Below are 56468 nucleotides of genomic sequence, written 5' to 3' on the forward strand. Positions count from 1 at the left end.
GCAGGCGGCGGGGAGAAAGGCTGCCGTGGCCAGCAGCCTGCGGCGGGCAGCCTGCTGCGGCGAGAGCGAACTGCCAAGGAATGGCGCGATGAGCATGGTCGTTGTCTCCTGTCTGATTGTTTTGTATATAAAAATAGTTTTCGAATACTAAACTTGACGCAAGCTTGCCGGCAAGTCAGGTCATTCCCTGCGTTCGTGGAGGTCACAATTCGGACCAAATGGTTCGATACGCTATGGAAGCGAGAGAGACAGGGCGTGAACAGGACCCGGGGGGAGGTCCCGGCCAAGCGCGTGTCGGCCGTGCGGATGGCGGAAGCGCCGATGCCGGGAGCTAAGTGGTTTCTCTAGGGAGGCGGGAGAATGCCGGCAACAATGAATGTTGCACTTTCATCGGAAATCGCTGGCGAGCGCTTACCATCGAATGGTGGCCGGCCTTGCAGGAAGATGGACGCGTCGCGGATTTCGCAGGGAGGGCATGAAACTGGAAATGTCGTATTTTTTTACATGTTGAATTGTGGGCGCAATTATGTAATAACGCTCATACGCCAAAGTTAACGGCAGTGCTGCGCAAAACTTTAGCGCTGGTTCGCCTTCCAGTCGCTGCGCATCACGTCGTTCTCCGTGTGCGGGCTTTGCTTCGATCCTGGCTGTGTCTCCATGGCGTGCCGCAGGCACGCTGGTACCAATTTAGTCATTGAGCTGTCCCGCCATGTCCTACCTCACGGATTCTTCGAAGTTGTCCGGCTTCTGGAACGCGCGCTCGCAAGGCCTGCACCGGTTCTGGTGGGGGCTGCGGTATGCCCAGCCCATGACCTTGCTGGGAACGCACCTGGGCCGCAAGGACGAATACCTGGCCTGGTTCAACACGGTCGAGACACCGGTGCTGCGCCATCCGGCCAGCCGCTGGAGCTTCTGCCAGCGGCCGCCCAGCATGGTGGGGGCGCAGGCTTTTCACTTCTTCGGCGTGGAAAGGGTGCTTTCCGACAATCGTGGCTGGCACTGGCGGCCCTGGGGCGAGAACTGGCTGCACAATCTCCATGCCTTCGACGATCTGGTGGCGGACGGCGCGGAAGGCCGCTTCGAGTGGCACGAGAAGCTGGTCACCAACTGGATCGTGGCCAATGCGCCCGGCAAGGGCGTGGGCTGGCGGCCTCCCAGCCTGTCGCGCCGCATCGTGAACTGGGTCAAGTGGGACCTGGACAAGCATGGCTTGAACGAAGTGGGGCGGCGCAATCTGGTCGTGCAGGTGCGTTTCCTGCGCCAGCGGCTGGGTGTGTCGATGACGGCGGCCTATCCGACGAAGGCGGGCAAGGCGCTGCTGTTCGCCGGCGCGTTCTTCGATGGAGCGGAAGCCGCGGCGTGGCGCAAGACCGGGCTGTCGGTGCTGCGCACGGCACTCAAGCCCAGCTATATGCGGGCCAGGCTGGGCGGAGGCGATGGCTATCGCATCGCCATCATCGAGGATCTGCTGGACGTGATCCAGCTCGACAAGATCTATCCAGGCACGCTGGGACGGGACGAGCTGGCTCGTTCGCAGGATCTGGTGCTGCCGCTGCTGGCGATGGAAGGCGAGCGTCGCGCCGCGCCCGGGCTGGACGGGGCCGAGCCGGTATTCTTTGCCGAGCCGAAGGTGCACGCGCTGCGGCAGTACGCGCAGCGGCTGGGCCTGAACGCACCGGCCTGATCTTCCGGCGGCTTCTTACCCCCTTACAATAGGCGCTCCTCCGCAAAGGAGGGGTGCCGGCGTCTGCCTGCCCCGCATGCCGGGCATCTTCTTCGTGGGGCCTAGTCCGAGTCTGTCCATGCTTCGCATATCGCTTGCTTCCGGTTTCCTCGGTCTGTCGGTCCTGCTGGCCGCGCCCGTGCACGCCGCCGACCCGTTGCGCATCGGCGAGATCAACAGCTACAAGGCGCAGCCCGCCTTCCTCGAACCCTATCGCAAGGCCATGCTGCTGGCCCTGGACGAAGTCAACGCCGCGGGCGGCGTGAACGGGCGTCCGCTGGAGCTGGTGATCCGGGACGACAACGGCGTGCCGGGCGATGCGGTGCGCGCGGCCGAAGAGCTGGTCTCGCGCGAGCGCGTGGCGATGCTGGCCGGCGGCTTCCTGTCCAACGTCGGCCTGGCGCTGGGCGACTATGCCCGGCAGCGCAAGGTCCCGTTCCTGGCCAGCGAGCCTTTGACCGACAAGATCACCTGGGCCAACGGCAACCGCTACACCTTCCGCTTGCGGCCGTCGACCTGGATGCAGGTGTCCATGCTGGTGCCCGAGGCGGCCAAGCTGGGCAAGAAGCGCTGGGCCATCGTCTATCCGAACTATGAGTACGGACAGTCCGCGGTGCAGACCTTCAAGACGCTGCTGCAGGCCGCGCAGCCCGGCGTCGAGTTCGTGACCGAGCAGGCGACCCCGCTCGGCAAGCTCGATGCGGGGCCCGTGGTGCAGGCGCTGGAGGCCAGCAAGCCGGATGCGATCTTCAACGTGCTGTTCGCCACCGACCTGACCAAGTTCGTGCGCGAAGGCGCCACGCGAGGCCTGTTCAAGGGGCGCGAGGTGGTCAGCCTGCTGTCGGGCGAGCCCGAGTACCTCGAGCCGCTGAAGGACGAGGCGCCCGAGGGCTGGATCGTGACGGGCTATCCCTGGTATGCGATCAAGACGCCCGAGCACCAGCGCTTCCTGGATGCCTATCGGAAGAAGTACGGCGAGCCGCCGCGCCAGGGTTCGGTGGTGGGCTACGTGACCATCCACGCCGCGGCCGAGGCGCTGCGGCGCGCGGGCGGCACCGATCCGGAGAAGATCGTCGACGCGTTCCGCAACATGCCGCTGTCCTCGCCCTGGGGACCCATCGTGTTCCGCGCGCAGGACAACCAGTCGACGCTGGGCGCCTTCGTCGGGCGGACCGCGCTGCAGGGCAGCGGGGCGCAGCGCACGGGCGTCATGGTGGACTTCCGCTATGCCGACGGCGCCAGGTACCAGCCCACCGATGCCGAGGTGGCGAAGCTGCGGCCGGCGCGCTGAGCGGTGCTAGCGCAACTGCTGAACGGGCTGGCCAGCGCCAGCAGCCTGTTCCTGCTGTCGCTGGGGTTGACGCTGATCTTCGGCGTGTCGCGCGTGGTCAATTTCGCGCACGGCTCGCTCGCCATGCTGGGGCTGTACCTGGGCGTCACCCTGGCCCAGGCGCTTATCCCGCTGTGGGGCGCGCTGGGGTTCTGGGGCGCGGTGGCGGGCGCGGCGCTGGCGGTGGCCGTGGTGGGCGCGCTGATCGAGCGCGGCGTGCTGCGCCGGCTCTACGGCAGTCCCGAACTCTTTCAACTGGTCGCGACCTTCGCGCTGGTGCTGATCATCCGCGATGCGACGCTGGCCGCCTGGGGCGCCGACGATCGGCTCGGGCCCAAGGCGCCGGGGCTGACCGGCGTGCTGGCGCCCGGCACGCTGAACCTGCCGTCGTATGACTTCGTGCTGATGGCGATCGGCCTGCTGGTGCTGGCAGGCGTGCAATGGATCATGACGTCCACGCGCTGGGGCCTGCAATTGCGCGCCGCCACCGAGGATCGCGAGATGGCGCTGGCCGTGGGCGTGGACGAGCGGCGGCTGTTCACGCAGGTATTCGCGCTGGGCGCCGGCCTGGCGGGGCTGGCGGGGGCGTTGCAGATGCCGCGCGAGCCGGCGTCGCTGGCCTACGACCTGCAGGTCGTGGCCGAGGCCTTCGTGGTGACCGTGGTGGGCGGCATGGGCAGCGTGATCGGCGCCTTCGTGGCGGCGATGATGATAGGCGTGGTCAAGGCGGCCTGCGTGGCGCTGGGAACGGTGTCGATAGGCGGCCTGGAACTGGTGCTGCCCAAGCTGACGCTGGTGATCGAATTCCTCTTGATGGCCATCGTGCTGGCCTTCCGCCCTTGGGGGCTGTTCGGGCGGCCGGTGGCGCCGCCGCGCGCGGCGCGCGCCGAGCTCAATCCGCTGCCGCCGCCCACGCGCCGCGGCGGCCTGTTGCTGGCCGCGGGCGTGGCGGCGCTGGCGCTGTTGCCCTGGCTGGCCGGCGACATGGCTTACGTGCTGGTCCTGGCCGTGGATGTCCTGATCGCCGGTCTTTTCGCCGCCAGCCTGTATGTCCTGATGGGGCCGGGCGGCGTCCATTCGTTCGGCCATGCGGCCTTCCTGGGCCTGGGGGCTTATGGCGGGGCGCTGGCCGCGCCGCTGGTGGCGGCCGTGCTGCCGGGGCTGGGCGACTCGGGGCTAGGCGGCATCGCCAGCATCCTGCTGTGCCTGGCGGCGGGCATGCTGCTGGCGCTGGCCGGCGCGGCGGTGTTCGGTTTCGTCGTGCTGCGCGCGGCGGGGGTCTACGCGGCCATGCTGACCCTGGCCTTCGCCCAGATCACCTGGTCCATCGCTTTCCAGTGGGATGCGGTGACGGGGGGCAGCAACGGCCTGTTCGGCTTCTGGCCCCAGGGCTGGCTGGCGACGCGCGAAGGGTATTACTGGTTCGTCCTGGCCGTGGCCGGCGCCGGCGGCCTGCTGCTGCGGCACCTGATGCACGCGCCCTTCGGGCTGACGCTGCGCATGGTGCGCGACGCGCCGTTGCGCGCCGAGAGCCTGGGCCTGCCGGTGTTCGCGGTGCGCTGGACGGCCTTCATGCTGGCGGGGGCGCTGGCCGGAGCCGCTGGCGTCCTGACGGTATTCGCCAAGGGATCGGTCGCGCCCGACCTGCTGGCCATTCCCCGTTCGGTCGACGCGCTCGTCATGGTCCTGCTGGGCGGTCTGCAATCGCTGGCCGGCCCGTGGCTGGGCGCCCTGGCCTATACGGTGGGACAGGATTTCCTGGCGCGCGCCACCGAGTACTGGCGCGCCGCGATCGGCCTGGCCATGCTCGCGGTGATCCTGCTTGCCCCGGGCGGCCTGACCGGCGTCCGGCGGCTGGGGCGCCTTGCCCCAGCGGGACGGCCGGATGACGGGAGGGCGCCGCGATGAAGCTGGTCGTCACGGGCTTGTCCAAGTCGTTCGGCGCCGTTCGGGCGGTGGACGACGTCGGGTTCACGCTGGAAGGCGGCCAGATGCTGGCCTTGATCGGACCGAACGGCGCGGGCAAGAGCACCTGCTTCCAGTGCATCAACGGCCAGCTCCGGCCTGATGCCGGACGCATCGAATTCGATGGGCGCGATCTGGCGCGCCTGGGTGTCGCCGCGCGGGCCCGGCTGGGTCTGGGACGGACGTTCCAGATCGCCCAGGTGGCCGCGTCGCTGAGCGTGGGCCAGCACGTCGCGCTGGCGCTGGCCGCCCGCGATCCCGGCGTCTGGCACGGGATCCGGGGGCGCGGGGCGGGCGTGGACCCGGCCGAACTGCGCGCCTGGCTGGAACGCTTCGACCTGGAGCCGCTGGCCGGCAGGCTGTGCGGGGAACTGCCTTATCCCGAGCTCAAGCGCGTGGAGCTGGCCAGCGCGCTGGCCCTGAGGCCCCGGGTGCTGCTGATGGACGAACCCACGGCCGGCATGACCCGCGCCGACCGGCGCGGCCTGATGGCCATCGTGAAGCAGCAGGCCGCGGGCGGCCTGGCGGTGTTGTTTACCGAGCACAGCATGGACGTGGTGTTCGGCTTTGCCGACAAGGTCCTGGTCCTGGTGCGCGGCCGCGTGATCGCGGACGGGGCGCCCGCGCAGATCGCTGCCGACCCGGCGGTGCGGGCGGCCTACCTGGGCACGGCCGCGGCGGGAGAGCCGGCATGACGGCGCTGTTGCGCACGCATGCGCTGTGCGCCTTCCATGGCCGGGCGCAGGCGTTGTTCGACGTGGACCTGGAGGTCGGGGCGGGAGAAATCGTCGCCCTGGTCGGACGCAACGGAGCCGGCAAGAGCACGCTGATGCGCGCCTTGGCGGGCCTGGTGGAAACCACGGGCGAGGTGCTGCTGGCCGGCCGCTCCATGGCCGGCTGGCGTGCCGACAGGCGGGTGCATGCGGGGCTGGCCTGGGTGCCCGAGGATCGGCGTATCTTCACCCAGCTCACGGCGCGGCAGAATCTGGAGGTGGCCGCGGGCCGGCCGCGTCCCGGCGCGGAACCCTGGACCGTGGAACGGGTCTGTCGCCTGTTTCCCGAACTCGAGCCGCTGGCGCATCGCCCGGGAGGCGCGCTGAGCGGTGGCGAGCAGCAGATGCTGGCGATCGGCCGGGCGCTGATGACCCAGCCCCGGGTAATCCTGCTGGACGAGCCGTCCGAGGGCGTGGCCCCCATCGTGGTGCAGCGGCTGGTGGAGGCGATACGCGTCCTGCGCGGGCAGGGGTTGGCGATCCTGCTGTCCGAGCAAAACGAGGCCCTGGCCGCGCCGCTGGCCGACCGCAGCCTGTACCTGGATGACGGCGTGCTGGGAAGGGCGCCCCCAGGGGCGCCAGGGTAGGGGCGCCTCCCGCGCTGGCGGCGCCCGACGCTCGTCCATATAGTTGTTATCGTCAACAAAGTAGTGTATAAAAACAACTATCGTAGGCCACCAGACAATCCAGGGGTTCGCATGAGCAGTGCATATTCCACCATCCGCGTCGAGGTCGAGGACCACGTCGCGACGCTGACGCTGAACCGGCCCGAGAGCCGCAACGCGCTCAATACGGCCATGTGCGGCGAGTTGATCGCCGCGGCCGAGGCGCTTGCCGCCGACGACGCCGTGCACGTGGTCGTGATCCGCGGAGAGGGGCCGGTGTTCTGCGCCGGCGCCGACCTGAAGGAGCGGCAGGGCATGTCCACCGCCGAGCTGACCGCGCGCCGCGTCAAGGGCTTCACCGCCTACGCCGCCCTCGAGCGCCTGCCGCAGGCGGTGATCGCCGTGGTGCATGGCGCGGCCTTCGGGTCGGGCTGCGAGATCGCTGGCGCCAGCGATTTCATCCTGGCTTCCACCGAGGCGAAGTTCCGCTACCCGGAAGTCGGCTGGGGCACCATAGGCGCGACCCAGCGGCTGCCGCGCATGGTGGGCACGCGCATGGCCAAGGAGCTGCTGTTCACCGGCCGCACGGTGGACGCGCACGAAGCCAAGGCCATCGGGCTGGTGAACCATGTGTACGAGCCGGCGGAGCTGGAGGCGCGCGCCATGGAAATGGCCCGCCATATCGCCGCGGCCGCGCCGCTGACGGTCCGGCTGACCAAGCGCTGCGTGGACCAGGGCGTGGAGACCACGCGCGAGGGCGCGATGGCCGTGGAGCTGCTGGCCATCGAGGAGAACCTGCGCCACAGCGACTGGAAGCGCGCGATCTCGGGCTTCGGTGCGGGAGCGCAGAAAAATGCTTGACCGGCCCACTACGCTTTATCGCACGCTGGAACGCACGGCCGGGGAATACGGCGCGCGCGAGGCCTTCGTCTGCCAGGCCGACCGCCTGACCTGGAACGAGGTGCTGGCAGGCACCCGCCGCATCGCCGCCGCCTTGCACGCCAGCGGCGTGCGCAAGGGCGACCATGTCGGGATCATGCTGGGCAACGGCGCCACCTGGCTGCAGACTTTCTTCGCCTGCGCGACCCTGGGCGCGGTGACCGTGCCGGTCAATACCCGCTTCAAGACCGACGAACTGCAGTTCTGCCTGAAACAGGCGGACGTGAAGCTGCTGGTGTTCGCCGACACCTTCCTGGGCATCGATTTCGTCCAGTTGTTGACCGCGGTCGAGCCGGCACTGGATACCGGCCTGCCCGGCCAGGCGCTGCCCGAGCTGCGCCGCGCCGTCATGGTGGGCGACGGCCCCTGCCCGGCGGGCGCCGAGCGCTACGCGGATTTCCTGGCGCGGGGCCAGGAGGTCGCGCCCGGGACCATCGAATCGCTGGCCGCCGACATCACGCCCGACGATCTGCTGCTGATGCAGTTCACTTCGGGCACGACCTCGTTCCCCAAGGGCGTGATGTTGACCCACGCCAACATGCTGCTCAATGCCTGGGCCGCCGGGCAGCGGATAGGCGTAAGGCACGACGACCGCTATTTCAGCATCCGGCCGTTCTTCCACGTCTCGGGCACCACGCTGTCCGTCCTGGTCAGCCTGGTGGCGGGCTGCTGCCTGCTGACGCTGCCCAAGTTCGACGTGGCCGAGACGCTGCGCGTGATGGACGAGGAAAAGTGCACGCTGACCTCGGGCAACGACACCATTTTCCTGATGATGATGGGCCATCCCGACTTCGATCCCAAGAAGCTGCATCTGCGCGGCGGCTGGGCGGCGGCGGGGCCCGAGGTCATGCAGCAGATCCGCGACGTGATGGGTGTGGACCACGTGTGCAATGCCTACGGGCAGTCCGAGGCTTCGCCCAATGTGATCATGTCGTCGCGGGACGACCCGTTCGAGTTGCGCGCCCATGGCTGGGGGCTGCCGCATCCCGGCACCGAGGTGCGCATCGTCGACCAGGACAGCGGCGAGGTCCTGCCCCCCGGAAGCCAGGGCGAGATCCAGGTGCGTGGCTGGCACGTGATGCGAGGCTATTACAAGATGCCGGAGGCGACCGCCAAGGCGCTGACGCCGGAAGGCTGGCTGCGCACCGGAGACCTGGGCGAGATGTCGCCGGAAGGGCGGTTGCGCATGGTCGGCCGGCTCAAGGACATGTACCGGGTAGGCGGCGAGAACGTCGCGCCGGCCGAGGTCGAGGAGACCCTGCACGCGCATCCCGCGGTGCAGATGGCCCAGGTGGTCGGCGTGCCCGACGCGCGCCTGGGCGAGGTGACGGCGGCCTTCGTGCTGCTCAAGGAAGGCAAGCAGGCCGGGCGCCAGGAGCTGATCGACTGGTGCAAGGCGCGCTGCGCGAACTTCAAGGTGCCGCGCTACCTCGAGATCGTGGATACGTTCGACAATATCGGCATGACGGGCAGTTCCAAGGTCCAGAAGAACAAGCTCAAGGCGCATGCCATCGAGTTGTTCGGCCTGGCGAACGTCCACGGCGCGAAGGGAGGCTAGAACCATGAGCGACGTCACGCTTTGCGAATGTTTCGCCCGGGATGGCCTGCAGCACGAGGAGACCTTCATCCCCACCGCCACCAAGGTGGCATTGATCGACCGCTTCGCCGCCATCGGCTTCCAGCGTGTCGAGGCGACTTCGTATTCGAATCCCAAGGTCGTGCCCCAGTTCGGCGATGCCAGCGAGCTGCTGCGCGCGCTGCCGCGCCGCGACGGTGTCTGGTACAAGGCGACCTGCGCCAACGTGCGCGCCGTGGAGCGCGCGGTGGCCGACCTGGACGCAGGCTTCGGCGCCAACGAGATCAGCCTGCTGGTGTCGGCCAGCGAATCGCATTCGATGAAGAACCTGCGGCGCAGCCGCGCCGACCAGTGGCAGAACGTGGCCGACATGGTGGCGGCGTCGCAGGGGCGTTTCCGCATGATCGGCACGGTGTCGGTCGCCTGGGGCTGCCCCTTCGAGGGCAAGGTATCGGCGGACAGCGTGCTGGAGGACGTCAGGCGCTTCGCCCGGCTGGGCGTCATGCACGTGGCGCTGGGCGACACGACAGGCATGGCTGCGCCGCGGACCGTCAAGCAATTGATGTCGGCGGTGCACGCCGAACTGCCGGAGGTGACGACCGTGGCGCACTTCCACGATACGCGCGGCACCGGCCTGGTCAACTACGTGGCGGCGCTGGAGGCGGGCTGCCGCTATTTCGACTGCGCCTTCGGCGGCGTGGGCGGGCATCCGGCCAAGGTCAAGTACGGCGGCGGCCATACCGGCAACGTCTCGACCGAGGACCTGGTGAACCTGTTCGAATCCATGGGGGTGTCCACCGGCATCGACCTGGAGGGACTGATGGCAACCGCGGCGATGTGCGAGGAAGCCCTGGGCCGCACGCTGCACAGCCGTGTCGCCCAGAGCGGGTTGAATCCCTTGCTGGGAGTGGCGGCGCATGGATAGTCCCGAGTCCTGCGCGGTGCTGGAGCCGGAAGCGGTCATTCCCACCGGCCCCCTGGCGGGCTCGGCCCTGGCGCCGTTCGCCGCATGGCTGGGCATTTCCGTGCGCGAGGCCGATCATGGCCGCTCGCTGCTCGTCATGACCGCCAGCGCGCGGCTGGCAAACCGGCGCGGGGTCATCCATGGCGGGGCCATCGCCACGCTGATGGACTCCAGCATGGCCATCGCCACCCGCACGATCGAGTCCGGCATGGAGACTTCCGGAACGGTAGACCTCAACATCCATTTCATCGCGCCGGGACGGGGTGACCTGACGGCCCGCGCCGAGGTCCGGCATGCCGGCGGGACCATCGCCTTCTGCCAGTGCGAAGTGCGGGACGAGGCCGGCACGCTGGTGGCCACGGCCATGAGCAGCTTCAAGCTGAGGCGGGCCAAGCCGTCCCCGGCCGGGCCCGAGTAAGGTAAATTCCTGCGTTCACCTATCGAGAAAGACGTATGACAAGACCCGTTCCCGCGAATCTCAAGGAATTGTTTTCCTACCGCCTGAACCGCCTGGCCTTCGTCTCCAGCCGCATCGCCGCACGGGTGAACGAGAGCCAGTACGAACTGGGCTCGCGCGACTGGCGCATCATCGGGTTGCTGGGCGCCTTCGCCCCGCTGTCGCTCAATGCGCTGGCACACGAGGCCAACATCGACAAGAGCCAGGCCAGCCGCAGCGTGGCCGAGCTGATCGAGCGCGGCCTGGTCAAGCGGGGCGCCGACGAATCGGACGGCCGGGGCGTGCGGCTCGACCTGACCCCGCAGGGCCGGGCGCTGTACCGCAAGGTTTTCCCCAAGGCCGTCGATCGCAACGAGAAGATGCTGTCCGTGCTGACCGACGAAGAGCGGGAAGTGCTCGAGCGCGCGATCGACAAGCTGACCGAACATACGATCGGGTTGTTGGAAGAATTAAAACCCCCCCGTACGCGCTGACGCGCGCCCCCCAGGGGGCGGGCGGCGGGGACCGGCGGAGCCGGATCCTCCGTGCCCTGGTCTGGGGCGATTTTCTCAGGGGGTGGCAACGGGGCTGTGGGGGGAGTTTCCGCCAAAATAGTTGAATTTATCAATTAAGTAGTATATAAAATCAACTATATTGGAAACCACGAGCATGAGCATGTCCGAACTCCTGATTGAGAACCGAGGGGCCGTCCGTATCCTGACGATGAACCGGCCGGAGAAGCACAACGCGTTGAATACCGCGCTGACGCAGGCGCTGGTGGATGCGCTGTGGCAGGCCGAGCGGGATGCCGAGGTCCATGCGGTGGTGCTGACGGGGGCGGGCAAGTCGTTCTGTGCCGGCGCCGATACCTCGGAGTTCAGCGCGCTGGTGCCCGAGGATCCCCAGGCCGTCAACGCGCGCGCCGACCTGACCACCGGGCTGCACCTGGCCTTCTCGCGCATGTCCAAGCCCGTCGTGGCCGCGGTGCGGGGTAATGCGCTGGGCGGGGGCGCGGGGCTGGCCATCGCCTGCGACCTGGCCGTCATGGCCGAGAACGTGCGTTTCGGCTATCCCGAGCTCAAGCACGGCATCGTCGCGGCCGTGGTCATGTCCAATCTGGTCCGCCAGTTGGGCCGCAAGCATGCTTTCGAACTGCTGGCCATGGGCGAGCCCATCGACGGTCCGCGCGCGCTGGCGCTGGGCCTGGCCAACCGGGTCGAGCCCGACGACCGGGTGCTGGAGGCCGCGCTGGAAATCGCCGCCAGGCTGGCGGGCTGGAGCCCCATCGCGATGGGGACCACCAAGCGGCTGTTCCATCGCGTGGCCGAGCTGACGCTGGAGGAAGGCCTGGCCGCCGGGCGCGACACCAACGTCATCATGCGGGGCTTCCGCAAGGCGGCGAAATGACGCGTCCGCTGGAGAACGTCACCATCCTGGACCTGTCGCGGGTCCTGGCGTGCCCCTTCGCCACGATGATCCTGGCCGAGCTGGGAGCGACGGTGATCAAGGTCGAACAGCCCGGCACCGGCGACGAGACGCGCAGCTTCGAACCCAAGGTGGAAGGCGAGGGCGGTACCGAATCGGCCTATTACATGGCCTTCAACCGCAGCAAGCAGTCCATTACCGTCAACCTGCGTAGCGCCGAAGGGCAGGACCTCATCCGCAAGCTCAGCGCCCAGGCCGACGTGGTGCTGGAGAACTTTCCGGTCGGGACGCTGCAGCGCTACGGGCTGGACTACGCCCGGCTGTCCCAGGACAATCCCGCGCTGGTCTACGTGTCGTGCACGGGTTTCGGCATGACCGGCCCCTACGCGCCTCGCAAGGGCTACGACACGGTGTTCCAGGCCATGGGCGGCATCATGAGCCTGACCGGCGAGCGTGGCGGCGGCCCGGTCAAGCCGGGGCTGCCTGTGGCCGACCTGACCTCGGGCCTGTGGGTCGCGATCGCCATCCTGTCGTCCCTGATGGGGCGGCAGGCCACGGGCAAGGGCTGCCACGTGGATTTCTCCATGCTGGACGGCCAGGTCGGCCTGCTGTCGCTGGCCGCGGCGCGTTTCTTCGCGCTGGGCGAGGTGCCGCCCCGGCTGGGCACCGAACATCCGGGCCGCGTGCCGTCGGCGGCGTTCCGCTGCCGCGACGACAAGTGGGTGCAGGTCACGGGCAGCGACCAGCACTGGCAGCCGCTGTGCGACCTGCTCGGGCTGCATGAGTGGGCGCAGGATCCGACCCTGGTGCGCAACATCGACCGGGTCAACCGGCGCGAGGAAGTGATGGCCGGCCTGTCGGCGGCCGTCGCCCGGTTCGACCGCGACGAATTCTGCCGGCTGTGCGACGAAGCCAAGGTGCCGGCCGGCCCCATCCTGAGCGTGGACGAGGTGCTGAGCAACGAGCACGTGCTGGCGCGCGGCATGGTGCGCGAATTCGCCCATCCCCAGCTCGGTTCGTTCAAGGCGCTGCCGGTGCCGTTCAAGTTCGACGGCTTCGACGACCCCAGCCTGGGGCGGCCGCCGCTGCTGGGCGAGCACACCGACCAGGTGCTGGCGGACAGGCTGGGCCTGGGCAAGGAGGACATCCAGGCGCTGCGCGAAAGAAAGGTCATCTAAGGCCGTGCCGGCCTAAAACCAGGAGACATACATGAAGCAGTTCAAGCAATCGTTGTTGGCGGCGGCGCTTGTGCTGGCCGCCTCGGGGGCGCAGGCCCAGTCCTATCCGACCAAGCCCATCGTGCTGGTCAACCCCTATGCCGCGGGCGGTCCGGCCGATCTCGTGGCGCGCAGCCTGGCCAAGGAGCTGGGCACCGAACTGGGGCAGCAGGTGGTGGTCGAGAACAAGGCGGGTGGGGGCGCGACCATAGGCGCGGCGTACGTGGCCCGGGCGGAGGCCGATGGCTATACGCTGCTGTTCGGCACCGCGGCGGCCCACATCGTCACGCCGCTGATCCAGCCCACGCCCTACGATGGCATCAAGGATTTCACCTTCATCGCGCTGGCGGCCAACCAGCCCAACCTGCTGGTGGTGAACCCCTCGGTCAAGGCCAACACCGCGAAAGAGCTGATCGAGCTCGCGCGCAGCAATCCCGGCAAGCTGAACTACGGTTCGTCCGGCACCGGCACCTCGCCCCACCTGGGCGGGGAGCTGATCAAGCAGCAGGCCAGGATCGAGATGGCGCACATCCCCTATGGCGGCGCGGCGCCCGCGATTACCGATCTGGTGGCCGGGCGCCTGCAGGTGGGCGTGATGAACCTGTCGGGCGAACTGCCCTATGTGAAGGCAGGCAAGCTGCGGGCCCTGGCCTACGCGTCCAAGACCCGCTCGCCGCTGCTGCCCGACGTGCCCACGTTCGCCGAGGCGGGCCTGGGCGGCGCGGAGTCCGCGTCGTGGTACACGGTGGCGGCGCCCAAGGGCACGCCCGCCGCGGTCGTCAACAAGCTCAACGCGGCGCTGAACGCGGTCACCAAGAAGGCGGAGTACCGCAAGCTGATGGAGGCCCAGGGTACCGAACTGGCCACGCTCACGCCCGAGGAGACCACGCGCTTCGTCGTGGATGACGCCCAGCGCACCAAGGACCTCATCAAGTCGGCCAACCTCAAGCTCGAATGACCATGACCGCCAATACCCCGCGCATCCCGGCCCCGGCCGGGTTGGCTTCCACGATAGACCGCGTGGACATCATCGCCTGCTCGCAGCGCCAGGACGACCCCAGCTGGCGCTTTGCGCGCGGCACCATCACCCACGTGGACGGCTGGATCGTGGCGCTGACCGCGCGCAACGGCCAGGTGGGGTATGGGCACGTGCTGGGCACGCCCATCTTCAAGCCCGACACGGCACGCATCGAGCCGGTCCTGGAGGCGCTCCGGCGCGAGGCCCGGGGGCAGGACGCATTCGCGCTCGAAGCCCTGCACCGCCGGCTGGAAGCCGTGGCGGGGGTGGAAGTCTGCGCGCTGTCGGGTTTCGTCTGCGCGATCTACGACCTGCAGGCGCGGATGCTGGGCGTTCCCCTGCACGTGCTGCTGGGCGGCAAGGTACGCGATACCGTCGAGGCCTCGCGCATCGTCTCGATCAAGCCGCCCGAGGACATGGCCGAACAGGCCGCCAAGCTGGCGCGCCAGGGCTATCGCTATCTCAAGCTGAAGCTGAGCGGCGAGTCGGAGCTTGACGTCGCCCGCGTGCGCGCCGTGCGCGAGCGGCTGGGCGAGGCCGTCACGCTGACGGTGGACGCCAACCAGGCCTACCAGGCCGACGAGGCGATCCGCGTGTGCCAGGCGCTGCGGCCGATGGGCGTGGCGATGATGGAGCAGCCGGTGCCGGCGGCGGACATCGAAGGACTGTGCCGCGTGCACGCCGCGGGCGCGCTGCCCATCGAGGCGGACGAGGCCATCGCCGGGCTGCCGGGACTGGTGCGCCTGATCGGCATGGGGGCGGCCGACTCCTACAACCTCAAGGTGCATTACCTGGGCGGCATACGCAACACGCTGATCGCCGTGCGCCTGTGCGAGGCGGCGGGCGTGGGCTACCGGTTCGGCGCGATCTTCGGACCGCGCCTGCTGGCGGCCCAGGGCGTGCATGTGGCCAGTGTCGCCGGCAGCATCCATGCCGGTGCCGAACTGGCGGAGTTCGATCACCTGCTGGACGACCCGTTCGTGGGCCTGGAGGTCGAATCGGGCGAGCTGGCGGTGCCCGAGGGCCTGGGGTCGGGCGTGGACTACCAGCCCGCCAGCATCGGGCAGGCCTGAATCAGCGTATGCAGGAGGCGGCGCCGCTCAGGGCCGCTTCCGCTTCGCGCGCCAGCCGCTCGACCAGTTCACCGGCGGGCTCCAGTTTGTCGATCAGGCCGGCGCTTTGCCCGGCTTCCACCTTGCCCTGCGCCACGTCGCCGTCCTTGGCGGCCTGCCGCAAGGAACTGCGGGCGAACAAGGCATCCAGCTCGGCATCGTCGGCGCCGCGGTTGGCCGCCGCCTCGTACTCGGTCGAGAAGGCGTTCTTGACCATGCGGATGGGCGAGCGGCCACGGCCGACGATGGCGGTGTCGCCGATGCCGGCGTTCAGCACCAGGTCCTTGTAGGCGGCGTGCAGGCCCGATTCGGGCGTCAGCAGGAAGCGCGTGCCCAGTTGCGCGCCGCTGGCGCCCAGCGCCAGCATCGCGGCGATGCCCGCGCCGTCGGCGATGCCGCCCGCGCCGATGACTGGCACCGTCACCGCGTTGACCGTCGCCCGCACCAGCACCAGCGTGCCGACCTCGTCCGGGCCGGGATGGCCGCCGGCTTCGCCGCCCACCGCGATCACCGCGTCCACGCCCGCGTCCTCGGCCTTGCGGGCGTGCAGCGGGTTGGCCGTGACCTGTATCCACGTGACGCCGGCCTCCTTGAAGCGGCCGATGTGGGCCTTGGGGCCGCCCTGCGAGGCGATGATCACCGGCACCCCGGTTTCCAGCACGATGTCCAGGAATTCCGCCGCGCGCTTGTTGTACAGCGGGACGTTGACCGCGAAGGGCTGGCGCGTGCCGGCGCGCACGCGGGCGATGGCGGCGCGCAGGTCGTCGGGATACATGGGGCCGGCGGCGATCACGCCCAGGCCGCCGGCCTCGGAAACGGCCAGGGCCAGCTCGGCGTTGGACGAGGCCCAGCTCATGCCTCCCTGGACGATGGGGTGGCGGATGCCCAGGAGGGCGGTCAGTCGGGTAGCAAGCATGATTCGAGAGGGCAGTGTGGGAGGATTCGTAGGGATGCGCTCAGCCGGCTGAGGCACGGATCCGGTCGTTGACGCCGCGCGCGGCACGCACGGCGTCTTCCAGGGACAGCTCGTAGGCCTGCTGGAAGGCGCGCTTGGAGGCCGACAGGCCGGCCGGCGCGAACTGGGCCAGGCGCTCGGCCAGCGCGAGCGCGGCGGGGACCAGTTCGGCTTCCGGGACGATGCGGTTGATCATGCCCAGCGCGTAGGCGCGTTCGGCGTCGATGGGGTCGCCGGTGGCCACCAGTTCGAAGGCCGCCTTGGGGCCCACCTGCCGGATCAGGTTGGGAATCAGCATGCCGGCCGAGATGCCGTGCTTGACCTCGGGATAGCCGAAGCGGGCGGCGGGGGCGGCCAGCACCAGATCGCTGCCCAGCGCCAGGCCGGCGCCCGCGCCGATGGCCGGGCCATTGACGGCGGCGATGACGGGCGTGCCCAGGCGCGCCACGATGGTGTTGATGTCGACCAGCAGGTCGCTGCGCCGGCTGGCCAGCTCCGGCTGCTCGCGCGCCAGGCGGCGGGCTTCTTCCAGGTCGGCGCCGGCGCAGAAACAGCTGCCCCGGGCGGCGATGACCACGCATCGCGTGTCGGGATCGGCATCGGCGCCATTGAAGGCGTCGACCAGGCCTTGCAGCATCGCCAGGCCGAGCGCGTTGCGCTTAGGATGGCGGTTCAGCGTCAGCAGCAGGACATGGCCGTATCGCTCGGCCAGCAGTTCGTTTTCCTCGACCACGGTGGCGTTTCCTTGAAATATAGTTGAGAAAGTAAACTATGTAGTTAATTTCGTCAACTTTATGGCGGCTCAGGCGTCCGGCGGCACGGCGCGCCCCTGCTGGAGCGAGCCGCGGTAGGCCTGGGGAGAGAGTCCGGTGCGCCGGGAGAAGAAGCGGCTGAAATAGGCCGCATCCGAGAAGCCCAGGTCCTGCGCGATGCCGGCGACGGTGGCGTCGGTGGCCGCCAATTGGCGCCGAGCCTCGCGTACCAGCCGATCGTGCAGCATGTCGAGCGCGGAGAGCCCGCATACCGCCCGGCATATCCGGCTCAGGTGGTCCGGCGTGACCTGCAGCGCCGCGGCGAAGAAGGCCAGCGCATGCTCGCGGCGGAAGTGCAGTTCCAGCAACGCACGGTACCGCTGGACCAGGGTGTCGCGCACCGCCTGCCGGGCATGAGCGGGTTCCCCCGAACTGGCCTGCCTCAGGAACCAGGTGGCGAGCAGGATCGCATGAGCCTTGAGCACTTCGGTGCGCCCCGGTTCGGCGCGGGCGAACTCGGCCCCCAGCCCTTCGAACAGGCTGGCCGCGCGTCCGGTTTCCTGCGCGAGTTCCTCCGGGCCGATGATCAGCGGGACGTCCAGCAGGCTGGCCAGGGCGGGAGCGGACGAGAAGGCGGCCTTGAGCAGGGCGGTGGGGACGGTGACCTGGCTGCCGGCGCTGCCGGGCCGGTAATGGAAGGCGTGGACGGTGCCGGGAGGGATCATCAGCGCGGCGGGCGCGGCAAGTCCGTGCCGCGCGCCATTCATCACGGCTTCGGCTCCGCCGCGCTCGATCAACTGGAACTGGTGCAGGCCTTCGTGCCGGTGGGCGGGAATCGTCCAGTCATGCAACACGCCGCGCACATCCATGGGTTCCCAGTGCAGGCAGTCGTCCGGCATGAAGTGCCTGACTTCCCGGAAGGCGACGGCGATCGGGGCGGGCGGTTTCATGGGAGGTCGGATATGTGCAAGGCTCGCCGGTATTGTCCATTATTTTCCGTCCCTGTCCTATCTATAGTTCCCTCTACCGAGCCCGCAGAGGCAGAGCAAAGGAGACACCATGGGCAGCAGGATGGGATGGATAGGGGCGGGCGCGGCGGCATGGGTGCTTTCCTGCTCCGCGGCGTGGGCGCAGCCCGCCAGTACCGTGGTTTGGTCGGGGTTTCCGGTCGGCGGGCTGGGAGACCAGGTGTCGCGGCCGCTGATCGAGCAGTTGCGCTCGCGCTATCCGGGCACCATCGTGCTGGGCAGCAAGCCGGGCGCGGGCGGGCGCATCGCCGCGGAGTTCGTCAAGCGAGCGGCGCCGGACGGGGCGACCCTGTTGCAGGGGCCTTCGTCACCCATCGTCCTCTATCCGCACACCTACGGGGCCAGGCTCGCCTATTCGCCGCAGGCCGATTTCGTGCCCGTCGCGCCGCTGGCCTCGTATGCCATCTCGATGACGGTCGGGCCCGGCGTGCCGGACGAGGTCCGCACGCTGGCCGACTTCATCGCCTGGGTGAAGCGCCATCCCGAGAAGGCCAACTACGGCATCCCCGCCGCGGGTTCGGCACTGCATTTCGTCGGCGCCACCTTTGACCGGCTGGCAAGCCTGGACATGAAGAGCGTGGCCTACAAGGGGGGAGCGCCGTTGCTGACCGATCTGCTGGGCGGCCAGGTGCCGGTGGCGTTCAACGTGATCAGCGAAGTGTTGCCGCACCTCAAGACGGGGCGGCTGCGCTCGCTCGCCGTCAGCAGCCCGGAGCGCTGGCCCGCCGTGCCGGAGGTTCCCACCTTCGCCGAACTGGGGTATCGCGACATCGCGATGGTCGAATTCCTGGGCTGGTACGCGCCCGCGCGCACGCCGCCCGAACTGGTGGGCAGGCTCAATGCGGCCGTGCGGGACGCCTTGCAGACTCCGGAAATGACGGCCGTCTTCGCCAAGAATGGACTGATGCCGCTGATCGAAACGCCCGAGGCGTTCGCCGAACGGGTGCGCGAGGACACCGCGCGCTGGGCTCCCATCGTCAAGGCCACAGGCTTTACTCCCGAGGATTGAAACATGACGCATGACCAGGCGCCCGGAAGGCCGCCAACGACCAGCCTGACCGGAGCGCAGGTCCTGGTGCGCCTCCTGCAGGCCGAAGGGGTGCCCTATGTCTTCGGCATAGTGGGAGGCAAGCTGGCGCCCTTGCTGCACGCGTTATCGCGCTCGTCCATTCCCTTCGTGGGCGTGCGCCACGAAGCCGCGGGCGCGATGATGGCGGCGGCGGTGCGGGCCGGATCCGGCCGCGTGGCCGTGGCGCTGGGGGAAATGGGGCCCGGGGGCCTGAACCTCGCGTCCGGCGCCGGCGTGGCTTTCAATAACAATCTCGCGGCCCTGCTGATCACGACCAACCAGCACCGGGCCGCCGCCTATCCGCATCATGGCATGTTCATGGACATGGATACGCGGGCGGTGCTGGCGCCGCTGACCAAATGGAATGCCGTGGTCCATGATGCCCGCCGCCTTCCCGAACTGGTCAGGCGCGCCTTCCGCGAAGCGCTGGGAGGGCGCCCCGGACCGGTGCACCTGGACATTCCGCAGGATGTGCTGGCCAGCACGCATGATTGGCCGCTGGATGCCTTGGCGATCGCGCCGTCCCGCTACCGGGGCGTGGCCGGGCCGCGGCCCCCTGCGGCCCAGGTGCGGGAAGCGGCGAGCCTGCTCGCCCAGGCGCGCCGCCCCCTGATCGTCGCCGGCGGCGGCGTGGTCCAGGCGGGCGCCGCCGGCGGCGTACGCACGCTCGCGCAGCGCCTGCGCGCGCCTGTCGTGCCGACGCAGATGGCGCTTGGCGTCATATCCAGCGACAGCCAGCACTTCATCGGGCATGGCGGCTTGATCGCCGGCGCCGCGGTGGCGCGCGCGTTCGACCAGGCCGATGTCGTCGTCAGCCTGGGATGCAGGCATTCCTCATGGATGTGGGACGAGCGTGGTCCGCTCGTGCGCAGCCGGCACCGGGTGCTGAACGTCAATATCGATCCGTCGGCGCTGGGGGCGCCGGCGCTGCACGAGATCGGCATGCACAGCGATGTCCGCGAAGCGCTGGACGATCTGCTGGCGTGCCTGCCGCAAGAGCTGGCGGCGGTCGAGGACGGCTGGCTGGCGGGACTGCGGGCGGTGCGCGCCCGATACGAACAGGCCCTGGCGGCCATGGATGCGCCCGTGGGGCAAGCCATGCATCCGGCGGCGCTGGCGCGCGCGATCGGCCAGGCCATCCCGGACGACGCCGTCGTGGTCTTCGATGGCGGACATACGAGCTTCTGGAGCAATGACCTGACGCCGGTGCGCGAGGTGCGTTCCCGGTTCCACGAGCCGGGCATGAGCCACCTGGGATTCGGGTTGCCGTATGCATTGGCCCTGAAGCTCCTGCATCCGGGGCGCGCCGTGTTCAACGTCACGGGGGACGGTTCGTTCGGCTTCACGCTGCAGGAGCTGGATACCGCCCGGCGTCATGGCCTGCCCGTCGTCAATATCATCCACAACAACGAGGCCTGGGGCATCATCCGCGCAGGACAGCGGGCGCAGGCGGATTTCGAGCTGGGCACGGGGTTGGAGGGGACGGACTATGCCGCCATCGCGCGCGGATTCGGCTGCCACGGCGAAACCGTGGCGCAGCCCGGCGACCTGGCGCCTGCGCTGGAGCGGGCGCTGGCCTCGGGGTTGCCCGCGGTGCTCGATTGCCGCACGGCATTCGTTCCGCATCCGGCGATGGCGGCGTTCGGCAGCATGAACCGCTACGGATTCGAGGCGCTGACCCGGCCGGCCTGAGCGCGGCGGCGCCGGGCTACACGCCCAGCAGTTCGCAGGCCGCCGCGAACAAATCCTGCGCCGGATCGGCCAGCCGGTCGCAGATGTCCAGATGGTGGCAGTCGGGTATTTCCAGCGTGCGCGTGACGTTGCGCGGCCAGCAGGCGGCGATCAGCCGGTTCTGGCGGCGGAACTCGTCCGTTTCGGATGCCCCGACCGCGGCTATCAGCGGCACGCGGCGTTCAGGCACGAAATAGGCGGGCGACAGCGCGTCCACGCGCGCCGGCGTCAATTCGAGGTTGGCCAGGAACGGCGCCTTGGCGACCGGTTCGAGGTCGTACAGCCCGCTCAGCGCCAGGCCGCCGCTGACGAGGTCGGGCGGCAGGTCCGTGGACCAGGCCTGCCAGCGCGCGGCCAGCATCATCGCGGTCAACTGGCCGCCGGCCGAGTGTCCGCTGGTCACGATGCGGCGGGCATCGAAACCCAGTTCGGCGGCATGGCGGTACAGCCAGGCATGGGCGCGCAGCATCTGCCGCACGATTTCCTCGATGGGCGTGGCGGGCGCCAGCCCGTAGTCGACGATGGCGACGGCGGCGCCGCGCGCGACATAGGCGGGCGCGATCCAGGAAAAATCGGACTTGTTCAGCGCGCGCCAGTAGCCGCCGTGGATGAAGACCAGCAGCGGGGCGCCGGGCTCGCGCGGCGGAAAATAGTCCAGGGTTTCGGCCGGCGTTTCGCCATACGGCAGTCCCAGCTGCGCGGCTTGCGTGCGGCGGGCCAGCGCGCCGTCGGCGGCCCAGCGGGCGGTATAGGTGGGATGGTCGGGAATGCGGGCGAGGTTGTTGTACTCGTGTTCGCAGAATTCGGAGGTGAAGGCCGGATGGTCGTGCAGCGGATGGACGGGCATGGCGTGTAGGTCGGATCGGGACGGCGAAGGCCGGAAGCGGCGCCTGGGGCGCCGCCCGGCAGTTTAACCATTCCGCGCGGGGAAGGTCCCGTCCACGTAGTACCAGCGTCCGTCCTCGCGCACGAAGCGGCTGTTCTCGTGCAGCCGCTGGGCGCGTCCCGCCAGCCTGCTGCGGGCCACGAATTCCACCGTGGCGTGGTCGGCGTCCGCCTGCGCCGAGGCCCGCACCTCCAGGCCCAGCCACTTCAGGCCCGGTGGATCGGGTTCCAGGGCGGCCGGCCGGGTGGAGGGATGCCAGGTCGCCAGCACATAGTCATGCCTGCCGAGCACGTAGGCGCTGTAGCGGGACCGCATCAGCGCCGGCGCGTCGGGCGCCTGCAAATGGCCGGGACCCTGGTGCCACCGGCCGCAGCATTGCGCATACGGACGGGGCAGCCCGCAGGGACACAATTGGTCTACATTAACGCCTGACTTCATTTGCTCCGGTATCCGCCATGCTGTTTCTTCTTTCCCCCGCCAAGAAACTGGATTACGACACGCCCGCGCACGTCGAGACGTCCACCCAGCCCTTGTTCGTGGATCGCGCCAAGAAGCTCATCTCGGTGCTGAAAACCAAGTCCGCCGACGACGTCGCGAGCCTCATGGACCTGAGCCCGGCGCTGGCCGAACTGAACGTGGCCCGCTACGCCAAGTGGACGCCGAAGTTTACGGCGGAAAACGCCAAGCAGGCGGTGCTGGCCTTCAACGGCGACGTCTACGAGGGGCTGGACGCTGGCACGCTGACGGCCCGCCAACTGGACTGGGCACAAGAGCACGTGGTCATCCTGAGCGGCCTGTACGGCGCACTGCGGCCGCTGGACCTGATGCAGCCGTACCGGCTGGAGATGGGGACGCGGCTGGCGACCCCCAAGGGCAAGAACCTGTACGAATACTGGGGCAGCGAACTGTCCGACTACCTGAACCAGCGCCAGGAGGCCGACCGGCATCCGGTCGTGGTGAACCTGGCTTCCGAGGAGTACTTCAAGGCGGTCGACCGCAAGGCGCTGAAGGCCCGCGTGATCCAGTGCGTGTTCGAGGACTGGAAGGGCGGGGCCTACAAGGTGATCAGCTTCCACGCCAAGCGTGCGCGGGGCCTGATGGCCCGCCACGCCATCGAGAAACGCATCGCCAAGCCCGAGGGCCTGCAGGGCTTCGATGCCGAAGGCTACGGCTACGACGCCTCGGCATCGAGCCCGGACCGGCTGGTGTTCCGCCGCAAGGCGGCCTGATCCGGCTGCGGCTGGCGCAGCAGCCGCAGCCCGTTGAACACCACCAGCAGGCTGGCGCCGGCGTCGGCGAATACCGCCATCCACAGGGTGGCCTCGCCGGTGAAGGTCAGCACGAAGAACACCAGCTTGATGGCCAGCGCGAACACGATGTTCTGCCACAGCACCCGCGAGGTCCGGTGCGACAGGCGGATGAATTCGGGCAGCTTGCGCAGGTCGTCCTGCATCAACGCGACGTCGGCTGTTTCGATGGCGGTGTCGGTGCCCGCCGCGCCCATCGCGAAACCGATGTCGGCGCGGGCCAATGCCGGGGCGTCGTTGACCCCGTCTCCCACCATGCCCACGGGCGCCGCCCGGCCCAGCGCCTCCACGGCGGCCAGCTTGTCGTCGGGCAGCAGGTTGCCCCGCGCATCCTCGATGCCCAGTTCCGCCGCCACCGCGCGCACCGTGGCGGCGTTGTCGCCGGACAGGACCACCGGCTCCACGCCCAGCCGGCGCAATTCGGCCACGGCGGTCCGGCTCGAGTCGCGGATCGTGTCGGCCACCGCCAGGATGGCCACGGCCACGTCGTCCTCGCACAGGATGACGGCGGTCTTGCCCTGGCGCTCCAGCGCTTCCAGTCCGGTTTCCAGCGCGTCGTCCGCCGCGCCCAGCTCGCGCGCCAGGCGCAGGCTGCCCAGCGCATAGGTCCGGCCCTCGATCCGGCCCGTGACGCCGCGCCCGGCCAGCGACGCGAAATCCTCGACAGGCAGCGCCGCGCCCGCGTGGGCCGATACGATGGCGTGCGCCACCGGGTGGGACGACAGCGCGTCCAGGCTGGCGGCCAGTTGCAGCGCACGGGCACGGGGCAGGGGCGAGGCGCCCAGCGTCACCACGTCGGTCAGGGCCGGCTTGCCGTGGGTGAGCGTGCCCGTCTTGTCCAGGGCCAGGCGGCGCAGGCGCCGTCCCTGCTCCAGGTACAGGCCGCCCTTGATCAGGATGCCGCGCCGCGCGGCCGAGGCCAGGCCGCTGACGATGGTGACCGGCGTCGAGATGACCAGCGCGCACGGGCAGGCGATGACCAGCAGGACCAGCGCGCGGTAGACCGAGTCGAGCCAGGCCATGTCGAACGCCAGCGGCCCTGCCACGGCGACGATGATCGCCACCACGAACACGGCGGGCGTGTAGACCTGGGCGAAGCGATCGATGAAGCGCTGCGTGGGCGCGCGCTTGCCCTGGGCGTCCTGCACGGTCTGCGCGATGCGGTCCAGCATGGTGTGTCCCGCGGCCGCCGTGACGCGGTATTCGAGCACGCCCTGCTGGTTGACGGTGCCGGCATACAGCGCGTCGCCTTCCTGCTTGGCCACCGGCATGCTTTCGCCGGTGATGGGGGCCTGGTCCACGCTGGACGCGCCGCCCACCACGATGCCGTCCAGCACGATGCGCTCGCCCGGCCGCACCCGCACCACGGCATCCACGCCGATCAGCCGCGCGGGCATTTCCTGCCACGAGCCGTCGCCCTGGCGGACCAGGCCGCGCTCGGGCGCCAGCGCCGTCAGGCTGCGTATGGCGTTGCGGGCGCGCGTCAGGCTGAGCGCCTCGATCATCTCGGCCACGCCGAACAGCCAGATCACCATGGCCGCCTCGGGCCACTGGCCGATCAGGGCCGCGCCGATCACCGCCACGGTCATCAGCAGGTTGATGTTGAGGGTGACATGGCGCAGCGCCAGCCAGCCCTTGCGCAGCGTGCCCAGGCCACCCAGCAGGATGGCCGCCAGCGCCAGCGCGGCCACGGGCAGCGAGGTGTCGGCGCCGGTGGCGTAGGCCAGCACTTCCGAACCGATCGCGAAGGCGCCGGCCAGGCCCATGCGGGCCCACGGCTGGCGCGGCGCGGCCTCGGCCGGCTGGTCCTCGGGCGCGGCGGCCGCGTCGATCGGCACCGGCGACATGTTCAGGCCGGCGATGGCCGCCATGATGGGTTGCGGGTCGTCCAGCACATGGCCGACTTTCAGCGTGCGGCCGATCAGGTCGAACGACAGCGTGCGCACGCCGTCCATCGATTCGAGCGCCTTGCGCAGCAGCCGTTCCTCGGTCGGGCAGTCCATCTGCTCGATCTTGAACAGAGACGTGCGCAGTCCTTCGTCCGTGGCCGGCAAGGCATCGCGCGGGCGAGTGGTTTCAGGCGCGGCTTCGTGGCCGTCGCCGTGGCAGTGTTTGCAGGAATCGGACATCCGTCTGCTCCAAAGGCGTTACGGATCCATTTGAAACCCTGTAGCCGGTATAGAGTCAAGCGGGGACATTGGCGTATCCTGGGAGGTGGAAACAGCCGCGGGGAATGCGATGAAGATAGGAGAACTGTCCACGCGGACCGGCACGCCGGTCGAAACGATTCGTTACTACGAGCGCGAGGGCCTGCTGCCGCCGCCGGCCCGCACGGCCGCCAACTACCGCATCTACGGCGAACCGCACGTGGAACGGTTGCTGCTGGTGCGCAACTGCCGCGCGCTGGACATGACGCTGGAAGAGATCCGGCGATTGCTGCGCTTCTGCGACGATCCCGCGGACAACTGCGGCGAGATCAACGCCTTGCTGGACGAACACATCGGCCACGTCGCCACCCGCATCGCCGAACTGAAGGCCCTGGAGACGACGCTGAAGACCTTGCGCAGCCAATGCTCGGACGAACGCGCCGCGCGCGATTGCGGCATCCTGCAGGGGCTGGCGGCCGCACCGGAGCCGGCGCGCCGCGACGCCGAGCACAAGCACGGACTGCTGGGGCCGACCCACGGCTGAGCCGTCCGGCCTGTGCGAGCCTCCTTTTAGCGGGAACTGGCCCTAGTGCACCTGCGGGACCGTGGCGCGTATCAGCAGCGCGGTCTTGGCCATCTGCTTGATCTGGTAGGCGAGCTGCTGCAAGACCAGCACGCGCTCGGCGTCGGCCGGCGCGGTGCCGGCCTGGGCGGCCGCCACGGCGCCGTCCATGTCGCGGGTCAGCTGCTTGAGCTGGTCGTCCTCGTCCGGCTGGGGCGGCTTGCCGGCGTTGGCGTCGCGCAGCAGGCGGTCCACCGTCGCGACCGTCTCGGTCATCGGCGGCGGCAGCGAAGGCAGCGCGGCGATCAGCGGCGCCGCCGCGCCCACCTGCGCGGCCATGTCGTGCAACTGGATGACCAGGCTGTTCAACTGCGCCGGTGAACGCTGCTTGGACTTGGGCTCCAGCATCATCCGGTAGAACGAGTTGGTGAAGTTGCCGAACGCGATGTGCACGTTCTTGCGCGCCAGCCGGTAGTCGACGTTTTCCTGGTGCATCTCGACGTTGTCGACCGAAGTGCCGGCCAGTCCCAGGCTGGCCATCAGGTAATGGCGATTGGCCTCGATCGCGCGCCGCAGCAGCGGCCGCAGCATCCGGTATTCCCAATAGGGGAAGACGTAGCTGCAGGCCAGCGCGATGGCCGAGCCGACCAGCGTGTCGATGGCTCGCTCGCCCACCACCATGAGCGAGCCCGGCGCCAGGAAGTGGAAGCTCAGCAGCACGAAGGCGGTATTGAAGGCGGAGCTGCCGACGTAGTACAGCAGCACCAGGCTGTTGGCCATGACGACCGCCACGAACATCGCCGCCAGCAGCACGAACTTGTTGTGCACGAAGAACAGGAGGGCCAGGACCAGGGCGCAGCCGATCAGCGTTCCGGCCAGGCGCTGCAGGTTGCGCTGCTTGGACAGGGCGAAGCCGGGCTTCATGATGACGAGTATGGTCAGCACCACCCAGTAGCCGTGGATGGCATGGTGCGGCATCAGCCACTCGCTGGAGATGGTCATGCCTATCGCCGCTGCCAAGGTGACCCGCAGTGCGTGCCGGAGATACGGCGAGCTCCATCGGAAGTTGCTGCTCAGGCGGCCCAGCTTGAAGTCCTGGCGGGACAGGAAGCGCTGCAGCGAGGCGTCGACCTGGAGCGAGCCCGGTTCGTCCAGGTGAGCGACGTCGGTATGGCGGCGCAGCCGGTCGACGATGTAGGCGGCGTTGCGGGCGCGGCGGAAGGTCGAGATCAGCGCGGCGTAGGCTTCCGGCTCGGCCTCGGGGAAGCCGCGCTGCTTGAGCAGTTCGATCTCGTATTCGATGGCTCGCACTTCGGCCTTGACGGTGACCCTGCTCTTGCTGGGCATGCCTTGCGTCACGGCCAGGCCCACGGCCTCGGTGTCCTGCGAGAGCTTGTGCAGCAGGTCGCGGAAAAAGACCAGCAGGTCGGAATCCTTGAACATCCTGCGCAGCAGCAGGTAGTCGGTATGGACCGCGACCATGGTCTCGTGCAGGTCGACGATGTCGATGAACAGATTGAACAGCATGGTCCGGTACTGGTCGCGCCGGCGATCGGAGCGGCGGGGCAGTTCGCGCAGCACCACGTCGCGCGCGGCTTCCTGCTGTTCGGCCACGGCGGCCTGGCGGGCGATCAGTTGCCGGTAGTTGTCTTCGATGTCGACGTCCGGATCGTAGAAGCGGGCCTTGGCTTCGAGGTACTCGGCCGAGGCGAAGATGCAGACGGCGATCGCCTGCTGCGCCTGCCGGTACCAGAGGAGCCGGTTCACGGCCAGGCTGAACGCCGTGTACCACAGGCCGCCGACCAGGACGGCGGCGGTGTGCAGGGCGGCGGCGCGCGCGTCCAGGACGTCGTGCATGGTCAGCGTCATCAGCAGCAGGCAGCCGAAGCCGATCAGCCCGCCCTTGCGGCCGTACACCGCCAGCAGCGAGAAGCCGAAGCACTGCGCGATCACCGCGATCCACAGCGCCAGCGGGTAGGGCGAGGCGAGCGCGGTGATGGCCGCCGCCAGCGTGCCCAGCAGTGCGCAGCCCAGCATCTCGTTGCGCCGGTGCCGGAAGGGCCCGGGCTGGTCGACGATGGCCACGCACATGGCGCCGAACGTCGCCGCCAGCCCCAGGGCCGCGTGATGGAACAGCCCCAGCAGCACCAGAGCAGGCATGAGCACGCCCAACGCCTGCCGGATCCCCATGTAGAAGTACTGGCTGTAGATGAATTTCTTGATGTTCTTGGTGGAGTAATCCATCGAAGCGGATTCCGGGCGGTGTTCTGCGAGTCTATTGGAAAACCCGCCGGCCGGGGGAGGCCCCCGGCGCGATCAGGCGCCGCCGCCCGGCGGATGGTATTGGTACAGCCACGTCTCCGACAGCGTCAGTTCGCCGCTCTTCAGGTAGAGGCGCATCTCCACGGGGTCGGTGCCGTCCACCGTCAGGTCGAACTGGGCGCGCCAGTGGCCGGGGATGTCGTCGGGCACCGCCTCGACGTATACGTAGGAAAAGCTGCCGCGCGACGCCCACAGCACGGCTTCGGGCGCGACGCCGTAGGGCAGGCCGGCCAGCGGGCCACCCAGGAATTCCACCATGAACTTGCGCACGCCCTGCGGCCGAGGCTGGCCCGGCTGTCCGCCGTTGCCCAGGCGCGTGGCGACGCAGCGCGCGGTGGCCGGCGGGTAGGGCTCGCGGTCGGTCCAGTGCAGGCGGTACTTCAGCCGGTGCTCGTCGCCTTTTCTGGCCGGGGAGGCCGGGACCCACATCGCGACGATGTTGTCGTGGATCTCGTCATCGGTGGGAATCTCCACCAGGTGCACGGCGCCCGGGCCCCAGTCCCCCAGCGGTTCCACCCATAGCGAGGGGCGGCGCTCGTAGTGGACGCCGTCCAGGTAGTGGTCGAAGTTCCGGTCTCGCTGGAGCAGGCCGAAGCCGCGCGGATTATCGTCGCCGAACGCCGAGGCCATGATGCGCGGCGGATTGTTCAGGGGCCGCCAGATGTACTCGCCGCCGCGGGTCCACATCGCCAGCCCGTCGGAGTCGTGCACCTCGGGCCGCCAGTCGATGGCGGTGGGCTTGGAGACCTCCGAGAACCAGTACATGGACGTCAGCGGGGCGATTCCCAGGCGCGCGACGTCCCGGCGCAGGAACAGGGCCGCGTCGACGTCCATCAGCACCGCCTTGCCGCGCGTCATGTCGAAGCGGAAGGCGCCCGTGATGCTGGGACCGTCCAGGCGGGCGTAGACCGTGACGGTATCGCTGCCGGCCGCCGGCGGGACGAAATAGATGTGCGTGAATGCGGGGAATTCCTCGGCGCGGTCGGGGACGGCGATATCGATCGCGATGCCGCGCGCCGACAGGCCGTATTGATAGAGTTCGCCGATCGCGCGGAAGTAAGAGGCGCTCAGGAACGCGACCCAGTCGTTCGTGCGCCAGTCCGGCGCGGCCGGGCCGGCCACGCGGCTTTCCTGGAAGCGGAAGCCGGCGAAGCCGATGCCGGGGGGCAGCGCGTGGGCGGGGCTGTCGGCGGGCATGTCGAAATAGCTTTCGTCGTACAGGATCTCGCGCGCCTGGCCGGCCCCGTCTCCGTCCAGGACGTACATGCGCACCGGCGTGGGCGAGAACCGGCCCAGGTGGAAGAAGGTGACCGGAAACCGGCCCGGGCCGTCGGCGAACAGGGCATGGTCCGGCTTGAAGCGTATTTCTCCCACGGCGGCATAGTCCAGGCGTTCCAGGATGGGCCAGTTCGGCATGGGCGTGGCCTGGAACGGGCGTGTGGCGGCCTCGCGCGCTTGGCGCACAAGGTGGTCGAACGAGAAAGGCGCGCGCGCGCCCAGCCTGAGCGGCGCCGCCGCGCCCGCCGGCGCGTAGCCCATGGCGGCCATGGCCAGGGCGCCGGCGGTAACGAGAAAGGTACGTCGGTCGGTCATGGAGGGAGAGCCATCCGGTTTCATCGGCGTGCCCAATTTTTCATCACGTCGGGTAAGTCGTTGGTGAAAAAAGGTTTTTTTGTGTAGTCCCACGGCTGTCCCCAAAGTTGTCCACACCGGGGGTGGGTAACTTGGGACAGCGGACCGCGCGTTCGTCAGGAGCGGACAGGCAGCAGCCGGCGGGACAGGATCACGAAACCCGCCGATGCGGCGATGGCGGTAAGGAGCAGCGTCATCGCGGCGGTCATGGGACCGGCGTGGTCGGTGATGAAGCCCAGCAGCATGGGCCATGCGTTGCCGATGTAGCCCGCGATGTAGAACAGCGAGACCATGAGGCCGCGCCGCTGGGGCGGCGCGATCTGGTTGACGATGCCCGCGGCGCCGATGAACGCCGCGCCGAACCCCAGGCCGGTGACCAGGACCGCCAGGCCCATCAGCCAGGCCTGGGTGGCCAGCAGCGAGGCGACGGCGCAGGCCAGTCCGCTGGCAAATACCACGTTGCCGTAGCGGAAGGCGGACGTGCTGGACGTACGCTGGCTGAGGAATTGCGCCGTGCCGGCGCAGGCCGCCAGCAGCGAGCTGGCATAGCCGCTGAGCGCATAGTCGTGGATGCCCAGCAGTTTCTCGCCCAGCGACGGTCCCATCGCCATCAGCGACGAGCCGACCCCCCAGACGATGGACAGCGTGATGCAGCAGAGCAGCATCAACTGGGTGACGCGCCGGGCGGGCAGGGCGCGGGCGGACGCATGCACGGCCTGCGGCGAATGCTGCGCCGGAGCCGGCGGGGCGGTCCGGCGCAGCGGCAGGCGCCACAGCCCATGACCGACGGCGAGGGCGATCGAGACGATGACCAGGAAAGGGAGGACGGTGGGGTAGAGCCCCGCTTGCAGGGCCACGCCGCTCAGGATCGGCCCGAGGATGGAACCCAGCGTGAAGGCCGCCGTGCCGAACAGCGCGGCGCGCTGCTTGTGCTGCGGCGGTTCCAGATCGAGCAGCGCGGCGTTGGCCGCGCCGGTCAGCGTGCCGGTGCCCAGGCCCGCCAGCAGGCGGCCTGCCAGCAGCATGCCCAGGTTATGGGCGAGGGCCAGCAGGATCGCGCCGGTCGCCACCATGGCCAGCGCGGGCAGCAGCAGCCGGCGGCGGTCCGCGACCCTGTCGGCCAGGCGGCCGCCGACGAGCAGCGCGCTCAGCACGCCGACCACATAGGCGAAGAAGATCGCCGTGGTGGTGAACGAGGGCAGGTGCAGTTGCGCCTGGTAGAGCGGATAGAGCGGCGTGGGAACGCTGCTGCCCATGACGCCGGTCATGAGCGAGATCGTCACGAGCGCGCGGGCTTTCCAGAGCGAGCGCGTCGATGCCGGAAGCGAAGGGGAGTCGGAGTTCAAGCGGCAGGGCTCAGGATGGGGCGGCGGGCGGTGGAGTCCTTGCCGCCGGCCGGAATACGAGAGCGCACTAGTCTACACCCATTCATGGATGGGCTACGGGTTTACCATTAGTCGGGCGCTCGGTTGATCTGGCGTCCCATGCCTTTCATAATCGGACGGCGGGTACGGCCATCGCGGCCTGCGCCCCCGCGCCGCCCGCCTCACCTCTCCCCTGGAGCATGCCATGAAGCGAATGGACACCGAACGTCAAGGCAAGTTGAAGAAGCGCCGCGCGGCCCCGCTGGCCACCCCCACCGACCTGGGCGCGGAAGCGACGCGCGAACTCAGCGGCGTGCTCAACGGTATCCTGGCCGACGTCTTCGCCCTGTACCTGAAGACCAAGAATTTCCACTGGCACATGAGCGGTCCGCACTTCCGCGACTACCACGTATTGCTGGACGAGCAAGGCGTCGAGATCTTCGCCATGACCGACGTCATCGCCGAACGCGTGCGCAAGATAGGCGGGCCCACCATCAAGTCCATCGGCCATATCGCCAAGCTGCAGCGCATCCTGGACAACGACGCGGACTACGTCCAGCCGCTGGACATGCTGGCCGAGCTGCGCGAGGACAACAAGACCCTGGCCAGCCACCTGCGCGAGGCGCACGAGATCTGCGACACCCATCGCGACATCGCCACCGCCAGCCTGATCGAGAACTGGATAGACGAGGCCGAGCGGCGCACGTGGTTCCTGTTCGAGGCCAGCCGCAATTCCGACGGCACCGGGCATTGACGGCGGGACCGGCCCGCGTCACAGCAGGGGTTCGATGGGCAGCCATGACATCAGCCGGATCGCCAGCCGCTTGAGCAGGCCGGTGCCGGGTTCGGTGTCGTGCCGGATGGTGCGGCCGTCCCGGCGCTCGAGCCAGTACAGGCCGCCTTCCGGCGCCAGGCCGACCTCGTAGGCACTGTCCGGTATGGTGGTGTCGAATGCCTCGGAAATCCGGCTGGCGAGCTCGGGGCTGTCGATGACGAAACCCAGCTCCGTGTTCAGGTTGGCCGAGCGCGGATCGAAATTGAAGGATCCGATGAAAGCCCGGGTACGGTCCACGCCGAAGGTCTTGGCGTGCAGGCTGGAGCCCGAACTGCCGAACAGCGGCTTGCCTTCGGGCCTGCCGCTGTGGTGCGAGTTGCTGCGCATTTCATACAGGCGCACGCCCGCCTCCAGCAGGTCCTTGCGCCGCCGGGCATAGCCCGAATGCACGACAGGCACGTCGGTGGCCTCCAGCGCATTGGTCAGCACCCGCAGCTTCACACCCTGTCGCGCCATGGCCGCGAAAGCTTCGGTCCCCTGGGCGCCCGGCACGAAGTAGGGCGACACCAGGTCCAGTTCCTTTTCCGGCGTGCCGATGATGGCGGCCAGTTGATGGGCCAGCAGTCCATCGGGCGTGGCCTGGCCCTGCGCCTTGGCCGGGTCGTCGCTGACCATGCGCGCGGGGGCCCAGGTCAGCGGCAGCGTGCCCGCCAGCAGGTCGCGCACGAAGGGTTGCTCGCGCATGGCCCGCACATAGGCGGCCGCGGCCGGGCTGGCCTCGATCGAGGCCGAATCGGTCGCCAACTCGTCCAGCCTGGCGGCCGGGACGGGAGCAAGCAACTGGGCGACCGGATAGGCCGAGACGCTGGCCCAGTAGCGGTCGAAGTCCGCCGAGACCTCGTTCACGATGCCGCCCACGGCCAGCACGTCGAGGTCGGCGAACAGCACGCCATCGGTCGCGCCGAAGTATTCGTCGCCGATGTTGCGGCCGCCCACGATGGTCGCCTGATTGTCGGCCGTGAACGACTTGTTGTGCATGCGCCGGTTCAGGCGCGAGAACTCGAACAGGTAGCCCACCATCTTGGGACGCCGGATGGCGAACGGGTTGAACAGCCGGACCTCGATGTTGGGATGGGCATCGAGCGCGGCCAGGGTCTCGTCCAGGCCCGCTATGCCGTTGTCGTCCAGCAGCAGACGCACCCGCACGCCGCGGTCCGCCGCGGCGTGCAGCGCCTCCAGCATCATGGTGCCGGTCATGTCGCCGCGCCAGATGTAGTACTGGATGTCCAGCGTGCGTTCGGCGGCATGGGCCAGCAGCATGCGGGCGGCGAAGGCGTCGCGGGCGTCGGCCAGCGGGTGGAAGCCCGTCTTGCCCGGATGGGCATCGGCCTGCGGGGCGATGACCCGGCCCAGCGCGGTCTGGCGCGAGACGTCCGGGGCCAGGGCCGATGACACGGAGCGGTCGGCCAGCGGCGGCAGCGAGCAGCCCGCCAGCCAGGCCACGGCCAGCGACGAGGCGGCCAGCTTCGCGGCCCGCGCGCCTATTCCCGGGGAGGTTCGCGCCTTGCCGCCGCCAGGGTTCCGGATCCGTCTGTCCATGCCGCATTGTTGGGCAAGACGGCGCGTAACTCAAATCGCGCCGGCGGGCGGCGACGGAGCGTCCTTATTCGAGGCGCCACCCACGTACCAGAAAAATACGGTATAGTTTCGGTCTGCACGTGGGGCGGTAGCTCAGTTGGGAGAGCGTCGCGTTCGCAATGCGAAGGTCGGGAGTTCGATCCTCCTCCGCTCCACCAGGATTTCATTCAAAAACGACGTACTGCATCTGGCGATGCGGACGTCGTTTTTGTTTTGGGCGGCAGTTGATTTAATGTATCGAATAAAAGACGTTATAGGGTTTTTTGCCGGATAGTGTCTTACATAAAGAACATTGCTTGCGGCAGTTTAATGTTCGATATACGATTCATTATCGCGATTTTTGCCAATAATGTTTCGGATGTAGAACATGAATCTTGCCGAACTAGGGGAAGCCTTCCGCACCGCCCGCATGGCCGCCGAGCTGACTCAACAGCAGGTCGCCGAGATAAGCGGCGTGGCCCGCGGCCGTATCAGCATGTTCGAGACGGGGGCCCTGCCTGAAATCGGCGCGGTCAAGATGCTGAGCCTTTTCGATGCTGTGGGGCTGGAGTTGATCGCGCGTCGGCCAGGGCATCAGCGCACGCTCGACGACGTCCTGGCCGAGCCGGCCGAGGCGGCCGATACCGCGGTGCGCCAGCGGGTGCGCAAGCGTTCCGCGCGCGGCCCGAAAGCCACGAAGCGCCAGCCATGAGCCGCGCGACGCTCGATGTCCATGTGAGCGGCGAACGGGTGGGGACGCTTACCGAGGAAGCGGCCCGGTATGTTTTCAGCTATCTGCCCGACGCGCCGCCGGATCGCTTCGTGTCACTACTCATGCCGGTTCGTGCGGCATCGTACGACTGGAAGACGCTGCATCCCTTCTTCCAGATGAATCTGCCGGAGGGATTCAAGAAGGATCTGATGATCCGGCGCCTGGGCCCGCATGCCGACGTCAGCGATTTCGGCCTGCTTGCGCTGACGGGTGCCAACACGATCGGCCGCGTCCAGGTGGTGCCGCGCGGCGCCACGCTCGCTACCGCCTCCAGCAAGGCCGACATGGCGGGATTGCTCGCGTCGGCGGACTCGCGGGAAAACCTGCTGCGGTTATTGGAAGGCGGCGTGGCGGAAGGGGTGTCCGGCATCATGCCCAAGGCGCTCGTGCGGCCCGAGGACAGGGCGACGGTCTGGACGGACGAGTTCATCCTGAAGACGGGTTTCGATGACCTGCCTGGGCTCGCGATCAACGAGTTCCTTTGCCTGGAAGTCGCTCGCGCAGCCGGTCTCGAGGTGCCCGAGGCCCGACTGTCCGCCGACGGGCAGGTGTTGGCGGTACGGCGCTTCGACCGTACCGCGGGCGGCAGGATGCTGGCGGTCGAGGACTACTGCGCGCTCAAGCCCAATGACGCCGTCAACAAATACAAGGGGACGCTGGAGGACCTGGCCAAGCTCACCCGCGCCTACGTGCCGCGCGCCGCATTCAAGGAGGCGGCACGCCGCCTCTATGCGTTGATATTGTTGAACTACGCCGTTCGCAATGCCGATGCGCACCTGAAAAACTTCGCGCTGGTCTATACCGACGTCGACGATGTCCGGTTGGCGCCGGTCTACGACGTCCTGAGCAGCACCGTCTATCCGAGGTTCGCGACGAACCTGCCTGCGCTATCCTTGCAAGGCAAGCGCGTGTGGGCATCGGGCAGCATGCTCGCGATCTATGGGGCCACGCGGCTGGGCCTGAGCAGGGCGGACATGGACGAGGCGCGTGAACGGATCACGCAAGCCGTGCACGGGGTTGCGCCGATAGTCTCCGACCATGCCGCGCGCTACCCCGGCTTTCGCGATGTCGCGCAAGGCATGTTGGCCGCCTGGGGCGCCGGGCTGGCCGATATCAGGCCCGAGGCCAAGCCTGGGAAAGCCGTTGCACGTTGATCCGCCGCCGCATTCGCTCTTTTTGGTCCGCTCTTTTTTCGCTCGAAACCTGCGCGAGTTGAAATACCATTGAAATACCTCGCGGGTTCCGGATTCCGCAGGGTTCTCCGGGACTACGTTCGGCGAAGCGCGTCCACAAGCTCTTGATATACGCGCCGCACGTCTTCCAGCAGCCGTTCCTCGGTATCGGCCCAATGACGAAAATCGCCCAGGTCCATATTCCGGGCTACCTCTTCGGCGCTCGCGCCGGCCTGGAATCCCTGCCTGGAGCAACGGTCTATCGTTTCAAGATAGTTCAACATCGATGCCAGGCCGGCCTTGTCGCTGATCGGACCATGCCCTGGCACGATGACGTCCACGTCCATTTTCAGCAGATCTCGCACCACGGCGATCCAGCCGGCCATGTTTCCGGCAAATGCGGCTGGACAAACGCGATTGAAGAACAGATCGCCGGTAAAAAGGATCCGCTCGGCAGGCAGCCAGGCCACCGCGTCTCCATCGGTATGGGCGATTCCTGGATGAAAGCAGACGATTTCGCGTTCGCCTTGATGCAGGAACACCCGGTCTTCAAACGTCAGGTCAGGAACGATCACCGGGATGTCGCGCAAATCGGCCGCGAAGTGCGGTCGCTTCGCCGCCCATCGCGCCGCCGCGTCCGGCCCGCCGTTGACGATGTTGGCCCGGCAGGCGCGATGGCAGATGACGCATGCGGAGCGGAATCGGTGCGTGCCAAGGATGTGATCCACGTGATGATGCGTCAGCAGTACACGGCCGACCGGCTTGTCGGTGACGCGCTGGATCGCGCCGATGAACGCCTCGTGCATCGAGTTGGTGCCCAGGGTATCGATAACCACGCAATGCTCGGGGCCGACGATTAGGCCAGCATTGCTATAGCCTGCATTGCCGTGGGCACCGTTGGGCTGCACATAGGCGAACACCCCGTCCGCCAGTTCCCGCATGCCGGTTTCCCACTTGAGGAAATTCGCCGTGCTCATAGGCAATGCTCTAGAGAAGGATGATCGGCAATGAACTTCTGCCGCAGATTCTGATATCCGAAGTACGCCACTACCTCTCGGCCTATGGCACGCCGGGTACGCCTTGCTACCTCCTCGGGAAGCGCGCGCGGCTGGCCGGCTGCTTCCGCGAGCAATTGCACCCTGCAGGCATTGTCCAGCGAGACAAGCCAGAAGATGCACGATTCGATGGTCGTGCCTACGGTCAGCAAGCCGTGGTTCTGCAACAGCAGGGCTTTGCGCGAGCCCAGGGTCCGGGCGATAAGCTTCCCCTCTTCGTCGCTAAGCACAATGCCCGAGTACAGTTCCAGTACCGCATGGTCGTCGAAGAAGGCGCACGCATCCTGGGTAATCGGGTCGAGCTGGCGGCCGAGGCTGGCCCACGCCTTTCCATGCGTCGAATGCCCGTGCGCAATGGCCAGAACATCGGGCCTGGCCTCGTGTATGGCCGCATGCACGGCAAACGACGCAGGATTGAGGATGCCGTCGCCTGCAAGCACCTTTCCGCTCTTGTCGACCAACAGCAGATCGTTTGTCGTCAGCGTTCCAAAATGGCGGCCGTATGCGTTGACCCAGAAGCAATCGGGTTGGCGGGCATCCCGGACAGTAATGTGCCCCGCCGTTCCCCAGTCCAGATTCAAGCTGGAAAGCAGGCGGCAGCCGATCGCGAGTTCGCGACGGCGCCTTTCCGTTTCCTCGCGCGCATCCTCCATGGCGGGTGGAATAGTCATCGGATACTTGGGCGTTTCTTCGTTTGTTTGCATGTCAGGCCTAGATCGGATGAGAAAGCGGAGGGGGCACGCGATTTTTCAACGGTTGGCCCGTGATGAACAGACCGAGCTGGCCGACGAAAAAATCCAGCAACTTGTCGACGGCTCCCGGAGCACTCCACGCAAGATGCGGAGTCAGGCGCACCTTGGGATGGGTGTACAGCGGATGCTTGTCCGGCAGCGGCTCAGGCGTTGCCACGTCGAGGGAGGCGCGCGCCACGGTCCCATCATCCAGCCCGCGCAGCAGCGCCTCCTGGTCGATCAGATCTCCTCGCGCGACATTGACGACGTGCAGCCCAGGTCGGCAAGCCGCAAGGAACGCCTCATTGACGACATGCCGGGTTTGCGGGGTGGACGGCATGCAAAGAACCAGGTGATCGGCCATTGGCGCGAGCCGCATGGGATCGATGACAGCCTGCACCCCGTCCATGGGAGCGGCGAGCGTCCGGCGCAGGGCCACGACGTGCATCCCGAATCCCAACGCATGCCGCGCTACCGCGGTGCCTACCGCGCCCACGCCGGCCAGGGCTAGCATTTTCCCGTGCAATGTTCCTGACATCCGGGGCTTCCAGTCGTCAGCCGCCTTGATCCAAGCTTCAGGAAAGCGCTTTTCGAAACCGAGCATGGTGGCCATCACGAACTCGGCGATGAACGGGGCATTGAGCCCCGCGGCGGTGGTGACGCAGGGTACGTCGAACATCCATTCCGGATAGGCATCGATTCCCGTTCCCGGAAGCTGGACCCACCTGGTCGCTCCTGGCCATCCTCGAGGACGAGGTTTTCCGCGCCAGGCCTGCGTCGGCGCTGCCAATAGGACTTCGGTATCGTGGCTCCAGCCTTCGGGGCCGGGCGCTGCATCGATGATCAAGTGGCGGGCCAACCGGCTGCGCAGCGCCGCGCCAGTCTGGTCTCCGAACTGCTGGGCAATCAAGGGGAGTTCCATCAAATGGGCGCTCGGAGTTCTTCCAGGACCTGCGCGGACAAGCCGACAGGATCGGCATTGCCATAGCCCCGGCCGGCCCATTGTTCCAACTGCCAGCAGCCCAGCTGCTTGGACGTCTCCACAATGCGTTGGCAACGGGCAAACCGGCGCGACGTGAATCTGGCCAGGGCGCTCGGGACATCCAGCCCGGAGTCGAACAGCAGCTCTCCGAGCACGACAGCGTCCTCGAATGCCATGGACGCGCCCTGGGCCAGGTGCGGCGTCGTACTGTGGACCGCATCGCCGATCAATACCACGCGGCCCTTGGCCCAGGGGGCGGGGAGCAACAGCGGCTCCAACGGCCGGTAGACGATGTCCTCGCCCGCCGGCAGCTTGCTTGCCACCTTGCCGACCAGGCCCCCATAGCCTTCGAGACGTTGCGCCAGGCCGGCCTGCAACTCCTCGGTCTTGAACCACGGATTTTCAGGCTCCGGGGTCAGGAGCAGCAGGTACATCTGCTCGTTGGCCAGGGGAATCAGTCCCGCGACGCTTTTTTCGCCACGTTGAAATATGGCCCTGTCTACCTCCGGCAAACGCGGCGCCGTGAACCGCCAGCATCCCTGGCCGGTGAAAACAGGACGAACCACGTCGCCGAACAGCATCTGGCGGGTCGCGGAGTTCACTCCGTCCGAGCCAATGACCAGATCGCAGACGAGCCGCCGCCCATCGCTCAGCTGCGCCTCGACATGAGAAGCATGCTGAGTCAGCGAAGTGACGGTCGTGCCCAGGTCCACGTGGGCGCCCAATGACAGGGCTTCCCGGCTCAGGATGCGATGCAGGCTGCGGCGCTGGATGCCGCAAGATGATGGGAAGCGCGAATCGCCTACATTCGGCTTGGGGCGGTTGCGCAGCATATTGCCCGCGGCGTCGAAATACGAGCTGACGGAATACGGGAAACCTTCCGCCACGCAGGCGTCAGACAAGCCCAGCGCATCCAGCGCGCGTATGGCGTTCGACTGAAGAATGATACCTACGCCGTATACGTCCCATGACTTGCTGCGCTCGACCAGATGGGCCTTGACACCGCGCTTTCCCAGCGCGATCGCCGCGGATAGCCCTCCTATGCCCGCACCGATGATCAGTGCGCGCATTTCCGACGATGCCGATGTCATGCATGCGCTCCTTCCGATACGCAGGTATTGCGTTGCGACCCAAGGCCCGCGATAGACGCGATGATTTCGTCGCCTGCTTTCAGAAAGCGCTTGTAGTGCGTACCGTTGCCCGCCGGCGACCCCGTCAGGATCACGTCTCCGGGCCCGAGGGCAACGCGATTGGAGACATATTCGATCTGTCGGGATATATCGAAGATCATGTCCGAGCTCGTTGCATCCTGCATGACCTGGCCGTTGAGTGCCAGGGTCATGTGCAAATCATGCGGATCGGCGACGAATCTGGCCGGCATGATGAAAGGGCCGAAGGGCATGAAGCTGGGGGGAGACTTGCTGGACAGCCAGTCGGAAGCGATGGCGCGCATGTCCGGGCGGAACAGCCTGTCACGGGCGGTAATGTCGTTGGCGATGGTATAGCCGGCCACATAGCGCATGGCATCTTCCCGGCGCACATGGCGAGCAGGCCTGGCTATCACGACAGCCAGCTCGAGCTCCCAATCCGGCTTCTCGATGTCCTCAGGCAGGGCTATGGGATCGAAGGGGCCGATGACGGTGCTGGGCAACTTCGCGAACGCGTAGGGCATGCCGTTTCTGGCTCGCTCGTCGATCTTCGCCTGGGCTTGCTCGCGCCGCTGTTCGGCCGTACTGGCCTGGTCGTTCACGCCGCCGCCGAAATCCGCCGCATGGTCGATGACATGCTGACGGTAGTTGGCTCCGGTGCAAAGAATCTGCCGGGGAGTGAACGGGGCATGCACTTGCAACTGCCCGGCCGGCTTCCACAGGGCCTGGCAGTCGGCCGGCTCACGCTCCAGAAAACGGGCCACCGAGTCGATGTTCGCGTCCCAATCTTCGACGAACTCGAGCAGGCATTCTTCGCCGTGCAGGCGTATGCCGGTCTGATGCCGCCAGCGATTGATGGCGGCAAGCGCCAAGACCTGGTCGCCGCACACCACGGCGGGAAACGGTGCGCAGCCAGCGATGGAAAAGCTGCCAAATCCGAATGGCAATTGCATGCTCCGGCTCACAGGACGCGCTCCTCGGGACGCGTCAAGCGGACCTCTTCCGCCGGCGCCTCGTCCCGGGGCCTGGATACCCACCATATGTGGCCGAACTTGCGACCCCACACGCGTGGAACCCACGTGTCGTCGAGGTAGTCCGTGTCAGAGGAATACTCGGCATCCCCTCCCGCAGGATTGGGGATGTAGTAGAAGAAAGTCGAGGAAATGCGATGACGCCCCAGCCCGAGCGCGCTATGCCAGCCATTTCTATTCATGTTGGCAGCGCCCGCCATGATCTCGTCGATACTCTCGACCCCGAACGCAATATGGCGGAACGACAGCGACTTGCCCGGCTGCCAGAAGATGTTGTGGTGTTCATTCCTGCCATCCGCGCGAAGAAAGAACCCGCCTCCATCCTGGATATCGCTGATGCGGAATCCGAGCCGGTTGACATAGAAAGCGGCGGTCCGCCGCACATCGGGATGGGCGAACACGATGTGCTGCATCACCTTGGGCCTGGCCTCGGCATACCAGCGCCGGTTCTGATTCCAACGCTCGATGCGGCCCGGCGCGTTGAGCGGATCCGCAGGAGAGGTCACCGGCCTGGGCGTGAACAACTCCAGAACGGTAGGCAGGCCGGCATCGTCCACGAAAGATATCGCCTGTCCGGAAATACGTTTGACCTCGCGGTCGGTAGACAGCGACTTCTCGAAAGTCTCCAGCGCCTGCATCGTATCCACTGCCCAGGTAAGCTGCCTGACGCCGGGCCCGGCTTCAAACGCCGCGGGCAACTCGGGATCGTCTGCCTTGCGCAGCGAAACGACGGACAGGTCCGGCAAGGTGAAATCGCAACGACTTTCATCATCGCCATCGGCTACGAGGCCAAAATCACGATAGAACCGGGTGCTGGCGGCGAAGTCGTGCACCCCATAGGTAACACGACGAATTCCGACTATAGCCATGATGTCTTCAAGAACCTCAAGATGTTTTACGCGGGTGTGATGCCCAGCTTGGCAGCGATTCGCTTCCACCGAGCCAGATCGTCTTTCTGAAACCGCGCGAGCTCCGCGGGGCTGACATCGAAACGGTCGAGCGACGCGGCATCCCTGAACCTGTCCGCCGCTTTGGTCCTGTTTGCTTGCGTGATGGCATCGTGCAGACGGGCCACTGCTTCGTCCGGGGTTCCTGGCGGCACGTACAAGGCAGACCAGGCCGAAAACTCGTAGTCGGGCACGCCCGCTTCCTGCAGCGTGGGGACTTCCGGCAGTGCCGACAATCGCCGCGCCGACCCCACGGCCAACGCGCGTACCTGCCCCGAGCGAATCATGGGCGTGGCAACAGGCAGGTCGCAAAACATCACGTCAACGAAACCGCCCACGAGTTCCGTCATGGCATTGGGTGTGGACTTGTAGGGGACATTGAGCATCTTTACGCCCGCGAGCACGCCAAACAGTTCCCCGCCAAGCCGGGATACCGAGGTTCCGCTGCCAAACGTGAGCTTGCCCGGCTTCTCCTTTGCCAGAGCGATGAACTCGCTGACCGATTTTGCAGGGAAATCCGGCTTGACGACCATGACCTGATACAGCTTGGAGACGCCGGCGACCGGTTTCAGGTCTCGGATGGGATCGAAGGGCAGCTGGGCCAGGAGTATGGGATTGGCGACCTGCGTCGTGGAAGTGGTCAGCATGATGCAGGAGCCGTCGGCCGGTCCGTTGCGAAAAGCGTTGTAGGCAAGCGCCCCGTTTCCGCCCGGCCGGGGATCGATGATGATCGGTACCTTCAGCACCTGCGACATGCCTTCGGCCAGCAACCGCATATGCTGATCGGCTGCGGACCCGGGGCCGAACGGAATGATTGCCGTGATGTATTTGGCGGGGAATCCCGGCGATTGTGCCTTCGCGGGCATGGCCGCGCCGGCGCCCATGGCAAACAGGAAAGAACACAATGCCCTTCTTTTGGTAACCGGAGCGGCTGCCTTGTCGTGATTTTTCAATTTAGTCTCCTCCGGGAGAGCAGGGACAACCCCCGGCATATACGCCTCGCCATGAACCCGGATCGCTAGATTAGCGACGCTACGGGGCGGCCGGGAAATCGTTTTTGCGGATCCAAGCCATAGGCGCTGCGAATGATCCGCGACCTTGCCGCACCGCTATCCGCGGCGCTTATGCGTTCCATCCTCCTAAATGATTTTCCAGCCGCGCAGCGCGTGCCTATGCTTGCTGCTTGCTCTTGCGTGGCTACTACAGATCAATAAATGGAGGAGATAACTTGAGCAGAACTAGACTCTTGCTTGTTGCCGCATGGGGTGCTTTGTGCCTCTCGTCAGAACCCGTTCATGCCCAGAGCAGCGTGACCCTATACGGCGTGCTCGATATCGGCGTGTACCGCAACAACAACGTCAACGGCAGTTCGATCTCCCGCGCCGAAACCCGGCATGAACCGAGTTATTTCGGCCTGCGGGGAAGCGAGGACTTGGGGGGCGGACTGAATGCAACGTACCGGCTGGAGGCTTCGGTCGCCGTCGACACCGGTACCAGCACCATGTGGCGCCAGAGCATCGTCGGCTTGGAAAGCCGGCAGTGGGGCGGGTTCACGCTAGGGCGCCAGTACGACACGATCATCGACCTGGTGGGCGTCGATCCGCCGCGGTTCAATTCGATCACGGCCGTGCATACCGGCAATTGGGACCGCAGCGCAGGCGTATTCGTGAACAACTCCATCAAGTACCGGACGCCGACATTCGGTGGCCTGACCGGCTCGCTGATGTACATATTCAAAGAGGACGGCACCTCGGCTACGAACTCCGGCAAGGGCCTGGGGGCAAGCGCGACCTACCAGCAAGGGCGGCTGCGCGTCACGGCGGCCTGGCTCAAGCTCGATGGCGTTACCCACAGGCCTGCGAACGACGTGGGCCTGGCGAATCTTTTCGGGCTTGCCTTTCCCGCCACCACCAGCGCCATCGTCACCAATGACACGATAGCCGGCCTAGGTGCTTATTACGACTTCGCCAGGTGGCGGGTTCTTGGCCAGTACACCACGACCAAGCTCAGCGCCGGCACCGGTTCTGAACGCATCAACACGCTGTCGGCGGGCATCTCGGCCGTTCCTCAGGGAGAAGGTCTTCGCCCCTCGGTGGGCGTGAACCACTCCCGCCTGGGGGACGCACGCTGGACGACCGCCTATGGCATCCTCGATTACTTTCTCAGCAAGCGCACCGACGTTTATGTGCGCGTGATCTCGCAATGGGCCGGAGGCGCCGCCGCTCCACGCGCGGCGCTCTATCTCGAAGGCCCATCTTCCAGCAGCCGCCAGACGGTTGTCGGCGTGGGCGTGACACATCGCTTTTGACCTCGGACGAGGATACGGCAACCATCATGTACCTTCCCCCCATTGACGAATCGCACGACGGCGATCGCCGGAGCTGGATCGAATCGGCCAACGGACACCCTGACTTTCCTGTCCAGAACCTGCCGCTGGGACGCTTCCTGCTGGGGAGCGATCTCAAGGCAAGAGCGGGGGTCGCCCTGGGCGACTCGGTAATCGATCTCGGCGGCTTGCTGGCGACAGGCCTACTGGAAGGAGATGCGCAAGCGGCCGCGCAGCGTATTTGCCACGACGCCGGCAACGCGCTGATTGCGCTTTCCGCCAGGCATCGCCAGGCGCTTCGGCGAGCCTTATCCAGCCTGTTCTCTATAGGCACGAGCCGGTCTGACACGGCGCGCAAGAGCGCCAGCGTTTTCCTGCACGACATGCAAGACTGCCGGTTGCTGCTGCCGTGCGAGATCGGCGATTTCACCGACTTCAACGCCGGCATACACCATGCGGCCAACGGCGGCCGCCGCCGGGGCCAGCCCGATCCGCTGTTGCCCAACTACCGGCACCTTCCCATCGCATACCACGCCAGGGCCTCGTCAGTGGCTCCTTCCGGCACGCCGGTTCGCCGGCCTTGGGGGCAGTACCTCTCCGACGAGTCGGGCGTTCCGGTCTTTCAACCCACGCGCAAGCTTGACTTCGAACTGGAAATCGGTATCTGGATCGGACGCGCCAATGAGCCTGGATCGCCCGTGGACATCGACGAGGCTCCTGACTATATCGCCGGCTACTGCATCGTGAACGATTGGTCGGCCCGGGATATCCAGTCGTGGGAATCGCCCCGCCTCGGTCCATTCCTGGGGAAGAGCTTCCGCACCACGATTTCACCGTGGGTGATTTCCCCCGAAGCGCTCGCGCCATTCCGTGGATCGGCATTCAAGCGCCGGCCGGAAGACCCTCTGCCTCTGTCCTATTTGCACCATCCGCTCGACGTCTTGGAAGGCATGCCCCAGTTGCAGCTGGAAGTCTGGCTGACCGCGCCGCCCTTGGAGGAACCTCGGCTGATCTCGCGCTCGTCGACCGGGCACCTCTTCTGGACGCCCGCCCAGATGGTCACGCACCACGCCTCGAACGGTTGCAATCTCAGGCCGGGCGATCTGTTTGGCACGGGCACGGTAACCGGTCCCGATCAAGGCAGTTTCGGCACTTTTCTGGATGCGATCAGCCCTCAACGCCCCTCGCTGCTGGTGGATTGCGTGCCGCGCACCTTCCTGGAAGACGGCGACAGCCTGACACTGAAGGCCCGCGCCACCCGCGATGGATATGCCAGCATAGGGTTCGGTGACTGCAGCGGCCGCATCGAGCCAGCCATTGACCGGTATCAGGGAGCGCCCATCCAATGACCGCTCATGCACACCGGCCCTACAAGATCGTTGTCGACATGCATTGCCACATGCTGGTCCCGGCCGCCGAGGCCCTGGCCCGCCCCCATTTGCCGCCCACGCCGGATACGACCCAGCGCTTCCAGACCCTGGAAACACGCCAGGCCAGCGCGGCCATGGCGGCGGCTTGTCGAATACAGTTGCTGGACGCGGACCGCCGGCTATCGGACATGGACGCCATGGGGATCGATATCCAAGTGATATCGCCAGCGCCGAACCACTACGCCTACTGGGCAGACGAATCGCTCGGGCGCGAAATCGCCCGTACCGTCAACGATGGGCTGGCCGAGGTTGCTGCACGGCATCCCACGCGGATGCGTGCGTTGGGAACCGTCCCCATGCAATCCCCTCGGCTGGCTGTCGAGGAGATGAAGCGGTGCGTGCGCGAACTGGGCATGGCGGGGGTGGAAATCTCGACGAATGTGGCGGGCACGGAGCTGTCCGACCCACGGTTTCATCCGTTCTTCCATGCCGCGCAGGAGTTGGGCGCCATTCTTTTCCTGCACCCTACCGGTTTCACCCACGGCGATCGTCTGGCGCCGTACCACCTCAACAACATCATCGGCAATCCGTTGGATTCCACAGTGGCCCTGGCCCACCTTATCTACGGCGGTGTGCTGGACGAATATCCGGACCTGAAGATCTGCGTCGCCCATGGCGGAGGATTGCTTCCTTCCTACATAGGCCGTTTCGACCACGCCCACCGTGTGCGCCCCGACTGCCACGCCCATTGCCAGCATGCCCCGAGTCACTATCTGAAAAGAATGTACTTCGATACGATGGTATTCGACCCGGACCAGCTCGATTGGCTGGTGCGCAAATATGGGGCGTTCCAGGTCCTGCTGGGAACCGACTACCCATACGACATGGGAGAAACCAGGCCGCTGGAGTTGCTGCAGCGCACTGCGCTCACAGAGGATGAACGGGGGCTGGTTGCAGGGTTGAACGCCGCGCGCCTGCTGGGACTTCCCTCGTAGCGGCACGTGGGAAAGTGCTGCTAGACTTCGCGCATCATGCATTTGCAGAAACTCGATCTGAATTTGCTGGTGGCGTTGGAGGCGCTTCTGTCGACGCAAAGCGTGACGCGAGCGGCCGAAAAGCTCTCGATCAGTCAACCAGCCATGAGCGGCGCGCTAAACCGCCTTAGAGAGCATTTCGGGGACCCGCTCATCCAGCGCTCCGGCCGCAGCATGATCCTGACGCCCTTCGGCCTTGACCTCTCCAGGCGTGTTGGACACCTGCTCGCGAGCACGACAGAACTGGTGCAGATGCGCCCGGGTTTCGACCCGCTGGCCAGCGACCGGACCTTCACGGTGGTGGCATCCGACTACGTGATGCCTATTTTCTTGCCGTTGCTTCTGCCCCAGTTGGCAGTCAGCGCGCCCAGTATTCGCATCGATCTCGAAACCCGTTCGGTAGACTACGTGCGGCGCTTCACGCTGGGCCTGATCGACCTGGTCGTCGTGCCCAAGCCCATGGCTCTGCAGGAGTGTTCCAGTGTCGAGCTGTTCGACGACGAGTATGTCTGTATCGTGTCGCGAGACAATAGGCATGTGGATTCCAGGCCGTCCCAGGCGGATTACCTGAAACTCGGCCATATCGTTCGCGTCAATCCCGACGCTGGCGGATATTCAGGGGATGAACGCGCGATTCGCGAAATGGGCCTGGCGCGACGCGTTGTTGCGACCGTCCCGGCGTTTGGCATGCTGCCGGCCGCGATAGTGGGAACCCCGTGGATAGCAACCGTCCAACGGCGCCTGGCAGAACAGGCTATCGAGCACCATCCCATCCGGATCTTGCCTCATCCTCTCAAGCTGCCAAAGCTCACCATGGTCATGCAATGGCCCGTCATACGCGACCAGGACGCCGGCGGCCAATGGCTGCGCGAACAGTTTCTCCGGATATCCGAAGGACTCCGCCACGTTACTGCTCGAGCTTGATCGACTTCAGGCGTTCCTTCCTGGCGTCGCGGCCGGCCGGGATCTTCTCCAGGTGGCCGATACTCAGGCCGGCCAGCGGGTGCGCAAATGTTACGCGCACGCTTCGCTTCAAAAACCATGAAGAGCTCAACCATGAGCCGCTCACTGCGGCTTGACCGCCACCTTCAGCACATTGTCCCGCTGGTTCGCGAACAGCTCGTAGGCCGCCACGATGTCGTCCAGCTTGAACTGGTGCGTCACCAGCAGCCCCAGGTCCAGGCGCCCGGATTCCAGCACGTTGATCAGCCGCCGCATCCGTTCCTTGCCGCCCGGGCACAGGGCGGTGTTGATCTTGTGGTCGCCCAGCCCGGCGGCGAAGGCCGATAGCGGCAGGGTCAGGTCCTCGGAATAGACCCCCAGGCTGGACAGGGTGCCGCCCGGCTTGAGCACGCGCAGCGCGGACGCGAAGGTCGACTGGGTGCCCAGGGCCTCGATCGAGGCGTCCACGCCGCGGCCGCCGGTCAGCTTCATGATCTCGTCCACCACGTCGCATTCGCGGAAATTCAGCGCGACGTCCGCCCCCAGCTTGCGGGCAATGTCGAGCCGGTGCGGGTTGCCGTCGATGGCGATGATGGTCGTCGCGCCCGATAGCCGGGCGCCGGCGGTGGCGCACAGGCCGATGGGCCCCTGGGCGAACACGGCGACGACGTCGCCGATGCGGATGTTGGCGTTTTCCGCGCCCTTGAAGCCGGTGGACATGATGTCCGGGCACATCAGCACCTGTTCGTCGGTCAGGCCGTTGGGAATGGGGGCGAGATTGGCCTGGGCATCGGGCACCAGCACGTATTCCGCCTGGGTGCCGTCGATGAGGTTGCCGAAGCGCCAGCCGGCGGTGGCCTTGTAGCCGTGGCAGCCGCACAGGCCCTGCGGCGCCAAGTAGCTGCCGTCCTGCGAGGGGACGCCGTCCTGGGCGGCATAGGAGTTGAAGTTGGGGCAGATGGCGCCGGCGATGACGCGCTGGCCTTCCCGGTAGCCGGTGACGGCGCTGCCGAGTTTCTCGATCACGCCGACCGGTTCGTGGCCCACGGTCAGGCCCGGGGCGACGGGGTATTCGCCTTTCAGTATGTGGATGTCGGTACCGCAGATGGTCGTGGTGGTGATGCGGACCAGGGCGTCGTTCGGGCCCACGCCGGGAATGGGCTTGTCCGTGATCTCGATGCGCCCGGGCGCGACGAACACGGCGGCTTTCATCATGGCAGTCATCGTTCGGCCTCCGGAAGGTGAGGGGGGACTTCCATTACACAGGAGATCGGGAACAGTCTGATTGATCCAGGTCAGTCGCCGCCATCATTTGAAAGAAACAGTGGGTTACCCCGGCCGGCGGCAATATGCTTAAAACCCATGTTCATAAGATGCGGTCAATTTCGCCTTACTGCCCGCTAATCCGCATAAAATCTAAGGTTTACGTCCGACGGCCAGTCATGGTTTGGTAAACTGGCCCGACTATCTAGATGGGGTCCGACAGGCCATGGCCGCTTTCAATACCGAACGCGTCACAAGCGTTCACCACTGGAACGAGACGCTTTTCAGCTTCAAGACCACGCGCGATCCCGCGCTGCGTTTCCACAACGGCCACTTCGTCATGATCGGCCTGGAAGTCGAAGGCAAGCCGTTGATGCGCGCCTACAGTATCGCCAGCGCCAATTACGAGGAACACCTCGAGTTCCTGAGCATCAAGGTGCCCAACGGTCCGCTGACGTCGCGCCTGCAGCACCTGAAGGAAGGCGATTCCATTCTGGTCAGCCGCAAGCCGGTCGGCACCCTGGTGGTGGACGATCTCCTGCCCGGCAAGAACCTGTACCTGTTCGGCACGGGCACGGGCCTGGCCCCTTTCATGAGCATCATCAAGGACCCCGACGTCTACGAGCGCTTCGAGAAAGTGGTGCTGGTGCACGGCGTGCGGTGGGTCAGCGAACTGGCCTATGCCGACTACATCGGCACCGAATTGCCGGGCAATGAATACTTCGGCGACATGGTGCGCGACAAGCTGATCTACTACCCCACGGTCACGCGCGAGCCCTTCCGCAACCAGGGTCGCATCACCGATCTGCTGACCAGCGGCAAGCTGGCGGCGGACATCGGACTGCCCCCCATCAACCCCGAGCACGACCGCGCCATGCTGTGCGGCAGTCCCCACATGCTGGCCGACGTCACCGCCATCCTGGACGGCCTGGGCTTCAAGGCGTCCGAGCATACCGGCCATGCCGGCGACTACGTGGTCGAACGCGCCTTCGTCGAAAAGTAACCCGGGTCAGTGCACGAGCCGGCCCGACTCGGCCAGCTCCCGGATGCGCTGGACCGTATCCATGTCGGCGGCGATGTAGGCCTGCTTGCGCAGGGCCACCACGGTCTCGTCCAGCTCGCTGTGGCCTTCCTGCAGGTCCAGCTCGTAGATGAAGCGCAGGAACAGTACGTCGGGCTCCGGTTCCTCGATGCGCACCGTGGCCTCGCTGCGCGGCCACAGTTCGGTGGCGGTGGCCAGCACCTTGACTTGGCGCATGGGCGTCAGCGTGACCTCGTCATGGACCTGGAAGGGGCCGAAGTCGAGCACGCGCTTGAGCACGGTGTGCTCCTGCCCGATCGCTTCCGCTTCGATGGTGCAGCTTTCCAGGCCCATGACGAATTCCGTCGGTTCATGGGCCCGGATGAACAGCCCACGCCAGATCTGCTCGCGCGTGAGCGGCGTAAGCAGGGGGACGAGCGGGTCGTTGATCTGGATGAGGTGTTCGAAGCGAAGCATGGAGAGCGCGGTTCCCGGAAGATTCTCCTAAGGATACCGCGCTCCGGCGCGCCCGGGCGCTAGTCGATGAGCATCGGCAGCACCATCAGCTGCTGGCCGTTGACGTGCATGCGCCGCTGCAGCGAATTGATGGCCTGGTTGTGCAGCAGGCGGGTGACGAAATTCTCGCGCTTGAACACCAGCTTGCTGGCGAAGACGATGGTGTTGGGGTATTCCTGCAGCACTTCGGTGATGAGCTTTTCCAGGGTCTGCACGGCATCGGTGCCGAACCCCAGGCGACTGGTCGCGGCCATGCCGTAGCTGTTGCAGAAACGCTCGAAGAATTTCAACGAGGTGGTGGCCTGCAGCTTCATCGCCTCCATGGCTTCGGGACCGCCGTAGACCTGCGCGTCCACGGTCCGTGCGTTGATGAAGATGAAGTTCTTGAAGTGATCCGGGAACATGCGCTGTACCCACAGCAGCGCATGCAGGCCGCCGCCGCGGCTGGAGCCGACCAGGAAGGCGGCCGTGGGCGCGTAGGGGTCGAGCGCGGGCGGCGAGCAGTCCGAGCCGAAGGACTGGTCGGCGAAGATGTCGTCGATCGCGGCGATGCGTCGCCGCGTTTCGCGGTAGTGGGCCCGTATCCCCAGGCAGATGAAGATCAGCACGCTGGTGATCAGCAGCGTGGCCCAGCCGCCTTCGAAGAATTTTTCGACGATGGTGACGACCAAAATGGAGCTGGTGATGGTGACGGCCACCAGCGACAGGGCCAGGCGCTGGCGCCAGTGCTTCTTGTGCAGGGGCTTGTGGCGGTTCCGTATCCAGTACAGCGACAGGCCGGCCAGCGACAGCGTGAAGGTCAGGAACACGTTGATCGAGTACAGCACCACCAGGACGGATACCTTGCCGCCGGTCAGCAGCAGGATGGCGAAGGCGGAGATGCCCATCAGCAGGATGCCGTTCTCGGTGACCAGCCGGTTCGACAGGTAGCGGAACCGGTGCGGCATCCAGGAGTCGGAGGCCATGTTGGACAGCACCGAGGGGCCGCCCAGGAAGCCGGTGTTGGCGGCCACGAACAGGAGGCCGGCCTCGAAGGCCAGCACCACGGTCAGCGCCACGACCAGGTTGCCGTCGCCGAAGCCCATCTCGCTCAGCACGTTGCCGAACACCACGGCGTTCAGCGTCTGGCCTTCCACGGGCGTGGCGTTCCACAGCAGGTACAGCAGGATGATGCCGCCGGCGGTGAAGGCCAGGCTGATGGCCATCAGCAGCATGGTCGCCTTGCCGGTGTGGACGACCGGCTCGGCCAGGCGATCGACGTTGTTGGAGACCGCCTCGATCCCGGTATAGGTACCGCCGCCCAGCGAATAGGCTTTCAGGAATACCGCCAGCACGAAGAACCAGCCGGCTTCCTGCGAGAACTCGCGCACTTCCCTGATCGTGTCGGGAATCAGCAGCGGCAGCCCCTCGGCGTGGGCGAAGATGCCCCAGGCGATCAGGATGGCATGCGTGACCACGAAGCCGGCGAAGATGGGCAGGAGGACCTTGATGCTTTCCTTGGCGCCGCGCAGGTTCAGCCATATCAGCAGGAGCACCATCACACAGGCGGTCCACAGCTTGAAGGTCTGCCAGCTGGCGGGCAGCAGCGAAAACAGCGCGTCGGTGCCGCTGGCCACGGATATGGCGATGGTCAGCACGTAGTCGACGATCAGCGCCGAACCGGACACCAGGCCGGCCGTGGGGCCCAGCAGCGCGGTCGAGACCCGGTATCCGCCGCCGCCGGTGGGGAACAGTTCGATGACCTGGTTGTAGGCCAGCGCGACCACGAACACCGTGATGGCCGTGGCGATGGCCAGGAACAGGGCGAGATGGGTATGGGTGCCCAGGGCGCGGAACGCTTCCTCGGGGCCGTAGGACGACGAGGACAGGCCGTCCGCGCCCAGCCCCACCCAGGCCAGGAAGGCCGCCAGCGCGAGGGAATGCCGGGTATCCGGGGACAGCGGGTCCCGGGCCTTGCCCAGCAGACGCTCGCGCCATGAGGTTGCTTTCATACGAAGGGGTTCCTGCTGCCTGGTGTCGGTGGCTTCTTGATCGCGCGGCGCGCAGCGTACGCTTTTGGAAGAAATCGCGCTTTGAAGGCCATTCTAGCAACAGGGAAATTGTTACCCTGTGGCGGGGCGGGCACTATGACAAACGAATTTCTGATAGCTTTATGCATAGGCGTCCATGGGCGCGATCCCCCAATTCTCGAGGCAAGCATGAGCAAGCAGATCATCCATACCGACGCCGCGCCGGCGGCCGTCGGCCCGTATTCCCAGGCCGTGGCCGTGCCCGCTTCCGGCAGGACCGTGTACCTGTCGGGCCAGATCGGCCTGATTCCCGCCACCGGCCAGCTCGAGACGAGCAGTTTCGAGGCCCAGGTGCGCCAGGCCTTCGCCAACATGGAAGCGGTGGTGCGCCAGGCGGGCGGCACCTTGGACCAGGTCGTCAAGCTGACGCTGTTCCTGACGGATCTGTCCAAGTTCGGCACGGCCAACGACATCATGGCGCAACTGATTCCCCAGCCTTTCCCCGCCCGCTCCACGGTGGGGGTGGCCGCCTTGCCCAAGGGCGCCGAGTTCGAGGTCGAGGCGATCCTGGTCATCTGAACCGGGCCGGTACATGAGCGCGCGCCCCGCCGTCCAGGACGAAAGCGAACTGACGCCGCAGCAGCGCAAGATGCGCAAGCTCGGGCTGCGCGTCGCGGACGACTTCGTCCTGCACCTGCCCATCCGCTACGAGGACGAGACGCAGCTGACGCCGATCAAGCGGTTGCTGCCGGGCATGTGGGCGCAGGTCGAGGGCGTGGTGACGCGCTGCGAGGTCGCCTACCGGCCGCGGCGCCAACTGGTGGCCGCGATCGAGGACGACACCGGCGAACTCGCGCTGCGCTACCTGAATTTCTATCCCAGCCAGCAGAAGCAACTGGCGGTGGGGCGCCGCATTCGCGCCCGGGGCGAGGCGCGCGGCGGTTTCTTCGGCATGGAGATGGTGCACCCGCGCACCACGGTCGCCGACGGCGACACGCCCTTGCCGGATCGCCTGACGCCGGTCTATCCCACCACCGAGGGGCTGCCGCAGGCCACGCTGCGCAAGGCCGTTGCCGCGGCGCTGCAGCAGGCGGATCTGCGCGACACGCTGCCGGAGGCGCTGCTGCAACGGTATGGCCTGATGCCTTTCGGCGAGGCCGTGCGCCTGCTGCATGCGCCGCCGCCCGACGTGGCCACGCAGCCCCTGATCGATCGCGCGCATCCGGCCTGGCTGCGCATCAAGTTCGACGAGCTCCTGGCCCAGCAACTGTCGCTGGCGCGTGCGCGCGCCGCCCGGCTGGACAAGCGGGCGCCGCCGCTGGCGCGCTCCACCGCGTCGGACGGCCTGGTGGCGCGGCTGCTGCGCGCGCTGCCGTTCGAGCTGACCGGCGCCCAGCAGCGGGTGCGGGACGAGATCGCCGCCGACCTGGCCCGGCCGCACCCCATGCAGCGGCTGCTGCAGGGCGACGTGGGCAGCGGCAAGACCGTGGTGGCGGCGCTGGCCGCCGCGCAGGCGATAGACAACGGCTACCAGGCGGCGCTGATGGCGCCCACCGAGATCCTGGCCGAACAGCATTTCCGCAAGCTGGTCGGCTGGCTGGAGCCGCTGGGCGTGAAGGTGGCCTGGCTGACCGGCAGCCTGACCCCCAAGGCGCGGCGCGAGGCGGCCGCGCTGATAGAAAGCGGCGAGGCGCCGCTGGCGGTGGGCACGCAGGCGCTGATCCAGCAGCACGTCCAGTTCGCGCGGCTGGGCCTGTCCATCGTCGACGAGCAGCACCGCTTCGGCGTGGGCCAGCGGCTGGCCCTGCGCAACAAGGGCGGCGAGGACGAGGTCTTCCCCCATCAACTGATGATGTCCGCCACGCCCATTCCCCGCACGCTGGCGATGACCTTCTTCGCCGACCTGGACGTGTCGGTCATCGACGAGCTGCCGCCGGGCCGGGTGCCGGTCATCACCAAGCTGCTGTCGGACACGCGCCGCGACGAGGTGGTCGCGCGCATACACGAGGCGGCCCGGTCCGGTCGCCAGGTGTATTGGGTGTGCCCGCTGGTCGAGGAAAGCGAGACGCTGGAACTGCAGACCGCCGTCGACACTTTCGAGACGCTGCGGCAGGCGCTGCCCGAACTGCGCGTGGGACTGGTGCATGGCAGGCTGCCGACTTCCGAGAAGGCGGCCGTCATGCAGGCCTTCAAGGATGGCGAGCTCGACCTGCTGGTGGCCACCACCGTGATCGAGGTCGGCGTGGACGTGCCCAATGCCTCGCTGATGGTGATCGAGCACGCCGAACGCTTCGGCCTGGCGCAACTGCACCAGTTGCGCGGCCGGGTAGGGCGGGGCGCGGCCGAGTCGGTGTGCGTGCTGATGTACCAGGCGCCGCTGTCGCAGGTCGCCAAGGCGCGGCTGCGCACCATGCATGAAACCACCGACGGCTTCGAGATCGCGCGGCGCGACCTCGAGCTGCGCGGGCCCGGCGAGTTCCTGGGCGTGCGGCAATCGGGCCTGGCGCTGATGCGGTTCGCCGACCTGGACGCCGACCTGGAGATCGCCGAGCAGGCGCACGAGGCCGCGGCCGAATTGCAGGCGCGCGCGCAGGACGTGGTGTCCGCCCATCTGGCGCGATGGATGCGCGGGCGGGAAGATTTCCTCAAGGCTTGAAAAGAGGCGAGAGATGACCCTGACAGAACTGAAGTACATCGTGGCGGTGGCGCGGGAACGGCACTTCGGTCGCGCCGCCGAGGCCTGTTTCGTCAGCCAGCCCACGCTTTCGGTGGCCATCCGCAAGCTGGAGGACGAACTGGGCGTGACCTTGTTCGAACGCGGCGGCACCGAGGTGGGCGTGACGCCCATCGGCGAGCGCATCGTCGCCCAGGCCCAGAAAGTGCTGGAGGAAAGCGCGAACCTGAAGGAGATCGCCAAGCAGGGGCACGACCCGCTGTCCGGCGCGCTGCGGGTGGGCGTCATCTACACCATCGGCCCCTACCTGCTGCCGCAATTGGTGCCCCGGTTGATCGAGAGCGCGCCGCAGATGCCGCTGCTGCTGCAGGAGTATTTCACCGCACGGCTGCTGGAACTGCTGCGCCAGGGCGAGATCGACTGCGCCATCATGGCCTTGCCGCTGCCCGACGCCGGCCTGTCCATCCAGCCGCTGTACGACGAGCCTTTCGTGGTGGCCGTGCCCAAGGGCCATCCATTGGCCAGCCGCAGCCACGTCAAGGCCGAGGAGCTCAAGAGCGAGACCATGCTGCTGCTGGGCACGGGCCATTGCTTCCGCGACCAGGTACTGGAGGTGTGTCCCGAGCTGTCGCGCTTTTCGGCGACCACCGAGGGCATACAGCGGACCTTCGAGGGGTCGTCGCTCGAGACCATCCGCCACATGGTGGCCTCGGGCATCGGGATCACGGTGCTGCCGATGTCGTCGATCCCGTCGCAGCCCGACGACCGCGACCTGCTGCGCTACATCCCCTTCGAGGACCCGGTGCCTGATCGGCGCGTGGTGCTGGCGTGGCGCAAGAGCTTCCCCCGCACCGCCGCCATCGACACCCTGATCGCCGCGATCCATGCCTGTCGGCTGAACGGCGTGACCATGCTGGAGTCCAGCGCCCAGACGGCCTGAACCGGGCGGCGCTTGTCATGCCACGTATCATCCCAATCTAGTATTCTGTGACGTCGGTTTCGACTTTGACAAGGAGTCAACAATGGTGAAGAAAGCATCTGCCAAGAAACCCGCAAGCAATGGCGGTGCGGCCCGCTCGGCCGCCGGTGCGCTGCGCATCGACATCGGCATCTCGGACAAGGACCGCGCCGCGGTGGCCGGGGGCTTGTCCAAGCTGCTGGCCGATACCTATACGCTGTACCTGATGACGCACAACTTCCACTGGAACGTGACGGGGCCGATGTTCAACACCCTGCATGCCATGTTCATGACCCAGTACACCGACCTGTGGAACTCCATCGACGACGTGGCCGAACGCATCCGCGCGCTGGGACACTTCGCGCCGGGCACCTACCGCGAGTTCGCCAAGCTCACCACGATCAGCGAGCCGGCCGACGTGCCCGAGGCACTGGAAATGGTGCGCCAACTGGTGGTGGGGCACGAGGCGGTGGCCAAGACCGCCCGCAACATCCTCAAGGTGGCCGATGCCGCCAACGACGAGCCGACCGCCGACCTGCTGACCCAGCGCCTGGAATTCCACGAGAAGACCGCCTGGATGCTGCGCAGCCTGCTGCAATAACCCCGAGGCCCGGGCGCCGCTCCCGGCGCCGCGTCATGGAAATCCCTGCCTCGCGGGCGACGCGATGCAGGGATTTTTTCTATGTTCTTTCCCCGTCCGGATGCGGAAAATTATTTGAGGTTTAAAAATTTTAAGTTAAATTAATCTTCGACCCGTCACTGCCCGGCCAGGAGGCCGCGCATACCGCTGGAGACCACTCATGGAACGCTCGGGGCATCTCGATACCTTTGCGCGCGATCATCTGCCGCCGCCCGAGGCTTGGCCGGCATTCCTGCTCGACCATCCCGCCGTCCGCTATCCCGCCCGCTTCAATTGCGCGGCCGAGCTGGTCGACGGCGCGGTGGTGGCGGGGCACGGCCGGCGCCCAGCCATCTGGACGGTGACCGACGGCAAGCCTTCGGCCATCACCTATGCCGAGTTGCAGCAGCGGGTGGACCGCCTGGCGCGTGTCCTGGTCGAGGACATGGGCCTGGTGCCGGGCAACCGGGTCCTGCTGCGCGGACCGAACAACCCGGCCATGGCGGTCGCCCTGCTGGCCACGATCAAGGCCGGGTTGGTGGCGGTGCCCACCATGCCGCTGCTGCGCGCGGTGGAACTCAAGCCCGTCATCGACAAGGCGCAGGTCAGCGCGGTGCTGTGCGACGCGCGCCTGCGCGACGAGATCGACGCCTGCATGCGGCCCGGCC

51 protein-coding genes and 1 tRNA gene (1 of these 52 running past the window's edge) are annotated in these 56468 nt (G+C 67.0%); 32 read left to right on the forward strand and 20 right to left on the reverse strand.

The window, feature by feature from the left end; translation table 11 throughout:
- The first annotated feature begins 709 nt into the window (after positions 1–709).
- From N5K27_RS00005 to N5K27_RS00070, 14 genes are all read left to right on the forward strand, one after another.
- Complete coding sequence (locus N5K27_RS00005) at positions 710–1684, forward strand: hypothetical protein (protein ID WP_087838162.1); 975 nt, start codon at positions 710–712, stop codon at positions 1682–1684.
- Between the two features lie 118 nt (positions 1685–1802).
- Positions 1803–3014 (forward strand): ABC transporter substrate-binding protein, encoded by a 1212-nt coding sequence (locus N5K27_RS00010; RefSeq protein ID WP_087838163.1) that lies wholly within the window; start codon positions 1803–1805, stop codon positions 3012–3014.
- 3 nt (positions 3015–3017) lie between these two features.
- On the forward strand, positions 3018–4961 hold the full coding sequence (locus N5K27_RS00015) for an ABC transporter permease (RefSeq protein WP_279813468.1): 1944 nt from the start codon (positions 3018–3020) through the stop codon (positions 4959–4961).
- Positions 4958–5713, forward strand: coding sequence for an ABC transporter ATP-binding protein (locus N5K27_RS00020; RefSeq protein WP_279813470.1), 756 nt, complete (start codon positions 4958–4960; stop codon positions 5711–5713). Before N5K27_RS00015 ends, N5K27_RS00020 begins: the two co-directional genes overlap by 4 nt.
- Positions 5710–6378: an ABC transporter ATP-binding protein gene (locus N5K27_RS00025; protein WP_087838166.1), complete on the forward strand. Its 669-nt coding sequence runs from the start codon at positions 5710–5712 to the stop codon at positions 6376–6378. Before N5K27_RS00020 ends, N5K27_RS00025 begins: the two co-directional genes overlap by 4 nt.
- A 111-nt stretch (positions 6379–6489) precedes the next feature.
- On the forward strand, positions 6490–7257 hold the full coding sequence (locus N5K27_RS00030) for an enoyl-CoA hydratase/isomerase family protein (RefSeq protein WP_132980369.1): 768 nt from the start codon (positions 6490–6492) through the stop codon (positions 7255–7257).
- Positions 7250–8893, forward strand: coding sequence for an AMP-binding protein (locus N5K27_RS00035; protein WP_132980370.1), 1644 nt, complete (start codon positions 7250–7252; stop codon positions 8891–8893). Before N5K27_RS00030 ends, N5K27_RS00035 begins: the two co-directional genes overlap by 8 nt.
- Before the next feature lie 4 nt (positions 8894–8897).
- On the forward strand, positions 8898–9836 hold the full coding sequence (locus tag N5K27_RS00040) for a hydroxymethylglutaryl-CoA lyase (RefSeq protein WP_087838169.1): 939 nt from the start codon (positions 8898–8900) through the stop codon (positions 9834–9836).
- Positions 9829–10293, forward strand: coding sequence for a PaaI family thioesterase (locus N5K27_RS00045; protein ID WP_132980371.1), 465 nt, complete (start codon positions 9829–9831; stop codon positions 10291–10293). The genes N5K27_RS00040 and N5K27_RS00045 overlap by 8 nt, the downstream gene beginning before the upstream one ends.
- Positions 10294–10328: 35 nt before the next feature.
- The gene (locus tag N5K27_RS00050) at positions 10329–10805 is read left to right on the forward strand and encodes a MarR family winged helix-turn-helix transcriptional regulator (RefSeq protein ID WP_087838171.1); all 477 of its coding nucleotides are present in this window, start codon (positions 10329–10331) and stop codon (positions 10803–10805) included.
- 175 nt (positions 10806–10980) lie between these two features.
- Positions 10981–11718 carry an enoyl-CoA hydratase/isomerase family protein gene (locus tag N5K27_RS00055; protein WP_243724620.1) on the forward strand — a complete coding sequence of 246 codons (738 nt, stop codon included), beginning with the start codon at positions 10981–10983 and terminating at the stop codon, positions 11716–11718.
- Positions 11715–12914, forward strand: coding sequence for a CaiB/BaiF CoA-transferase family protein (locus tag N5K27_RS00060; protein WP_087838172.1), 1200 nt, complete (start codon positions 11715–11717; stop codon positions 12912–12914). Before N5K27_RS00055 ends, N5K27_RS00060 begins: the two co-directional genes overlap by 4 nt.
- Positions 12915–12945: 31 nt before the next feature.
- Positions 12946–13911: a tripartite tricarboxylate transporter substrate binding protein gene (locus tag N5K27_RS00065; protein WP_087838173.1), complete on the forward strand. Its 966-nt coding sequence runs from the start codon at positions 12946–12948 to the stop codon at positions 13909–13911.
- Between the two features lie 2 nt (positions 13912–13913).
- Positions 13914–15044, forward strand: coding sequence for an enolase C-terminal domain-like protein (locus N5K27_RS00070; protein WP_176400687.1), 1131 nt, complete (start codon positions 13914–13916; stop codon positions 15042–15044).
- Between the two features lies 1 nt (position 15045).
- Here N5K27_RS00070 and N5K27_RS00075 read toward each other — a convergent pair whose 3' ends face one another.
- The 3 genes from N5K27_RS00075 to N5K27_RS00085 form a co-directional block, all read right to left on the reverse strand.
- A complete protein-coding gene (locus tag N5K27_RS00075; RefSeq protein WP_347944136.1) occupies positions 15046–16086 on the reverse strand; it encodes a nitronate monooxygenase in 1041 nt (346 codons plus the stop codon).
- A complete protein-coding gene (locus N5K27_RS00080) occupies positions 16040–16771 on the reverse strand; it encodes an enoyl-CoA hydratase/isomerase family protein (protein ID WP_165963274.1) in 732 nt (243 codons plus the stop codon). Before N5K27_RS00080 ends, N5K27_RS00075 begins: the two co-directional genes overlap by 47 nt.
- A 69-nt stretch (positions 16772–16840) precedes the next feature.
- Positions 16841–17740 (reverse strand): helix-turn-helix domain-containing protein, encoded by a 900-nt coding sequence (locus tag N5K27_RS00085; protein ID WP_087838177.1) that lies wholly within the window; start codon positions 17738–17740, stop codon positions 16841–16843.
- 109 nt (positions 17741–17849) lie between these two features.
- Between N5K27_RS00085 and N5K27_RS00090 the strand changes: the two genes are divergently transcribed.
- Both N5K27_RS00090 and N5K27_RS00095 read left to right on the forward strand, forming a co-directional pair.
- A complete protein-coding gene (locus tag N5K27_RS00090; protein WP_132980373.1) occupies positions 17850–18827 on the forward strand; it encodes a tripartite tricarboxylate transporter substrate-binding protein in 978 nt (325 codons plus the stop codon).
- Positions 18828–18830: 3 nt separating this feature from the next.
- Positions 18831–20579 carry a thiamine pyrophosphate-binding protein gene (locus N5K27_RS00095; protein WP_087838179.1) on the forward strand — a complete coding sequence of 583 codons (1749 nt, stop codon included), beginning with the start codon at positions 18831–18833 and terminating at the stop codon, positions 20577–20579.
- A gap of 16 nt (positions 20580–20595) precedes the next feature.
- Here N5K27_RS00095 and N5K27_RS00100 read toward each other — a convergent pair whose 3' ends face one another.
- Positions 20596–21465, reverse strand: a complete 870-nt coding sequence (locus N5K27_RS00100) for an alpha/beta hydrolase (RefSeq protein ID WP_087838180.1) — start codon at positions 21463–21465, stop codon at positions 20596–20598.
- A 63-nt stretch (positions 21466–21528) separates the two neighbouring features.
- Positions 21529–21942 (reverse strand): YchJ family metal-binding protein, encoded by a 414-nt coding sequence (locus N5K27_RS00105; RefSeq protein WP_087838181.1) that lies wholly within the window; start codon positions 21940–21942, stop codon positions 21529–21531.
- A gap of 17 nt (positions 21943–21959) precedes the next feature.
- Between N5K27_RS00105 and yaaA the strand changes: the two genes are divergently transcribed.
- A complete protein-coding gene (yaaA, locus tag N5K27_RS00110; protein WP_279813513.1) occupies positions 21960–22733 on the forward strand; it encodes a peroxide stress protein YaaA in 774 nt (257 codons plus the stop codon).
- On the opposite strand, the gene N5K27_RS00115 is transcribed toward yaaA, so the two are convergent.
- The gene (locus N5K27_RS00115) at positions 22676–24940 is read right to left on the reverse strand and encodes a heavy metal translocating P-type ATPase (protein WP_087838183.1); all 2265 of its coding nucleotides are present in this window, start codon (positions 24938–24940) and stop codon (positions 22676–22678) included. The two genes, yaaA and N5K27_RS00115, sit on opposite strands and share 58 nt — an antisense overlap.
- Positions 24941–25049: 109 nt before the next feature.
- Between N5K27_RS00115 and cadR the strand changes: the two genes are divergently transcribed.
- A complete protein-coding gene (gene cadR, locus N5K27_RS00120) occupies positions 25050–25502 on the forward strand; it encodes a Cd(II)/Pb(II)-responsive transcriptional regulator (RefSeq protein WP_087838184.1) in 453 nt (150 codons plus the stop codon).
- A gap of 42 nt (positions 25503–25544) precedes the next feature.
- Here cadR and N5K27_RS00125 read toward each other — a convergent pair whose 3' ends face one another.
- From N5K27_RS00125 to N5K27_RS00135, 3 genes are all read right to left on the reverse strand, one after another.
- Positions 25545–27764, reverse strand: a complete 2220-nt coding sequence (locus N5K27_RS00125; RefSeq protein ID WP_087838185.1) for an FUSC family protein — start codon at positions 27762–27764, stop codon at positions 25545–25547.
- A 72-nt stretch (positions 27765–27836) separates the two neighbouring features.
- Complete coding sequence (locus tag N5K27_RS00130) at positions 27837–29435, reverse strand: glucan biosynthesis protein D (protein WP_279813520.1); 1599 nt, start codon at positions 29433–29435, stop codon at positions 27837–27839.
- A gap of 155 nt (positions 29436–29590) precedes the next feature.
- Positions 29591–30757 carry an MFS transporter gene (locus N5K27_RS00135; protein WP_132980376.1) on the reverse strand — a complete coding sequence of 389 codons (1167 nt, stop codon included), beginning with the start codon at positions 30755–30757 and terminating at the stop codon, positions 29591–29593.
- Between the two features lie 286 nt (positions 30758–31043).
- Between N5K27_RS00135 and N5K27_RS00140 the strand changes: the two genes are divergently transcribed.
- Positions 31044–31592, forward strand: coding sequence for a DNA starvation/stationary phase protection protein (locus N5K27_RS00140; protein WP_087838189.1), 549 nt, complete (start codon positions 31044–31046; stop codon positions 31590–31592).
- An 18-nt stretch (positions 31593–31610) separates the two neighbouring features.
- Here N5K27_RS00140 and N5K27_RS00145 read toward each other — a convergent pair whose 3' ends face one another.
- Positions 31611–33212: a phospholipase D family protein gene (locus N5K27_RS00145; protein WP_279813525.1), complete on the reverse strand. Its 1602-nt coding sequence runs from the start codon at positions 33210–33212 to the stop codon at positions 31611–31613.
- Positions 33213–33333: 121 nt separating this feature from the next.
- Here N5K27_RS00145 and N5K27_RS00150 point away from each other — a divergent pair.
- From N5K27_RS00150 to N5K27_RS00160, 3 genes are all read left to right on the forward strand, one after another.
- A tRNA-Ala gene (locus N5K27_RS00150) sits at positions 33334–33409 on the forward strand.
- Between the two features lie 209 nt (positions 33410–33618).
- Complete coding sequence (locus N5K27_RS00155; protein ID WP_279813528.1) at positions 33619–33942, forward strand: helix-turn-helix transcriptional regulator; 324 nt, start codon at positions 33619–33621, stop codon at positions 33940–33942.
- The gene (locus N5K27_RS00160; RefSeq protein ID WP_279813531.1) at positions 33939–35156 is read left to right on the forward strand and encodes a type II toxin-antitoxin system HipA family toxin; all 1218 of its coding nucleotides are present in this window, start codon (positions 33939–33941) and stop codon (positions 35154–35156) included. Before N5K27_RS00155 ends, N5K27_RS00160 begins: the two co-directional genes overlap by 4 nt.
- Before the next feature lie 113 nt (positions 35157–35269).
- Here N5K27_RS00160 and N5K27_RS00165 read toward each other — a convergent pair whose 3' ends face one another.
- Genes N5K27_RS00165 through N5K27_RS00195 form a run of 7 tightly spaced genes read right to left on the reverse strand, consistent with a single transcriptional unit; the run spans position 35270 to position 42021 of the window.
- On the reverse strand, positions 35270–36151 hold the full coding sequence (locus N5K27_RS00165) for an MBL fold metallo-hydrolase (RefSeq protein ID WP_279813533.1): 882 nt from the start codon (positions 36149–36151) through the stop codon (positions 35270–35272).
- A complete protein-coding gene (locus tag N5K27_RS00170; protein WP_279813537.1) occupies positions 36148–36933 on the reverse strand; it encodes a class II aldolase/adducin family protein in 786 nt (261 codons plus the stop codon). Before N5K27_RS00170 ends, N5K27_RS00165 begins: the two co-directional genes overlap by 4 nt.
- Before the next feature lie 7 nt (positions 36934–36940).
- Positions 36941–37882: an NAD(P)-dependent oxidoreductase gene (locus N5K27_RS00175; protein ID WP_279813540.1), complete on the reverse strand. Its 942-nt coding sequence runs from the start codon at positions 37880–37882 to the stop codon at positions 36941–36943.
- Positions 37882–39033 (reverse strand): FAD-dependent monooxygenase, encoded by a 1152-nt coding sequence (locus tag N5K27_RS00180; protein ID WP_279813544.1) that lies wholly within the window; start codon positions 39031–39033, stop codon positions 37882–37884. The genes N5K27_RS00175 and N5K27_RS00180 overlap by 1 nt, the downstream gene beginning before the upstream one ends.
- Positions 39030–40043 (reverse strand): fumarylacetoacetate hydrolase family protein, encoded by a 1014-nt coding sequence (locus N5K27_RS00185; RefSeq protein WP_279813547.1) that lies wholly within the window; start codon positions 40041–40043, stop codon positions 39030–39032. The genes N5K27_RS00180 and N5K27_RS00185 overlap by 4 nt, the downstream gene beginning before the upstream one ends.
- Before the next feature lie 8 nt (positions 40044–40051).
- Positions 40052–40990 (reverse strand): VOC family protein, encoded by a 939-nt coding sequence (locus N5K27_RS00190; protein ID WP_279813549.1) that lies wholly within the window; start codon positions 40988–40990, stop codon positions 40052–40054.
- Positions 40991–41016: 26 nt separating this feature from the next.
- Positions 41017–42021: a tripartite tricarboxylate transporter substrate binding protein gene (locus tag N5K27_RS00195; RefSeq protein ID WP_279813551.1), complete on the reverse strand. Its 1005-nt coding sequence runs from the start codon at positions 42019–42021 to the stop codon at positions 41017–41019.
- Between the two features lie 275 nt (positions 42022–42296).
- On the opposite strand from N5K27_RS00195, the gene N5K27_RS00200 reads away from it, so the two are divergent.
- Genes N5K27_RS00200 through N5K27_RS00215 form a run of 4 tightly spaced genes read left to right on the forward strand, consistent with a single transcriptional unit; the run spans position 42297 to position 46722 of the window.
- Positions 42297–43376: a porin gene (locus N5K27_RS00200; RefSeq protein WP_279813553.1), complete on the forward strand. Its 1080-nt coding sequence runs from the start codon at positions 42297–42299 to the stop codon at positions 43374–43376.
- A gap of 26 nt (positions 43377–43402) precedes the next feature.
- A complete protein-coding gene (gene fahA / locus N5K27_RS00205; protein ID WP_279813556.1) occupies positions 43403–44743 on the forward strand; it encodes a fumarylacetoacetase in 1341 nt (446 codons plus the stop codon).
- A complete protein-coding gene (locus tag N5K27_RS00210) occupies positions 44740–45759 on the forward strand; it encodes an amidohydrolase family protein (protein ID WP_279813559.1) in 1020 nt (339 codons plus the stop codon). Before fahA ends, N5K27_RS00210 begins: the two co-directional genes overlap by 4 nt.
- A 36-nt stretch (positions 45760–45795) precedes the next feature.
- Entirely contained in the window at positions 45796–46722 is a 927-nt protein-coding gene (locus tag N5K27_RS00215; RefSeq protein WP_087838205.1) for a LysR family transcriptional regulator, read from the forward strand.
- Positions 46723–46863: 141 nt separating this feature from the next.
- Here N5K27_RS00215 and N5K27_RS00220 read toward each other — a convergent pair whose 3' ends face one another.
- Positions 46864–47964, reverse strand: coding sequence for an NAD(P)-dependent alcohol dehydrogenase (locus N5K27_RS00220; protein WP_279813563.1), 1101 nt, complete (start codon positions 47962–47964; stop codon positions 46864–46866).
- A 265-nt stretch (positions 47965–48229) separates the two neighbouring features.
- Between N5K27_RS00220 and N5K27_RS00225 the strand changes: the two genes are divergently transcribed.
- Positions 48230–49006: a ferredoxin--NADP reductase gene (locus N5K27_RS00225; RefSeq protein ID WP_279813565.1), complete on the forward strand. Its 777-nt coding sequence runs from the start codon at positions 48230–48232 to the stop codon at positions 49004–49006.
- Positions 49007–49012: 6 nt separating this feature from the next.
- Here N5K27_RS00225 and N5K27_RS00230 read toward each other — a convergent pair whose 3' ends face one another.
- Together N5K27_RS00230 and N5K27_RS00235 are read right to left on the reverse strand one after the other, a co-directional pair.
- The gene (locus tag N5K27_RS00230; protein WP_279813569.1) at positions 49013–49501 is read right to left on the reverse strand and encodes an SRPBCC family protein; all 489 of its coding nucleotides are present in this window, start codon (positions 49499–49501) and stop codon (positions 49013–49015) included.
- 59 nt (positions 49502–49560) lie between these two features.
- Positions 49561–51531, reverse strand: coding sequence for an APC family permease (locus N5K27_RS00235; protein ID WP_279813571.1), 1971 nt, complete (start codon positions 51529–51531; stop codon positions 49561–49563).
- A 207-nt stretch (positions 51532–51738) separates the two neighbouring features.
- Here N5K27_RS00235 and N5K27_RS00240 point away from each other — a divergent pair, with 207 nt between their 5' ends.
- From N5K27_RS00240 to N5K27_RS00260, 5 genes are all read left to right on the forward strand, one after another.
- A complete protein-coding gene (locus N5K27_RS00240) occupies positions 51739–52128 on the forward strand; it encodes a Rid family detoxifying hydrolase (RefSeq protein ID WP_279813574.1) in 390 nt (129 codons plus the stop codon).
- Positions 52129–52198: 70 nt separating this feature from the next.
- On the forward strand, positions 52199–54205 hold the full coding sequence (recG, locus tag N5K27_RS00245; RefSeq protein WP_338619142.1) for an ATP-dependent DNA helicase RecG: 2007 nt from the start codon (positions 52199–52201) through the stop codon (positions 54203–54205).
- A gap of 13 nt (positions 54206–54218) precedes the next feature.
- Entirely contained in the window at positions 54219–55163 is a 945-nt protein-coding gene (locus N5K27_RS00250) for a LysR substrate-binding domain-containing protein (RefSeq protein ID WP_087838211.1), read from the forward strand.
- Positions 55164–55245: 82 nt separating this feature from the next.
- Complete coding sequence (locus N5K27_RS00255; protein WP_279813579.1) at positions 55246–55782, forward strand: Dps family protein; 537 nt, start codon at positions 55246–55248, stop codon at positions 55780–55782.
- Between the two features lie 199 nt (positions 55783–55981).
- Positions 55982–56468: the 5' portion of an AMP-binding protein gene (locus N5K27_RS00260; RefSeq protein ID WP_279813582.1), read on the forward strand. It continues 1151 nt past the right edge of the window; only the first 487 of its 1638 coding nucleotides appear in the window; its start codon is at positions 55982–55984; its stop codon lies off the right edge, out of view.

Source organism: Pigmentiphaga sp. GD03639, assembly GCF_029845405.1.
Taxonomy (GTDB): Bacteria; Pseudomonadota; Gammaproteobacteria; order Burkholderiales; family Burkholderiaceae_B; genus Pigmentiphaga; species Pigmentiphaga daeguensis.

Bases quoted from the DNA above. Each gene is read 5' to 3' on its own strand.
- N5K27_RS00090 (WP_132980373.1), top strand. From the start codon at position 17,850: ATGGGCAGCAGGATGGGATGGATAGGGGCGGGCGCGGCGGCATGGGTG.
- N5K27_RS00255 (WP_279813579.1), top strand. From the start codon at position 55,246: ATGGTGAAGAAAGCATCTGCCAAGAAACCCGCAAGCAATGGCGGTGCG.
- N5K27_RS00220 (WP_279813563.1), bottom strand. From the start codon at position 47,964: ATGACTGCCATGATGAAAGCCGCCGTGTTCGTCGCGCCCGGGCGCATC.
- N5K27_RS00020 (WP_279813470.1), top strand. From the start codon at position 4,958: ATGAAGCTGGTCGTCACGGGCTTGTCCAAGTCGTTCGGCGCCGTTCGG.
- N5K27_RS00130 (WP_279813520.1), bottom strand. From the start codon at position 29,435: ATGACCGACCGACGTACCTTTCTCGTTACCGCCGGCGCCCTGGCCATG.
- N5K27_RS00185 (WP_279813547.1), bottom strand. From the start codon at position 40,043: ATGCAATTGCCATTCGGATTTGGCAGCTTTTCCATCGCTGGCTGCGCA.
- N5K27_RS00240 (WP_279813574.1), top strand. From the start codon at position 51,739: ATGAGCAAGCAGATCATCCATACCGACGCCGCGCCGGCGGCCGTCGGC.
- cadR (WP_087838184.1), top strand. From the start codon at position 25,050: ATGAAGATAGGAGAACTGTCCACGCGGACCGGCACGCCGGTCGAAACG.
- N5K27_RS00095 (WP_087838179.1), top strand. From the start codon at position 18,831: ATGACGCATGACCAGGCGCCCGGAAGGCCGCCAACGACCAGCCTGACC.
- N5K27_RS00125 (WP_087838185.1), bottom strand. From the start codon at position 27,764: ATGGATTACTCCACCAAGAACATCAAGAAATTCATCTACAGCCAGTAC.
- N5K27_RS00190 (WP_279813549.1), bottom strand. From the start codon at position 40,990: ATGGCTATAGTCGGAATTCGTCGTGTTACCTATGGGGTGCACGACTTC.
- N5K27_RS00065 (WP_087838173.1), top strand. From the start codon at position 12,946: ATGAAGCAGTTCAAGCAATCGTTGTTGGCGGCGGCGCTTGTGCTGGCC.
- N5K27_RS00010 (WP_087838163.1), top strand. From the start codon at position 1,803: ATGCTTCGCATATCGCTTGCTTCCGGTTTCCTCGGTCTGTCGGTCCTG.
- N5K27_RS00055 (WP_243724620.1), top strand. From the start codon at position 10,981: ATGAGCATGTCCGAACTCCTGATTGAGAACCGAGGGGCCGTCCGTATC.
- yaaA (WP_279813513.1), top strand. From the start codon at position 21,960: ATGCTGTTTCTTCTTTCCCCCGCCAAGAAACTGGATTACGACACGCCC.
- N5K27_RS00070 (WP_176400687.1), top strand. From the start codon at position 13,914: ATGACCGCCAATACCCCGCGCATCCCGGCCCCGGCCGGGTTGGCTTCC.
- N5K27_RS00060 (WP_087838172.1), top strand. From the start codon at position 11,715: ATGACGCGTCCGCTGGAGAACGTCACCATCCTGGACCTGTCGCGGGTC.
- N5K27_RS00005 (WP_087838162.1), top strand. From the start codon at position 710: ATGTCCTACCTCACGGATTCTTCGAAGTTGTCCGGCTTCTGGAACGCG.
- N5K27_RS00050 (WP_087838171.1), top strand. From the start codon at position 10,329: ATGACAAGACCCGTTCCCGCGAATCTCAAGGAATTGTTTTCCTACCGC.
- N5K27_RS00155 (WP_279813528.1), top strand. From the start codon at position 33,619: ATGAATCTTGCCGAACTAGGGGAAGCCTTCCGCACCGCCCGCATGGCC.
- N5K27_RS00230 (WP_279813569.1), bottom strand. From the start codon at position 49,501: ATGCTTCGCTTCGAACACCTCATCCAGATCAACGACCCGCTCGTCCCC.
- N5K27_RS00040 (WP_087838169.1), top strand. From the start codon at position 8,898: ATGAGCGACGTCACGCTTTGCGAATGTTTCGCCCGGGATGGCCTGCAG.
- N5K27_RS00165 (WP_279813533.1), bottom strand. From the start codon at position 36,151: ATGAGCACGGCGAATTTCCTCAAGTGGGAAACCGGCATGCGGGAACTG.
- N5K27_RS00215 (WP_087838205.1), top strand. From the start codon at position 45,796: ATGCATTTGCAGAAACTCGATCTGAATTTGCTGGTGGCGTTGGAGGCG.
- N5K27_RS00235 (WP_279813571.1), bottom strand. From the start codon at position 51,531: ATGAAAGCAACCTCATGGCGCGAGCGTCTGCTGGGCAAGGCCCGGGAC.
- N5K27_RS00160 (WP_279813531.1), top strand. From the start codon at position 33,939: ATGAGCCGCGCGACGCTCGATGTCCATGTGAGCGGCGAACGGGTGGGG.
- N5K27_RS00105 (WP_087838181.1), bottom strand. From the start codon at position 21,942: ATGAAGTCAGGCGTTAATGTAGACCAATTGTGTCCCTGCGGGCTGCCC.
- N5K27_RS00045 (WP_132980371.1), top strand. From the start codon at position 9,829: ATGGATAGTCCCGAGTCCTGCGCGGTGCTGGAGCCGGAAGCGGTCATT.
- N5K27_RS00115 (WP_087838183.1), bottom strand. From the start codon at position 24,940: ATGTCCGATTCCTGCAAACACTGCCACGGCGACGGCCACGAAGCCGCG.
- N5K27_RS00225 (WP_279813565.1), top strand. From the start codon at position 48,230: ATGGCCGCTTTCAATACCGAACGCGTCACAAGCGTTCACCACTGGAAC.
- N5K27_RS00140 (WP_087838189.1), top strand. From the start codon at position 31,044: ATGAAGCGAATGGACACCGAACGTCAAGGCAAGTTGAAGAAGCGCCGC.
- N5K27_RS00145 (WP_279813525.1), bottom strand. From the start codon at position 33,212: ATGGACAGACGGATCCGGAACCCTGGCGGCGGCAAGGCGCGAACCTCC.
- N5K27_RS00100 (WP_087838180.1), bottom strand. From the start codon at position 21,465: ATGCCCGTCCATCCGCTGCACGACCATCCGGCCTTCACCTCCGAATTC.
- N5K27_RS00035 (WP_132980370.1), top strand. From the start codon at position 7,250: ATGCTTGACCGGCCCACTACGCTTTATCGCACGCTGGAACGCACGGCC.
- N5K27_RS00085 (WP_087838177.1), bottom strand. From the start codon at position 17,740: ATGAAACCGCCCGCCCCGATCGCCGTCGCCTTCCGGGAAGTCAGGCAC.
- N5K27_RS00025 (WP_087838166.1), top strand. From the start codon at position 5,710: ATGACGGCGCTGTTGCGCACGCATGCGCTGTGCGCCTTCCATGGCCGG.
- N5K27_RS00210 (WP_279813559.1), top strand. From the start codon at position 44,740: ATGACCGCTCATGCACACCGGCCCTACAAGATCGTTGTCGACATGCAT.
- recG (WP_338619142.1), top strand. From the start codon at position 52,199: ATGCGCAAGCTCGGGCTGCGCGTCGCGGACGACTTCGTCCTGCACCTG.
- N5K27_RS00250 (WP_087838211.1), top strand. From the start codon at position 54,219: ATGACCCTGACAGAACTGAAGTACATCGTGGCGGTGGCGCGGGAACGG.
- fahA (WP_279813556.1), top strand. From the start codon at position 43,403: ATGTACCTTCCCCCCATTGACGAATCGCACGACGGCGATCGCCGGAGC.
- N5K27_RS00180 (WP_279813544.1), bottom strand. From the start codon at position 39,033: ATGACATCGGCATCGTCGGAAATGCGCGCACTGATCATCGGTGCGGGC.
- N5K27_RS00030 (WP_132980369.1), top strand. From the start codon at position 6,490: ATGAGCAGTGCATATTCCACCATCCGCGTCGAGGTCGAGGACCACGTC.
- N5K27_RS00175 (WP_279813540.1), bottom strand. From the start codon at position 37,882: ATGGAACTCCCCTTGATTGCCCAGCAGTTCGGAGACCAGACTGGCGCG.
- N5K27_RS00170 (WP_279813537.1), bottom strand. From the start codon at position 36,933: ATGCAAACAAACGAAGAAACGCCCAAGTATCCGATGACTATTCCACCC.